The following is a 55,425-nucleotide window of genomic DNA, read 5'->3' as shown; positions in this document are numbered from 1 at the left end:
GGCGCCGGGGTCGCGGCCGCCCATCCGGTCGGGGCGGCGCCCGCGATCACGGCCGCGCAGACGACGGTCGCGGCCCGGAGCTTGCGGCGGGATCGCATAGGGCCCTCCTCGCGTGTGCCCCTCGTACCAGATTGGACCGCCCGGCGCGCTCCCGCTAGTCCGCTCGGGCCCTGTCCACCGGTCCACCGGTCAGCCGGTCCGCCAGTTGGTTCTTGCCGTGCCGTGCCGTGGCTCATTCGACGATGTGGCGGCCCTCCGGCTGGGCGCTGCACGAGGCGCGGAAGGCGCAGTGGGTGCAGTGCTGGCCGGTGGAGGGGGTGAAGCGCTCGTCCAGGACGCGGCCGGCCGCGGTGGCCAGCAGGTCGCCGACCCACTCCCCCGCCAGGGGCTCCTGCGCCTGCACCTTGGGGAGCGCGTCCCCGCCCTCCTTCTTGGGGGCCGGCTGGCGCAGCTGTACGAGTTCGGCGCCTCCCGGGTCCGGGCGGCGGCCGTCGAAGACCTCGTCGACGGCTCCTTCGCGTACCGCGAGCTGGTAGACGGCGAGCTGGGGGTGGTGGGCCACCTCGTCGCGGGTGGGGGCGGACTTGCCGGTCTTGAAGTCGACGACGTACGCGCGGCCGTGCTCGTCGGCCTCGACGCGGTCCATGGAGCCGCGGATCCGGACCTCGTACTCACCGGCTTCGAGGGTGACGTCGAAGTCGTGCTCGGTGGCGGCCGGGGTGCGGCCGCCGCGGTCCATGACGTGCCAGCGCAGGAACCTTTCCAGCGCCACGCGCGCGTGCTCCTTCTCCTGGGCGGACTTCCAGGGGGCGTCGAAGGCGAGGCCGTCCCAGACGGAGTCGAGGCGGGCCATCAGGACGTCGAGGTCGGCGGGGGTGCGGCCGGAGGCGACCTCGTCGGCGAGGACGTGGACGACGTTGCCGAAGCCCTGGGCGGCGGTGGCGGGGGCGTCGGCCTTGACCTCGCGGCCGAGGAACCACTGGAGGGAGCAGGTGTTGGCGAGCTGGTCGAGGGCGGAGCCGGAGAGGGTGACGGGGCGGTCCCGGTCGCGGAGGGGGACGGTGCTGTGCGTGGGCTCGAACAGGCCCCACCAGCGGTCCGGGTGCGCGGCCGGCACCAGGGGCTGCCCGTCGTCGTCGGTGAGGGCGGCGAGGTGGGCGAGGCGTTCGGCGGCGGCGGCGCGGAGCGCGTCGGAGGCGGCCGGGTCGACGGTGGTGGCGCGCAGTTCGGCGACGAGGGCGGCGACGGCGAGGGGGCGGCGGGGGCGGCCGGGGACGTCCTTGGGTTCGGTGCCGAGTTCGGTGAGGAAGCGGGAGGGCTGGTCGCCGTCCTCGGCGGGGGCCTTGACGGCGGTCACGACGAGGCGGTCGCGGGCGCGGGTGGCGGCGACGTAGAAGAGGCGGCGCTCCTCGGCGAGGAGGGCGCCGGGGGTGAGGGGCTCGGCGAGGCCGTCGCGGCCGATGCGGTCGGCTTCGAGGAGGGAGCCGCGGCGGCGCAGGTCGGGCCAGAGGCCCTCCTGGACGCCGGGGACGACGACCAGGCTCCACTCCAGGCCCTTGGAGCGGTGTGCGGTCATGAGACGGACGGCGTCGGGGCGGGCCTGCCGCTTGGAGAGGGTGTCGGCGGCGATGTCCTGGGCGTCGAGCTCTTCGAGGAAGTTGAGGGCGCCGCGGCCGCCGACGCGGTCCTCGGCGCGGGCGGCGGTCTCGAACAGGGCGCAGACGGCGTCGAGGTCGCGGTCGGCGTTGCGCCCGGCGGCGCCACCGCGCAGTGCGGCGCGCTCCAGGCGGCTGGGCCAGGGGGTGCCGTTCCAGAGGATCCAGAGGGCTTCTTCGGCGGTGCCGCCGGCGGCGAGGCGGTCGCGGGCCTGCCGCAGGAGGTCACCGAGGCGCTTGGCGCCCCGGGCGTAGGACTGGTCGTGGGCGACGAGCCGCTCGGGCTCGGCGAGGGCGCGGGTGAGCAGCACGTCGGAGGGGGGCGGCACGTGGTTGCCGCCGGCCCGCTCCTCGTCGCGCAGGGCCCGCCCGAGTCGCCGGAGATCGGCGGGGTCCATCCCGGCGAGCGGCGAGCCGAGCAGCGCGAGCGCGGTCTCGGTGTCGAGCCAACCCGTATCGCCCGCACCGCCACGGTCGCCCTCGGCGGCCTCGGGTGCCTCGGCAGCGCTGCGGGTCTCGGCAGCCCCGGGTGCCTCGGGGACTTCGGGTACCTCGGGGACTTCGGGTTCCCGTGCAGCCCCGGGCGCCTCGGAGGCTCCCGGTGTCTCGGCACCCCTAAGTGCCTCCGCCGCCCCGGGCGCCTCGGCAGCGCCGGGTGCCTCGGCCGGGCCGGGCACAACGTCGGTTTCGGACGTCCCCGTCGCCCCGGAAGCGTCGGGCGCGTCACCGGCCTCGGAAGTCCCAGGCGCCTCGGCAGCGCCAAGCGCGCCGCCGCCCACGGCGCCCCCGCCGCTCTCCGAGGCCCTCCCGGCCTCTCTGTCCCCTTCGGGGACACCGTCCGCCCGCGCCCCTTCCGGGACACCGTCCCCCCGCCCCCGCTCCGGCCGGGTCGCCGTCGCCGCCGCGCGGAGGGCGAGGAGGAGGGGGGCGACCGCCGGTTCGTGGCGGAGGGGGGTGTCGGCGGTGTCGGTTTCGAGGGGGACGCCCGCCGACGTCAGGGCGCGGCGCAGTGCCGGTATAGGGGTGCGGGCGCGGACGAGGACGGCCATGGCGTGCCAGGGGACGCCGTCTTCGAGGTGGGCCCGGCGCAGCAGGTCGGCGATGTTGTCGACTTCGGTGGAGGCGGTCGGGTAGGTGTACGCCTCCACGCGCCCCCCGCCTCGCACCGCCGCCAGGTCGCGGTGGGCGCGCACCTTGTCGGCGGGCAGCCGGGGCAGGGGCATGCGCTGGGTGAGGAGCCGGGTGGCCGCCAGCAGGGCCGCGCCCGAGCGCCGGGAGGTCGTCAGGACCCGGACGTCCGCGGGCCGGCCGTCCGGGCCGCGGAAGGTGTCGGGGAAGTCCAGGATGCCGTTGACGTCGGCCCCCCGGAACGCGTAGATCGACTGGTCGGGGTCGCCGAAGGCGACCACCGTGCGCCCGCCCGTCGCCCGGCCGCCGCCCCGCGCGGACGCCCTTCGGGCCGCCCCGGTCGGATTGCCCGTCAGCGCCGCGAGGAGACGGACCTGTGCCGGGTCGGTGTCCTGGTACTCGTCGACGAAGACCGCGTCGTACTCGGGCAGCGTCACGCGCTCCGCGAGCAGGACCGCCCGGTGGACCAGCTCCGTGTAGTCGAGGACTCCCTGCAGGTCCAGGACGTCCAGGTACTCCGCGAGGAACCCGGCCGCCGCCTTCCAGTCGGGCCGCCCGACCCGCTGGGCGAACTCCGCGAGCGCCCCGGGCGAGAGCCCGAGCTCCCGGGAGCGCGCGAGGACGGCCCGTACCTCGTCGGCGAAACCGCGTGTCGTCAGGCAGGCCCGCAGTTCGTCGGGCCACCGGACCCGGCCCAGGCCCGCCTTCTCCAGGTCGATCTGGCCCGCGAGCAGCTCTCGGACCGCGAGGTCCTGCTCGGGACCCGACAGCAGGCGCAGCGGCTCCGCGAACAGGTCGGCGTCCTGGTGGGCGCGGATCAGGGCGTAGCAGTACGAGTGGAAGGTCGTCGCCTGTGGCGGTCGCGCGCCGCCGAGTCGCGCCGCCATCCGGTCGCGCAGTTCCACCGCCGCCTTGCGGCTGAAGGTGAGGACCAGGATGCGCTCCGGGTCCGCCCCCTTCTCGACGCGGGCCGCGACCGCCTCCACCAGGGTCGTGGTCTTCCCGGTGCCCGGTCCGGCCAGGACGAGCAGTGGTCCGCCGTCGTGGTCAACCACTTCACGCTGCGCTGCGTCCAGCAGAGGGGGATCCACCGGGGCCGGCGCGGTACGCACCAGCCGGTACGCGCCGGGGGCCCGCCGCGTACGTCGGGTGGTGGAGGAGGTACTCACGTGGATCGCCGGTCCTGGTGGATGGTGTGCTGGTGCTGAGGGGAGACCCGTACGGGACGAACGACGACGTTACGGGATACGAACGGCGTCCGAGTCGTACTCCGTACGGTCCTGCGACCGGCCGCCCCGTCGCGCCATGGCGGAAGCTGTCACGTGTGAGGTCCGCCATCCCACCGTGCCCGCCGCATGTCGAGCTTCGGCAGATGTCCTTCGGCGGCACGCCCGGCCTCGCGCAGCGGCGTGCCCTCCTCGCGGTAGTGGCCGAGCGCGCGCAGCTCGTGGCCGGGCAGCAGCGTGCCGTCGGCGCGCACCACGCGCCACCACGGCACCGCGCCGCCGTACAGGGCCATGACGCGGCCGACCTGGCGCGGCCCGCCCTCGTCCAGCCATTCGGCCACGTCGCCGTAGGTCATCACGCGGCCCGGCGGGATCAGCTCGGCGACGTCCAGCACCCGCTCCGCGTACGGGGGAAGTTCCGCGGCGGGATCGGTGGCGGGATCCGCTGCGGGTTCCGCGGGAGGCTCCGCGGGAAGATCGTGAGGTTCCTCGGCGCTCATCCGGACCATCCTGCCTCACCGCACCGACAACCCCCTGATGCCTCCGTCGGGCCCCGCTTCGTGCCACCATCGTGCGGGCGGTGACGGGTGAGACGAGACCGAGGGCGACCGGAGCACCGGGTCGAGCACTTCGAACAAGTCGAGCACTTCGAACAAGACGCCCGGAACGAACAAGACGGACAATCCACGCAAGTGGTAAAAGTGGCACAAGCAGAGACGGACATGGTGATGGGGCACGACGCTCAGCCTCCACAGGAGGGGGCTCGCCCCGGCGTGCCCGCCTCCGACGGGGAACCCAGCGAACGCGTCTCCGTCGACGAGCCCCTGCTCGCCGCCCGTGTGCACCGGCCCTCCGACCTCATGCGGCTCCTCGTCGGTGTCCTCGCGATCGCCGTCGTCATCGCCATCGCCGCCTTCGCCCACGGCACCACCTCCGGCCTGGAGCAGGACATCAACAAGGGCGCGGGCGGCGCCCCCGACCTCTTCGTCAAGATCGCCGGCCTGGTCTCCAGCATCGCCGTGCTGCTCGTACCGGTCGCCTTCGCCATCGAGCGGCTGATCAAACGCGACGGGCTGCGGATCGCCGACGGCGTCCTCGCCGCCGTCCTCGCCCACGGTGTCACCCTCGCCACCGACCTCTGGGTCGCCAAGGCCGCGCCCGGCACCATCCAGGACGCGCTGACCCAGCCGCAGGCCGGGGGCGGTCTCACCGACCCGGTGCACAACTACCTCGCGCCCGTCATCGCGTACATGACCGCCGTCGGCATGGCCCGCAGGCCCCGCTGGCGGGTGGTGCTGTGGGCGGTCCTGCTGCTCGACGCGTTCACGATGCTGGTGGCCGGCTACACCACCGCCTTCTCCGTCATCCTGACCGTCCTCATCGGCTGGACCGTGGCGTACGGAACGCTGTACGCGGTCGGCTCCCCCAACGTCCGGCCCACCGGCCAGACACTCCTCGCCGGCCTGCGCAGGGTCGGCTTCCGGCCGGTCACGGCCATGCGCGCGGAGGGCGTACCGGACTCCGCGGACACCGGCGACCGGGGCCGCCGCTACATCGTGACCCTGGAGGACGGGCCGCCGCTCGACGTCACGGTCGTCGACCGCGAGCAGCAGGCGCACGGCTTCTTCTACCGCGCGTGGCGCCGGCTGACCCTGCGCGCGATCACCACCCGGCGCTCGATCGTCTCGCTGCGCCAGGCACTGGAGCAGGAGGCCCTCCTCGCGTACGCGGCGATCGCCGCCGGTGCCAACGCGCCGAAGCTGATCGCCACCTCCGAGCTGGGACCCGACGCCGTGATGCTCGTGTACGAGCACCTGGGCGGCCGGACCCTGGACTCGCTGGAGGACAAGGAGATCACCGACGAGCTGGTGCGCAGCGCCTGGCATCAGGTGCGGGCCCTGCAGTCGCGCCGGATCGCGCACCGGAGGCTCACGGGGGACGCGATCCTGGTGGATCGTTCCGGCAAGGTGATCCTGACGGATCTGCGGGGCGGTGAGATCGCCGCGGGCGATCTGGTGCTGCGGATGGACATCGCCCAGCTCCTCACCACCCTCGGTCTGCGGGTCGGCGCCGAGCGGGCGGTGGCCGCGGCCGTGGAGGTTCTCGGCCCGGACGCCATCGCCGACTGCCTCCCCCTCCTCCAGCCGATCGCGCTGAGCCGCTCCACGCGCGCGACGCTCCGGAAAATGGCCAGGGAGCGGTCGAAGCGGGAGCGCGAGGCCGTCCTGGAAGCCTCGGAGGCGGCGAAGCGGGCCAGGGTGGAGGCCGCCACCGCCGAGGGCGAGGCGAAGCTCGACCGCAAGTCGGACCGGAGGATCGAGAGGGCGGAGAAGCAGGCCGAGAAGCGGGCCCTCGACGAGGCGCTCGACGAGGCCCGCGACGAGGACCTCCTCGCCCAGATCCGCCAGCAGGTGCTGCTGATCCGGCCCCAGGCACCCGTCGAGCCGGTCCGCCTGGAGCGGATCAAGCCGCGCACCCTGGTGAGCCTGATCGCCGGCGCCGTCGCCGCGTACTTCCTGCTCTCGCAGATCGCCCGCACACCGCTGTCCACCATCAGCCAGGCCGACTGGCGCTGGGTGGCGGCGGCGGTGCTGTTCTCGGCGCTGAGCTATGTCGCGGCGGCGATGAGCCTGCTCGGCTTCGTACCGGAGCGGGTGGGGTTCTGGCGGACGGTGATCGCGCAGGTCGCCGGGTCGTTCGTGAAGATCGTCGCCCCGGCGGCGGTGGGCGGTGTCGCGCTGAACACCCGGTTCCTCCAGCGCTCGGGGGTGCGGCCGGGGCTCGCGGTGGCGAGCGTCGGCGCCTCGCAGCTGTTCGGGCTGGGGGCGCACATCATGCTGCTGCTCGCCTTCGGCTATCTGACCGGTACGGAGAAGTCGCAGTCCTTCACCCCGTCGAGGACGGTCATCGCCGGTCTGCTGACGGTGGCGGTGCTGGTCCTCGTGGTCACCGCGATCCCGTTCATGCGCAAGTTCGTGTCGACCCGGCTGCGGTCGCTCTTCGCGGGTGTGGTGCCGCGCATGCTGGACGTGCTGCAGCGGCCGATGAAGCTGATCACCGGCATCGGCGGCATGCTGCTCCTGACCGGTTTCTTCGTCCTCTGCCTCGACGCCTCGATCCGCGCGTTCGGTCACGACAGCCAGGGGATCAGCTACGCGAGCGTGGCCGTCGTCTTCCTCGCCGGCAACGCGCTCGGTTCGGCGGCGCCGACGCCGGGCGGTGTCGGCGCGGTCGAGGGCGCGCTGACGTTCGGCCTGGTGGCGGTCGGCCTCCCGCTGGAGGTCGCGACCCCCGCGGTGCTGCTCTACCGCCTGCTGACGCTGTGGCTGCCCGTCCTGCCGGGCTGGCTCTGCTTCAACTGGCTGACGAAGCGGGGCGCGCTCTAAGGGGCCGTCGTGCGGACCGGGCGCGTCCGGGCCCCGAGCCGCCGCCCGCTCCCGTACCGCCACCCGCGTGGCCCATGCGCCCGCGCGGGGCTGACGCGCCCGGCACACGATGGCTCTATGCCGATCTCCGCCGCGCAGCGCGCCGCCGCCCTGTTCACCGTCTCCGCCGTGCTGCTCGCCGGCGGCTGCACGGACGGCGGGGACGAGGCCGCCGCGCCGGAGACGCCCACCGCCACCGGGCTCGCCCGGTTCGCCTCGCAGCAGCTGGAGTGGGGGCCCTGCCGACCCCCCACCGCGGGCGGCGGCGCCAGCCCCTCGCCGCTCCCCGGGGGCGCGACCTGGGAGTGCGCCTTCATGGACGCGCCCCTCGACTACGCCGAGCCCGACGGCGAGACCATCGAGCTCGCCCTGATCCGCGCCCGGGCCCGCGACCGGGGCAACCGGATCGGCTCGCTCGTCTACAACTTCGGCGGCCCCGGCGGCTCCGGCCTCACCGGTCTGCCGTCCTTCGCCCCGGACTACGAGAACCTCCGCTCCCGCTACGACCTGGTCTCCTTCGACCCCCGGGGCGTCGGCCGGAGCGAGGGCGTCGAGTGCGCGACCGACCGGGAGCTGGACGCCTACTACTCCCTGGACTTCACGCCCGACGACACCGCCGAGGAGCGGGTCCTCTCCGACGCGCAGAAGAAGTACGCGAGCGGCTGCGAGCGGGAGTCCGGCGCCCTGCTCCCCCATGTCGGCACCGCGAACGCCGCCCGGGACATGGACCTGATGCGCCAGGTGCTCGGCGACGACAAGCTCCACTACTTCGGCATCTCCTACGGAACGGAACTGGGCGGGGTGTACGCCCACCTGTTCCCCAAGAACGTCGGCCGCGCCCTGTTCGACGCCGTCGTCGACCCGAACGCGGGCACCGAGGAAGGCGCCCTCGCCCAGGCCAAAGGCTTCCAGCTCGCGCTCGACAACTTCGCGAAGGACTGCGTGGACCGCGGCGACGCGTGCACCCTGCCCGGCTCGAACGTGGCCGAGATCGAGTCGTTCATCACCGGGCTCCTCGCCGAACTCGACAAGAAGCCGATCCGGGGCATCGGGGAGCGCAAGCTCACCCAGAGCCTCGCCACCAACGGCATCGTGCAGGCGCTGTACACGGAGGAGTACTGGCAGTACCTGGAACAGGGTCTGGACGCGGCCGACGGCGGCGACGGCGGCCTGCTGCTCGCTCTCTCCGACTCGATGAACGGGCGGGACGAGAACGGCCGCTACAGCAACATCCAGGCGGCGAACGCGGCCATCAACTGCGTGGACTTCAAGGAGCGCTACACCCTGGGCCAGGCCAAGGAGCGGCTCCCCGAGTTCCGCGAGGCCTCGCCCGTCTTCGGCGACGCCATGGGCTGGGCCCTGGCGAGCTGCTCGCAGTGGCCGGTCCCCGGCACCTGGGACCACCCGGACGTCTCCGCCCCCGGCTCGGCCCCCATCCTGGTGCTCGGCACCACCGGTGACCCGGCGACGCCGTACGCGGGCGCCCGCGCGATGGTGAACGCGCTGGGCAAGGGCGTCGGCGTGGAGCTGACGTACGACGGCACGCGCCACGGCGCCTACAACAGCGGCAACAAGTGCGTGCAGGCCGCCGTCGACGCGTACTTCCTGCGGGGCAAGGTCCCGGCCTCGGGGACCGTCTGCAAGTAGCGGAGCGCCCGCCGCCTAGGATGGCGGTTTTCCGGTCCGGATCGCGGGGGTTGTTGATCATGTCCATTCGGATACGGGTGGCGGTCCTTGCCGTCACCGGGCTTCTGGTCGCCGGCTGTACGAGCCCCGGCGCCGCCACCGACACCCCCCGTACGACCCCGTCCGCCGACGGCGCGACGTCCCCGGACTCGTCCTCCGCCCTGCCCGCCGCGCTCACCTCCCAGCGCCCCGACTGGAAGACGTGCGCCGCCCCCGAGGGCGGCGAGAAGCCCGGCGCCGACTGGCGCTGCGCGACCGTGAAGGTCCCCCTCGACCACGAGAAGCCCTCCGGCGAGACGATCCCCATCGCGCTGATCCGCAAGGAGGCCCGCTCCAAGGCCGACCGGATCGGCTCGCTCCTCTTCAACTTCGGCGGCCCGGGGGCCTCCGGCGTCGACATCCTCCCCCGCGCGGCCGCCGAGTACGGCGGGCTCAACCGGCGTTACGACCTGGTCGGCTTCGACCCGCGCGGTGTCGGCGGCAGCGCCGCCGTCGTGTGCCAGGACGACGAGGAGATCGCCGAGGCCGAGGCCCGGTGGGACCCGTCTCCGGACACCGTGGCCGAGGAGGCCGCGTACATGCAGGACGGCACTGCCTTCGGGGCGGGCTGCGCCCGCCGCTCGGGCAAGGTCATCGCACACACCACGACCTCCAACACCGCCCGTGACCTCGATCTGATCCGGCACGTCCTCGGGGACGCCAAGCTCCACTACTTCGGCATCTCGTACGGGACGCAGCTCGGCGGCACCTACGCCCACCTGTTCCCGAAGAACGTGGGCCGGACCGTCCTGGACGCCGTCGTCGACCCGACCGCCGACGCCGAGGGGCAGGCGCGCAACCAGGCGCTCGGCTTCCAGCGGGCCCTGGACAACTACCTGAAGAGCAGGGGTGAGGACCCGAAGGCCGGTACCGAGCGGATCGCCCATCTGCTGGAGCGGCTCGACAGCCGGCCGCTCCCCGTCGGTGAGCGCTACCTGACCGAGGGGCTCGCGGTCACCGGCATCGTGGTCACGCTGTACTCCAAAGCCAGCTGGCCCATGCTGACGTCGGCCCTGCAGCAGGCGGAGAAGGGCTCCGGCGCCGAACTCCTCCAGCTCGCGGACTACTACAACGACCGCGACGAGTCCGGGCACTACTCCACCCAGTCGCACTCCCAGCGCGCGATCTCCTGCGCCGACTCCAGTGAGCGCGGAACGGTCGAGCGGGCGCTGGCGCTGCTGCCGGAGTTCCGGAAGCTGTCGCCGGTCTTCGGGCCGCTCCTGGCCTGGGACACGGCCGGCTGGTGTGCGAACTGGCCCGTGAAGGGCGAGGTGGCCGACATGGACGTGAGCGCGCCCGGCGCGGGTCCGATCCTCGTGGTCGGTACGACCGGTGACCCGGCGACGCCGTACGAGGGGGCCGAGCGGATGGCGAAGGAGCTGGGCAAGGGCGTGGGCGTCCTCGTCACCAACAAGGGCGAGGGGCACGGGGCCTACGGCACGGCGTCCTGCGTGACGAAGACGATCGACGCGTATCTGCTGGACGGCAAGGTCCCGGCGTACGGGAAGACCTGCTCGTAGCACGAACGGCGAGGCCCGGACCTGATGTCAGGTCCGGGCCTCGCCGTTGTCCACGGGTCAAACGGGTCTCGGGTCCGACGGGTCTAGTAGACCGGCTTCTCGGGCTCGATCTGGTGGACCCAGCCGATCACGCCGCCGCCGACGTGCACCGCGTCCGCGAAGCCCGCGGACTTGAGCACCGCGAGGACTTCCGCACTGCGGACACCCGTCTTGCAATGCAGGACGATCCGCTTGTCCTGCGGCAGGTCCTGGAGGGCGGTGCCCATCAGGAACTCGTTCTTGGGGATCAGACGCGCGCCGGGGATCGAGACGATCTCGTACTCGTTGACCTCCCGGACATCGATGATGTCGATGTTCTCGCCCTCGTCGATCCACTCCTTGAGCTGCTTGGGAGTGATCGTCGAGCCGAGCGCCGCCTCCTGGGCCTCCTCGGACACGACGCCGCAGAAGGCTTCGTAGTCGATGAGCTCGGTGACGGTCGGGTTCTCGCCGCAGACCGCGCAGTTCGGGTCCTTGCGGACCTTGACCTGGCGGTACTGCATCTCCAGGGCGTCGTAGATCATCAGCCGGCCGACCAGCGGGTCGCCGACACCGGCGAGGACCTTGATGGCCTCGGTGACCTGGATGGAGCCGATGGACGCGCAGAGCACGCCCAGGACGCCGCCCTCGGCGCAGGACGGGACCATGCCCGGCGGCGGGGGCTCCGGGTAGAGGCAGCGGTAGCAGGGGCCGTACTCGGACCAGAAGACGGAGGCCTGGCCGTCGAAGCGGTAGATCGAACCCCAGACGTACGGCTTGTTCAGCAGCACGCAGGCGTCGTTGACCAGGTAGCGCGTGGCGAAGTTGTCGGTGCCGTCGACGATCAGGTCGTACTGGCTGAAGATGTCCATCACGTTGTCGGCCTCGAGCCGCTCTTCGTGGAGGATCACGTTCACGTACGGGTTGATGCCGAGGACCGAGTCCTTCGCGGACGCGGCCTTGGAGCGGCCGATGTCCGCCTGGCTGTGGATGATCTGACGCTGCAGGTTCGACTCGTCGACCTCGTCGAACTCCACGATGCCGAGCGTGCCGACGCCGGCCGCCGCGAGGTACATCAGGGCCGGCGAACCGAGGCCACCGGCGCCCACACACAGCACCTTGGCGTTCTTCAGCCGCTTCTGCCCGTCCATCCCGACATCCGGGATGATCAGGTGGCGGGAGTACCTGCGGACCTCGTCTACGGTGAGCTCGGCAGCCGGCTCGACCAGGGGTGGCAGCGACACGGGGGCTCCGTTGGTCGGTATGTCAGTACGGTTGTTCTCCCCGTAACACTGCCACGCCCCTTCTCATTCCGAGACACCCGGTCCAATGCGCGAGACGATTTCGTCCCAGTAGCCGGGCAGTGTGTGGAACGGGTCGGTTTGTCCCACCCGGCCTCCGCGGTCGGTGAAGAAGATCGTCCCCGCGCCCTGCCAGCGGGCGATCCGCATCGCCTCGTCGAGATGGCTGCGCGGCACCCCGTGGACGAGATGGACGAACTTCTCCGGCGGATACTCGGCGGTCCACTCCGCCACCTGTGACCAGCGGTAATCCGCCCAGGGGCCGGAGAAGGTGACCAGCTGGTCGGCGACTTCGGCGTAGCCGGGGTACGGATGGGCGCCATGGCCCAGGACGAGATGGGCCTCTCCGTCGAGCACCGCCTCCAGCGTCGCCGCGATCCGCCGCACCTCGGGCAGGTCCGCCCGGTCCGTGGGACAGCGGTCCAGGAAGAAACCGTCGACCTTGTACCAGTCGAGGAAGCGGTGGGCGTCCGAGACGATCTCGCCGAAGGCCCGGGAGCCGTGGTGGAGGTCCAGGTGCCCGAGCACCGTGACCCCGGCGTTCCGCAGCTTCCCGGCCGCCTCCAGGCAGTGCGGGTCGGGGCGGGCCCCGGGGCCGTCGGCGACGTTGAGGACGGCCCAGTGCAGGGGGGTCCCGGGACGGGTCAGTTCGGCCCACTCGACCGGGGCCAGCAGGGGGTGGGCGTAGCCGGGGACGCCGAAGCCCATCTCCTGGACGGCCCCGGTCGTGCCCGTCGTCAGATGCGGCATGCCGCCTCCATCCAGATGTCGGCGAGGGATTCCTCGAGGTTGATGCGCGGCCGCCAGCCGAGCCGGTCGCGGGCGGTGCGGACGTCGGCCTGCTGCCAGCCGCCGCAGCCGTCGGGGTACGGGTGGGGCGCGGCGGCCAGCTGTTCGGCGATGGTCTCGGTGCGCGGCGCGCCGATGACCGACCGCTGCGGCGGTCCGTCGAGTTCGTGCAGGGTTCCGGCGTATCCGGCGACGCGGGCGAGGACGGCGGCGGCGTCGCGGAGCTTGACCGCCCGTCCGGTGCCGATGTTGACGACGCCCTGGGCGGCGGAGAGCGAGGCGGCGTGGACGGCGCGGGCCACGTCCCGTACGTCGACGAAGTCGCGCTGCACGCCGAGGCCGCTGAGCTTGAGCTCGCCGTCGCCGGCCTGCATGGCGCGGCGCATCGCCTCGGCGAGGCGGCCGAGCGGGGAGCCGGCGGGGGTGCCGGGGCCGACCGGGGAGAACACCCGCAGTACGACGGCGTCGAGTCCGGAACCGAGGACCAGCTCGGTCGCGGCGAGCTTGGAGACGCCGTACGGGCCGCCGGGGCGGGGCACGGCGTCCTCGGCGGTGGAGGAGCCGGGCTGGGCGGGCCCGTACTCCGAGGCGCAGCCGAGCTGGACCAGCCGGGCGCCGCAGCCGCTGCGGCGCAGGGCCTCGCAGACGGTGGCGACGGCGACGGTGTTGTGCCGGGTCAGATCGCGGGCGCCGCCGCGGGTGGCACCGGCGCAGTTGACGACGACGCCCGGGTGGACGGCGTCCAGGAACCGGGTCAGGGCGCCGGGGCTGCCGCCGGCGAGGTCGAACCGTACGTCGGCGTCGTCGCCGCGCCCGAGGGCGGTGAGGTGGACCGCCGGGTCGGCGAGCAGCCGGTCGGCGACGAAGCGGCCGATGAATCCATTGGCTCCGAGCAGCAGCACCCTCATCGTGCGGCCCCTTCGCGCCGACCGGCCGTTGCTGGGTGTAGGGAGGTCATGTCTCTTTCGTCTCCTTGGGATGGGGTCCTGCGCGGTGGGCACGCCCGCGGCGTCGGCTCCGCGGGTGCGCCGGGGTTCGGGGGTCGTGCCGGTCGGGCGGACCGGCGTGCGGGGGGCCTGCGCTATGGGTTGGCGTGGGCCGAGGCCCGCGAGAGGGCGACGGTGGCGCGGGCCAGGAGGCCGGCGGCCGCGGCGCCGCAGACGAGGGCGGGCAGGGCGCCGGGGCCCCACTGGTCGGAGAGGGTGCGGACGGGCTCCGCGAGGATGTCGAGGCCGGGGATGCGCCCGGCCAGGACGGTCGCGACGGCGAGCGCCTCGGCGGCGCAGGCGGCGGCGAGGCCGTTCGCCGCGGTCTCGGGGAAGCCGTGGACGGTGAGCAGCCGGGCGAGCAGCAGCAGGGCACCGAGGGCGAGGGTGCCGTAGGTGAAGCCGGTCAGGCTCAGCAGGGCGGCCACGACGGCCGTGTGGAGCGCGACGGTGACGAGCAGGAGCGGGCGGGTGCCGGCGGCGAATTCCTCGAGGCCCCGGCTGGCGGCGAGCCTGCGGCGGGCCCGCGTGGCGAAGAGGTGGGCGCACCAGGCGGCGGGGGCGACGGCGAGGGCGAGGGCGACGAGCGGGCCGAGGGCGAGGTCCCAGGTCTCGTCGGGCCCGCCGGTCAGCGTCTCGTGGAGAAGACCGTCCCCGCCGACGGCGTACGCGAGGAGCCAGAGGGTCCAGACGCGGGCGGCGGGGACGGTGCGGCCGGCGGCGCGCAGGGGGCCGCGCCGGACGGCGACGGCGAGCGCGACGGCCAGGCCGAGGACCCCGGCCGCGCCGACGGCGAGGCGCACGGGTCCTTCGGTGAGAGCGAGTCCCGCGGCGGCGAGGACGGCGACGGCTCCGGGCGCGAGGGCGCGCAGCGTCCACCCCGCCCATCCGGCGCGCGCGCCGGTGTCCCGCGCGGGGCGCGCGGGCGGTTCGTCGCCCCGGGGCACGCGCACGTACAGCTCCTCGGCGAGGGAGAAGACATCGCGGTGCCGGAACCGGGCGGCGGTCCGGTCGGTGACTCCGTGGGCCTCAAGGCCGGCCGCGATCTCCAGGGCGTCGACGGCCCTCTCGCACAACTCCCGATGCCGGTGCATGAGCGCCTTGACGGGGTCGGCGGGCCCGCGCCGGGCGGGCCGGGGGGCGGCGTCGGGCCGCGGGCGGGCGCCGGTGTCCGCCTGGCCGCCGGGGAGACCGGCGGACGGCGGGGCGGCGGGCTCCTCGGTCGTCAGCGCCTTCGTCCGGAGCAGCGCCTCGGAGTGGGAGTCCCAGGGTCCGGGGCTCGTGGGGGCGGCGGGGCCGCGCATGGGGGTGCCTCCTTCAGGCATCGTGGTCTCCCGCGCCGGTGGTCGCGGTCACCGGCTGGTCCGCCCAGGCACCGGGGACGTACGCCTCCGCCGGGTGGCCGAAGGGAACGCCCTCGCCGGCGCGGCGGCGTACCGGCGCGTGGGAGAGGAGCTCCAGGTACATGCCGCGGAACGCCGTCAGGTTCTGCTCGACCGTGAAGAGTTCGAGGGCGCGGGCCCGCGCGGCGGCGCCCAGGCGGTAGCGGCGCTCCGGGTCGCGCAGCAGCGCGAGGCAGGCGTCGGCGAGCGCCCGCGGATTGCGCGGGGGTACGACGAGCCCTGTGCCGCCGATGACCTCCACGACCGCGCCGACGTCCGTCGAGACCGTGGCCCGGGCGCAGAACATCGCCTCGACCAGGCTGATCGGGAAGCCCTCGACGACGCTGGAGAGCACCACGACCGCGCCCGCCCCGTACGCCTCGGCGAGCGTGGGCGCCTCCGGGCCGCCGATCTCCTCGAAAGTGACCGGGTTCTCGCCGACGGCGTGCGCCCCGGTGGCCTCGTCGGGGAAGAGCTGGGCCGCGAGGGTCCTGCAGTGCGCGAGATACGCCTCGGCGCCGGCGTCCCGCACGGGGGCGGCGATGATCCGCAGCCGGGCGTCGGGCTGCGCCTTGCGGACCTCGGCGAAGGCGTGCAGCAGCGCGATCAGGTCCTTGGCGGGTTCCACCCGGCCGACCCAGACGAGGGTGGTCGGGTCGCCGCTCTCCTCGTCCTCGCCGACCTCGGCGAACCGCTCCGCCTCCATGCCGGGGTAGACCGTGCGGATCCTGGCCCGGTCGGCCCCGCACCTCTCCTGCCAGCGGCGGGCGTGGGTGTTGCCGGGGGTGAGCAGCGCGGCCTGGCGGTAGATCTCGGCGGCGAGTCGGCCCTGGAAGGCGGCGAGCAGGGCGCGTACGGGCGCGGAGAGCGGCGCGTCGGGGGCCGTGAGGTAGTGGGCGCGCAGTTGTACGCCGTACTCCGTGACCAGCAGCGGGGTGCCGAAGAAGCGTTTGGCCAACAGGCCGGGCAGGGCCGCCGAACCGCCGGAGGCGGCGTGGCAGAGGTCGACGGCGCCGAGCCCGTCGTCGTCGTACCAGTCGAGCGAGAGCGGGCGCAGGGCGCGCTCCAGCTGGTCGACGAAGGCGAGGTGGTCGGGGACGGTGGCGGCGGCCACGCCCCGGCGCACGCCGGGGGCTCGGCAGGCGGACTCGAGCGTGCGGACGGCGAGTTCGGAGCGGAGGGCGGCGTGGAGTCCGCCGCGCTCGCGGGCGAGTTCGGCGAGGCCGTAGAGCCCTTCGGCGAAGGCGTCCGTGCTCTCGTCGCCACCGTCGTGCGCGGGCTCGGCGCAGAGGCCGGTGGCGAGGGCGCGGAAGTGTCCGGCGAAGAGCCGCCGGTCGCGCCGTCCGTAGGTGTGGCGGTCGTCCTCGGGCGCCCACAGCGGCGCCGTGCGGACGCGCCGGACGTGCGGGGGCAGGTCGACCCGGCCGGCGTCCTCCTGGCGGGCGCTGCGGCTGAGGGCGTAGAGGTCGAACTCGTGCGGGGCGAGCCCGCGTACGAGCCGGTCGCACCAGAGCCCGGCATCACCCGTGGCGTACGGGTAGCCACCCTCCGTGACCAGTCCGATCCGCATGAGTGCACCCCCGATCTCCCTTGACGGCCGCCGCCTTCGGTCCGGCGACGCTTCAGCGGGAAGAACGTAAGCGGATATGCCGGTGGCGCGACGGACGGTTGTCCATCGCGCCACCGGAAGGGGTGAATGCACGTAACTTTCACACCGCGGGCGCGTTCTGTCGCGCTATGCGGTGGCGAGGTCACGCTGGGTCAGGCCGCGGAGGGCTCTGACGCCGACCGTCCGTCAGTCGCCGGGGTGCACCCAGGGATTGGGGCGGCACTTGATGCCGTCGATCTCCAGGGACTTGGTCTGCTGCTGCATCACGGGTGCGAGCGCGCCGGGCGTACGGCAGGTCACATGGCCGTACCCGAGGCGGTGGCCGACCTCGTGGTTGATGAGCATCTGACGGTAGGCCGGCATCGCCCGGTCCCCGAAGGTCTCCGCGCCCTGCGCCCAGCGGAAGGCGTTGATCATCACGCGGGAGGTGGAGGCGGAGTCGCAGGAGACGTTGTCGACGGTGGTGTCGAGACCGGACTTCGCGCACCAGGTGGCGGTGGTGCCGGGGCTGGCGAGGGTGACCACGAACTCCGGCTCTCCGCTGGAGATCCGCTCGAAGGTCATCGCGCCCTTTCCGGCCCAGCTCCGCTCGTCGTTGAGGGTGGTCTGCACGGCCCGCGCGAAGAGCTTGGCGTCGAGCGCGAGCCCCTTCTCGACATCGACCCGGTAGCGGACCTTGCGCCCCTTGCCGGGTGCCTTGTCGAAGCCGGGGACGGCCTCGAAGTCGCCCGATCCCCGGAGGCGCGGGTCGATGGGGAACTGACGGGCCATCAACTGCTCGTACGTCGGCGGCGCGGTCGGCGGAGCCTGTTCGCGCGGCACGGGTTTGGTGGGGGTCAGGCGGTCGTCGGAGCGCGAGGCGGTGCCGTCGGCGGCCCGGCCGGCGGGGTCCCCGGCCGCTCGGGCGAGGGGGTTGCGGGACTTGCCTTCGGCGACCTGACCGGCCACGACGAGGGCGAGGACGGTGGTGACGGCGGCGGCCGCGATACCGGTCAGGGTGCGTCCCAGACCGCCGCTCCTGGCGGGCCGCGGCTCCTCCTCGGGGCGCGGTCCGGGCCGGTCGTCGGTGGGCGCGTCGTCGGGAGCCGCCACCGGGGGCGCGGCGGGGGCCTCCCGCCGGGGGCCGGGGATGAACGGCGCCTGCGAGCCCGTCGGCCGGGGCGCGGTACGGGGCGTGTCCTGCCGGTCGCCGTGCCGCTCGGCCCGGGAGGTCCCGTCGACGCGGTCGGGATGCCCTCCCCGTACGGGCGAATCGGCGGGGGCGGCGTACCCCGGGGTGCCGTGCGCCGGCGTGTCCCACGCGCCCTGCCCGTAGGCGGTCGCCGTCCGGCCGTCCGTCTGCCGCTGAGGCGAGCGTCCGTGCCGGCCGCGCCCGTACGCCTCTTGTGCGCGCGCCTCTTGTGCGCGCGCCTCTTGTGCGCGCGCCTCTTGTCCGTACGTCTCTTGTCCGTACGTCTCGCGACCGTACGCGTCTTGCCCGTACGCGTCCTGCCCGTACGCGTCCTGCCCGTACGCGTCTTGCCCGTACGTCTCCTGGCCGGGCGCCCGCCTTCGGCGTCCCGTCCCCGCCCCGGGCCCCGCGGTCTCCTGCCGGCCCGTTTCGGCGGCGGGAGAGGGCGCGGGGCCCCTCCGACTATGTCGTCCCACGCCCCGGATCAGCTCCCGCCGCTGTCGTCTGTGCCGGCTTCTTCGTCTGCTTGGCCTGCTGCGTCTGCTTCGCCTGCCGCGTCTGCTTCGTTCTCTCGGTTGTCCTCGATGAGCTCCCGTACGGCCTGGGCGACCGTTTCGGGGTATTCCATCATCGCCACATGCCCGGCGTCCGGGAGGGTCAGGAGCCGCGAGCCGCGGAACGCCATGGCCGCCTTGCGCGCCATCCGGAACGAGACGAGCTGGTCACGGCCGCCGTAGACGAGCAGCGTCGGGGCGAGCACCCGCTCCGCCTGCCGCCACAGTCCGTGCTGGCCGCCGAGGGTGTACGCGTCGACGATGCCGCGAGAGGAGCGTGCCATGGCGTCCCAGAAGTACGGCAGCTCCAGGCGCCGTTCCATCTCCTCCACCGCGTGCTGGACGCCCTCGTCGGTGACCCGGCCGGGGTCTCCGTAACAGAGGGCCATGACACTGCGGACCCGCTGCTCCGGTGTCCAGTCCCGGGTCAGCCGGGAGAAGAGGGAGGCGACGCCCGGCAGGGCGAGGAACGCGGTCGGCCAGGCGTTGCGCTGGGCGCGCAGCTCGGGCAGGGCCGGGGAGATCAGGGTCAGGGTGCGCACGAGGTCGGGCCGGACGGCGGCGACCCGGGTGGCGACGGAGCCGCCGAGGGAGTTGCCGATGAGGTGGACCGGGCCGCGGCCGCGCGCGTCGAGCAGGCGGATGACGGCGCGGGCGTGCGCGGTGACCGAGTAGTTGCCGTCGTCGGGCGGCGGGGAGTCACCGAAGCCCGGAAGGTCGACCGCCTCGCCCTCGACGTGGTCCGCGAGCAGCGGCATCAGGGCCGACCAGTTCAGGGACGAACCGCCGAGGCCGTGGACGTAGAGCGCGGGCGCGAGGCCGGGGCGGTTGCCCGGGCGGGCGCGCACGGTGAGCGTGAGGCCGGGGAGCGCGACGGAGCGCAGCTCCTCTCCGTCGGCCACCCGCACGGTGCGGTTCCGCGACGCGGGCGGTGCGGCGGCAATCCGGGTCTCCGGCAGGTCGGTCGACGACATGGCCGCAATATTACGAGACGATCACGCGGTGGCGTGTGTGTGGGGTGTCACAGGATCGGGTGCGCCGAGCGGAGTGTGCTTCTAGTCTCGAAGGACAGGGTCATCGGAGAGGAACCGCGCGCCGGAGAGGAACCGTATGACTGTCGATCCGAACGAGCCGGACACTTTCGCGGAGGAAGAGGCCGTCGTGCTGGACGAGGAAACCCCCGAGGCCGACGCGGCCGAGCAGCACACCGAACTGCAGCAGCGTGAGGACGAGCCGCCCACACACCTGGAACAGGAGTCGGCGAACGAGGCCGACGCCTCCGAACAGGCACGCGTGGTCACGCTGGATGAAGACGACTACCGCTGATTTGTTCTGTTTAACGTTGAATTGCCGATCGCTCCGGGCGTCCGGTCCGTGAAATTCTCCGTCCGCACCGCGCACAGCCGGGTTACCCAAAAGTACGATGGCGGGCGCGGCGCCTGAGCGCGCATGGATCGATTTTTGGGAGGCGGCGTGACAGCCATCGAGCAGACAGAGGCAGCACGCCCTCGGGGCACGCGCCTGCCGCGCCGAGCCCGACGGAACCAGCTCCTGGGGGCAGCCCAGGAGGTGTTCGTCGCACAGGGCTACCACTCCGCCGCGATGGACGACATCGCCGAGCGGGCGGGTGTCAGCAAGCCGGTGCTGTACCAGCACTTCCCCGGCAAGCTGGAGCTCTACCTCGCCCTTCTCGACCAGCACTGCGAGGCGCTCCTCCAGGCCGTGCGCACCGCTCTCGCGTCCACCACGGACAACAAGCTCCGGGTGGCGGCGACGATGGACGCGTACTTCGCGTACGTCGAGGACGAGGGCGGCGCGTTCCGGCTCGTCTTCGAGTCGGACCTGACCAACGAACCGGCCGTGCGCGAGCGCGTGGACCGGGTCAGCCTGCAGTGCGCGGAGGCCATCTCCGACGTCATCGCGGAGGACACCGGTCTGTCCAAGGACGAGTCGATGCTGCTGGCCGTGGGCCTCGGCGGGGTCTCGCAGGTCGTCGCGCGCTACTGGCTCTCCAGCGAGTCCGCGATCCCGCGCGACAAGGCGGTGGCACTGCTGACCTCCCTGGCCTGGCGCGGTATCGCCGGGTTCCCGCTGCACCCGGCGGACGGTCAGCTGAGCGCCGAGGGTCACTGACGCTCCGGTCCGGGCCTCGCCTCCGGGGCGCCGCTGTTCGCTCCTGGCGTTGAGCGGCTGCGCCGTGGGTGTCCCCTCACCGGGCTAATGTGTGCAGCGTACGGCGCGGGGAAACGCGCAACGCTGACCGTTCGGAGGGACATAGCCGTGGAGGTCAAGATCGGCGTGCAGCACGCACCCCGGGAGATCGTTCTGGAGAGCGGGCAGTCCGCCGAGGAGGTCGAGCGCGCCGTGGCCGACGCGCTGGCCGGCAAGGCGCAGCTGCTCAGCCTCACGGACGAGAAGGGCCGCAGGGTCCTGATCCCGGCCGAGAAGATCGCGTACGTGGAGATCGGCGAGCCGGCGGTGCGCCGGGTGGGCTTCGGCGCGCTCTGAGACGTACGTCCATACGACGAAAGGCCCGGCGGACCTGGTCCGCCGGGCCTTTCGTCTGCCGTGCCGCGTCTCGGGAGGTACCGCGTGCCCCCGTCTCGCCGGGCTCCGGCGTGCCCCGTCTGCAGGGTTTCGGCGTGTCCTGTTGCGTGTGGGCCGAATGCGCTGGTGAGGGGGGCGAGGGAGGGTTGTTTTCCGCGCGGCCCGGGTAGGACCGCCTACGACCGAATTGCCCGGCCACGCTCCGCACGCGAGGTGATCCCGTGTTCCTGGAAGCCCTCGGCTCCGCTCTGCTCGGACTCGCCCTGGCCTGGGCCGCCGTGCACCGGCTGCCCGACCGCCTCCCCGCACGTGGGGTCGTCCTCACCACGGGCTCGCTCGGCGCCGTGTTCGGCGCCCTCGTCACCCACGGGGCGCTGGGGCCCGGCCATGTCCTGGCCACGCTGATCGGCGCGCTCGCCGTCTCGGCCGTGCTGCTCTCGCTGCTGATCCGTCCGGCATCGCGCCGGCTGCGCCGATCAGCGGCGGCGTGAGCAGCGCCGTACCAGGCACCGCCCCCGCCCCCGCCTCCGGGCGGTCGGCTACGCGGCCAGGCCGAGGGCCGCCATGCGCTTGGTGTGGGCTTCGGTGATACGGGAGAACATCCGGCCGACCTCCGCCAGGTCGAAGCCGTCGGCCACGCCGCCGACCAGCATCGTCGACAGGGCGTCGCGCTCGGCGACCACCCGCTGGGCCTGGGAGAGCGCCTCGCCCATCAGCCGGCGCGCCCACAGCGCGAGCCGTCCGCCGACCCGCGGGTCGGCGTCGATCGCGGCACGGACCTTCTCCACGGCGAAGTTGCCGTGACCCGTGTCGTCGAGCACGGAGAGCACCAGCCGACGCGTGTCGGAGTCCAGCCGGGCCGCCACCTCGCGGTAGAAGTCACTGGCGATCGAGTCGCCGACGTACGCCTTGACCAGACCCTCCAGCCAGTCGGACGGTGCGGTCTGGCGGTGGAAGTCGTCGAGCGCCTTGGCGAACGGCTCCATCGCGGCCGTCGGCTCGGCGTCCACGGCGGTGAGGCGGTCGCGCAGCTGCTCGAAGTGGTGGAACTCGGCGGTGGCCATCTTCGCCAGCTCGGCCTTGTCGGCGAGGGTGGGCGCCAGCTTGGCATCCTCGGCGAGCCGCTCGAACGCCGCCAGTTCGCCGTAGGCGAGGGCGCCCAGAAGGTCGACGACCGCGGCGCGGTACTGCGGCTCTGCGGATGCCGTGGCCCAGTCCTGGGCGGCGATCCCGGTGGTTTCCTCGGCCGGTGTGGCGTTGTCAGGCGTCTCCATGAAGCGCACAATAGCCCGCTCGCCGGGACGAGGAAGGCCCTGGTCAGTCACTGTGACCGCGCCCTCATTACGAATTCTCCCAACACACCTGCGCGATTCCGGGGTACAGTGATAAAGCGCCTGCTGAGTATGCGGACATGCTTTCGCACGTTCGGACGTACCCGGTGGGCCATCTCATGAATGAGGATGCCCGGTCGGTGGCCCGACTGGCTCCGACCCGACAGCCCTCCCCGCGCACCGCGGAAGGGTCCCTCAGCGGCATGACGCTCGAGCGACGGCAGTGGTCCCGCGCCACCCCGGTTGTGGTCTTCACGATCCAGGATCGATCCGATCCGGGATGTGTCCGATCCGGCCGGAAGCGAATCTGGCACGGTACGACCCCCTTCGTTCGCCTCATGCCGCGTCTCACAGAAGAGGCAGCACCCTGACTACGACTTTCCGAGAGCTCGGGATCCTTCCCGAGACGGCCGAGGCGCTCGAAGCCGTCGGCATCGTCACCGCGTTCCCCATCCAGGAGATGACCCTTCCGGTCGCACTCTCCGGCAGCGACGTCATCGGCCAGGCCAAGACCGGCACCGGCAAGACGCTCGGCTTCGGTCTGCCCCTCCTGGATCGCGTCACCGTCCCCGCGGACGTCGAGGCCGGCCGGGCGCAGCCCGAGCAGCTGACCGACGCCCCGCAGGCCCTGGTGGTCGTGCCCACCCGTGAGCTGTGCACGCAGGTCACCAACGACCTGCTGACCGCCGGCAAGGTCCGTAACGTCCGCGTGCTCGCCATCTACGGCGGCCGGGCCTACGAGCCGCAGGTCGAGGCCCTGAAGAAGGGCGTCGACGTGATCGTCGGCACCCCGGGCCGACTGCTCGACCTGGCCGGGCAGCGCAAGCTCGACCTGTCCCACGTCAAGGCGCTGGTCCTGGACGAGGCGGACGAGATGCTCGACCTGGGCTTCCTGCCCGACGTCGAGAAGATCATCAACATGCTTCCGGCGAAGCGTCAGACCATGCTGTTCTCGGCGACCATGCCGGGCGCGGTCATCGGTCTGGCCCGTCGCTACATGTCGCAGCCCACGCACATCAACGCCACCTCGCCGGACGACGAGGGCGCGACCGTGCGCAACACCACCCAGCGCGTCTACCGCGCGCACTCCATGGACAAGCCGGAGATGGTCTCCCGCATCCTGCAGGCCAACGGCCGCGGGCTCGCGATGATCTTCTGCCGTACGAAGCGGACGGCGGCCGACATCGCCGACCAGCTCGCCCAGCGCGGCTTCGCCTCGGGCGCGGTCCACGGAGACCTCGGCCAGGGCGCGCGCGAGCAGGCCCTGCGCGCGTTCCGCAACGGCAAGGTGGACGTGCTCGTCTGCACCGACGTCGCCGCGCGCGGAATCGACGTCGACGGCGTCACGCACGTCATCAACTACCAGTCGCCCGAGGACGAGAAGACCTACCTCCACCGCATCGGCCGCACCGGCCGCGCGGGGGCGAAGGGCATCGCCGTCACCCTCGTCGACTGGGACGACATCCCGCGCTGGCAGCTGATCAACAAGACGCTGGACCTGGGCTTCCCGGACCCGCCGGAGACGTACTCCACCTCCCCGCACCTCTTCGAGGAGCTGGACATCCCGGCCGGCACCAAGGGTGTCCTGCCGCGCGCCGACCGGACCCGTGCGGGTCTGGGCGCGGAGGAGCTGGAGGACCTGGGCGAGCCCGGTGGCCGCGGCAGGAAGAAGGCGGCCCCGGCCGCCGCCCCCGCCGAGGAGCGCCCGGCCCGTACGCGCACGCCGCGTCAGCGTCGTCGCACGCGCGGCGGAGCCGTGCTCGAGGAGACGGCCGCTGTCGCCACCCCGGCGGCGGAGGCCCCCTCGGCCGCCGCCGACGCCCCGGCCGAGCCGCGCACCCCGCGCCGCCGTCGCCGCACCCGTACGGGCGCCGTGCCGACCGCGCAGGCCGTGGCGGAGGCCCCCTCGGCCCCCGCCGCTTCGGTGGCCACGGCCGCTCCGGTGGCTCCCGTGGTCGAGGAGGCGCCCAAGCCGCGTCGTCGTCGCACCCGGATCGCCAGGCCCGAGGCCGAGACGGTGACCTTCCAGACCGTGGAGACGGCCGCGGCCGCCGCTGCCGCCGCCGCTGCGGCCACCCCGGTGGCCGAGCCGGTCGAGCCGGTCGAGGAGCCGAAGAAGGCTCCCCGCCGTCGCACGGCGAAGAAGGCCGTCGCCGAGGTCACGGCGGAGACCGCCGAGTCGGCCCCCGTGGCCGTCGAGGCCGTCGAGGAGGCCCCCAAGGCCCCTCGTCGCCGCGTGACGAAGAAGGCCGCCGCGCCGGCCGAGACCGCTGCGGTCGCCGAGGTGGCCGAGACGGTCGAGGAGGCCCCCAAGGCTCCCCGTCGCCGTGCGGCCAAGAAGGCCGTCGTCGCCGAGGCCCCCGACGCCTCGGAGCCGAAGACCGCCCCGCGCCGCCGTACGACCAAGAAGGCCACCGCCCCGGCGGAGGCCACCGAGGCGACGGCCGAGGCCCCGAAGGCCCCGCGCCGCCGCACGACGAAGAAGGCCGCGGCCGCCCAGCCCGAGAGCTGACGGCTTCGCCCGTACCGCGACGCTGCGGCCCGGTCCCTCCCCAGGGACCGGGCCGCAGCGTCGTTCTCGTACAGAAGCGGTCAGCCGATGAGCAGCGGCACCGTTCCGACGACGACCCGGTGATCCGAGCACGCGGTCGGGTCCGTGGCGCCCTCCGGCGGGTTGGCGACGGTGCAGCCGGTGGCGATGGCCAGCGAGTCCGCGCTGTAGGGCCCGGCGACGCGGCTCTCGCGGGCGAAGATGTGGTCGATCTTCGCCTTACCGCCGCACGGCGGGGTCGCCCCGGGGGTGCCGTCGGCCGTCCACTCGCCGTAGCCCGGGCAGTACGTGGCGTCCGCGTCGTCGAGCTCTCGGTGGGCGCCCGTGTTGTTCGGGTTGTTCACGGTGTCCGCGGACGGTGCGTAGTACCCGTTGAGCCGGCCGTAGTGCGGCTGCGCGTTGAAGTCGCCCGCGACGAGGTAGGTCTCGCCCGCGGTGTCGAAGCCGTCGAGGACGGCGCGGACCGCGTTGAGCTGGCGGACGTTGTCCGCGTCGGTCTGCCCCGCCTGGACGATGTTGCTCGTGGTGATGTGCACGGTGCAGAACTTCATGCGCGCCTGCGCGGCAAGCGGTGCGCAGAGCATCTTCCTGGGTTCGGCGTCCTTGAGCTCGCCGCTCGCGGTCTTCTCCACGGCCTGCGGCAGCAGGTACTGGCGCGAGGTGCCGAGCGGCTTCTTGCTGAAGAGCGCGTTGCCGAACGACGACCGGCCGTCGCAGAGGCCGGCCTTCGGGGCCAGCGTCTCGGCGAAGCGCGAGAAGTTGCCCGTGTCCTCGGGCCAGCCGGCCGCGACCAGGCCCTCCTGGATCGCCTTGTACTGGTTGAAGCAGAGTTCGTTGAACGACGCGAAGTCCGCCCCGCGGTGGCGGATGGACGAGACGGCCGCCTCGACGAAGCCGTCCGTGGTCGAGCCCCTGTGCATGACATTGCCGGCGACGTTCCAGTTCCACACCGTGTACGTCGCGGTGGTGCTCGCCGCGGTGGCCGGTGCGGCCCCCGTCAGCACCAGACCGAAGAGTGACAGGACGACCGTCAGCCGTCGTTGCCAGCGCTTCACATTCCCTCCCCTGTTCGAAAAGGATCACCCTAGCCGGGGGCCCATCCGACCGTTCCGATCTGCGGATACAGTCCTTCCATGAGCAAGCCGCGGTCCCTGGAGCTGCCGCCCCGCACCCGCTCCTACCAGCTGCTGACGGCGCGTGGCGGCTTCGCCGTGCTGGACACCGCGCCCGCCGGTGAGGTTCGCGGGACGGTGCTGCTGCTGCCCGGCTACACCGGCAGCAAGGAGGACTTCCTCGCGCTGCTGGGACCGCTGAGCGACGCCGGCTACCGCGCGGTGGCCGTGGACGGCCGAGGGCAGCACGAGACTCCGGGGCCGCGGCAGCGGTCCGCGTACAGCAGGCGGGCGCTGGCGCTGGACGCCGTCGCGCAGGCGGTGGCGCTCGGGGACGGGCCGGTGCATCTGCTCGGGCACTCGTTCGGCGGTCTGGTCGCCCGCTCGGCGGCCTGGCTGGCGCCGGAGGCGTTCCGGTCGCTCACGCTGCTCTCCTCGGGGCCCGGCCGGGTCGCCCGGCCCCAGCGCGTCCGGGTGCGGATGCTGCGGGGCGCGCTGGCGGTGCTGCCCAAGGAGCGGGTGTGGCTGGCCACGCGCTGGCTGGACAGCCGCGGTGAGGCGCCCGGCTTCACCGACCCCCCGGAGATCGTGCTGTTCCTGCGGCGCCGCTGGATGCGCACGCGGGTCATCCAACTCTCGTCGGCCGGGCGGCTGTTGCGCCGCGAGCGGGACGGTACGGCCCAGCTCGCGCGGCTCACGGTCCCGCTGCACATCGCGTACGGCGACGGCGAGATGGTCTGGTCGGTGGCCGAACTCGCGGCCGCCGCCCGCACGACCGGCGCCCATCACACGGTCGTGGTGGGCGCGGGCCACTCCCCCAACGTGTCGCACCCCCAGGAGCTGGCCGACCGGCTGACCGCGTTCTGGGAGCGCTGCGGATAGGGACAGTACCCAGCGGGGGTCAGTACTGGCCCTGGAGGTGCTGCCAGAAGCCGTCGCGCAACGCCCTGCGCAGGGCGGCGTGCCCGCGCAGGGAGCGGCTGAGCAGTTTCTCCGCCTCGATCAGGAGGTCCTGGTCGACGGGCCCGGGGAGATACGGCTGCCCGGGCAGCAGTTCGGCCATCGCGTCGCGGCCCCGCTCGCCGAGCCACGCGGCGGCGATCTGCGCGCCGATGAAGCGGACCTCGTCGCGTGAGGGCGGCGGCTCGCCCTCGTTCTCGTACGTCGTGACCGGTCGGCGGGTCACGTAGGGGCGGCAGAAGTCCAGGTCGAAGGTGCGCCGGCTGTCGACCTCCCAGAGCAGCGGCTCGGCCTGGTTGCGTCCCTCGGCGGCCTCGATGCCCCAGAGGTGGACCCGGGCGCCGTAGCCCTGGGCGGCCTCCACGGCCGAGACGAGGTCCTCGTCGCCGCCGACGAGGGCGGCGTCGCTGATGGCGCGGTGGCGGGCCAGCGACTCCAGGTCGGAGCGGATGAGGGAGTCGACGCCCTTCTGCTGGTTGTTGGAGTTGAGGTTGCCGAGGCGGACCTTGACGTCGGGAAGCTCGGCGATCGACTGCTGCTCGGGCGTGTGGATGCGGCGCCGGGCGCCGTCGTACCAGTACACGCGCAGCAGCCGGCTGTCCGCGAAGATCGTGCGGGCCTTGTCGATGAAGGCCTCGATCAGGCCCTCGGCGTCGAGGTCGAAGGAGCGCCGGTCCTCGGTGCCCGCGACCAGCAACCCGGCCGCAGCATAGACGTAACCCGCGTCGACGAAGATGGCGTGGGTAGAAGGGGTCTTGGCCACTTCGGCCAGCATCCGCACGAGGAGCTCATTGGTGCGCTCCAGGCGGGCACCGAGTGCGTGGACCGACTCGTCCGGCGGCGTCTGAGGGATGTGTGCGTCGTTCATACGGGCCTCATTGTCCGCCGGTTGCCGGTCACCCGCCATTGTCCCTTACCAGTCAGTAGTTAGACATCCGAAAAATTTCCTTAGCGTAGGGAATATTTGCAGGATGCATCGCCGTTGAACCGTACGTCACCACAGTTCTCCACCCAGGAGGATCAACTCCGACGAAGGGAGAAGCCCATGCGCTTCGAAATCCTGCGACTCGACGACATCGACGGCACCCCCGTCGACCGGACCGTTGTGGACGCCGCCTCCGTCAACCGGATCGTGCAGCAGGCCGCATCGATCGGCCAGCGCATCTGGATCCGCCCGGCCGAGACCTCGGCCTCGTAATGCCGTAGGGCACTCACTCAAGCACCGCGCCCCCGCATGGACTCCGTGGAACGGAATCCGTACGGGGGCGCAGTGATGTGCGGGCGCAGTGATGTGCGGGCGCAGGGGTGTACGGGTGTACGGGGGGGTGGGCTCAGGCGCCCTGGATGACCTGGGTGACGCCGTTGATGATCTGCTGCACGGCGATGGCCGACAGCATCATGCCGGCGAGCCGGGTCACGAGCACGACGCCGCCGTCCTTGATGACGCGGATGATCAGCAGCGAGTAGCGCATGGTCAGCCAGAGCACGACGTGCATGGCGACAATCGCCGACCAGACGGAGACCTGGCCGCCGACGCCTTCGGCGTGCTGGACGGCGAGGATCACGGACACGATCGCTCCGGGCCCGGCGAGCAGCGGCATGCCGAGGGGGACGAGGGCGACGTTGACGTCCTTGGTCTGCTTGGGCTCGTCGGTCTTGCCGGTGAGCAGATCGAGCGCGATGAGCAGCAGGAGAAGCCCACCCGCGATCATCAGGGCGGGGACCGAGACATGGAGGTACGCGAGGATCTGCTGCCCCAGGATGCCGAAGACGGTGATGACACCGAAGGCGACGGCGACGGCCTGCCAGGCCATGCGGCGCTGGACCTTGGCCGGGCGTCCGGAGGTGAGGGCGAGGAAGATCGGGGTGATCCCGGGGGGATCCATGATCACAAATAGGGTCAGAAACAGCGAGCCGAAGACGGCGACGTCGAACACGGTGAGCCTTGCGTATGGGGGTGTACGAGGGGTGTGGGGCGCCTTGGGGGGCGCATGGGGGTCAAGGGGAATCGATGTCCCGCGAAGGACGGCCGGTCACGGCGGGTTCCCCGGACACTGAGCGGTTCCGCCGCCCTCGGGCCGGACCGGCCAGGGGCTGTCCGATGGACCAGGGCAGGGGCGGACCGGGCATGGGGGCTCCCTAGGCGCGCAGGGCCGAGGGGAGACGTCACAAGGCGCCGGACCTGCCAGAGCCGGTCGGGCGCTTCGGCGACCCGGCGAAGTGCCGTGCGTGCCGTGCCGGGGGTCAGGCCCCCGGCCGTAATCCGCGGGACAGGGACTACGCGGGTCCGCCCGTGCCCGGGACCGGGAAGGCTCCGGTGGCGCGGCGGGTGATCTCGCCGTAGATCTCGGGGTCGGTGGTGTACTCGCCGAGTACGCACGTCTTGCGGGTGCCGTGGTAGTCGCTGGAGCCCGTGGTGAGCAGTCCCAGTTCCTTCGCCAGCCCGCGCAACCGCGCCCGCGTCGCCTCGTCGTGGTCCATGTGGTCGACCTCGATGCCGTCGAGACCCGCCTCCGCGAGCCGGGCTATCGCGGCCTCGGGCACGACCTCGCCGCGCTTGACGGCGAGCGGGTGGGCGAAGACGGTGACGCCGCCGGCCGCCTTGACCAGGCGGATCGCGTCGAACGGGTCCAGTTCGTGCTTCTGGACGTACGCCCGACCGCCGTCGGCGAGCCACTGCGGCGTGAACGCGCCGGACACGTCCGGTACGACCCCGAGCTCGACCAGCGCCTCCGCGACGTGCGGGCGGCCGACCGAGCCGTCCCCGGCGATCCGGGCCACCTGCTCCCAGGTGACGGGGACGCCCAGGTCCTGGAGCTTGCCGACCATGGCCCGGGCGCGCGGCACCCGGTCGTCGCGGACGAGCTCCCGCTCGGCGGCCAGCTCGGGCTCGTCGGGGTCGAAGAGGTACGCCAGCATGTGCAGACCGACCCCGTCGATCCGGCACGACAGCTCGGCGCCCGTGATCAGGGTCAGGCCCTCGGGGAGCGCGGCGATCGCCTCGGCGTGTCCGCGGGTGGTGTCGTGGTCGGTGAGGGCGACGACGTCGAGCCCGGCGGCGGCCGCGTTACGGACCAGCTCGGCGGGGGTGTCCGTACCGTCCGACGCCGTGGAGTGGGTGTGCAGGTCGATGCGCACGACGCGGTACTCCGGAGGGCTCGGGGCGGACGAGGGGGACGCTTCAGCATAACGGGCGAATCGAACACCCGGGCCCGCGGGCCTTGATGGCGGCACCACGCCGACATGCGCGGACCGGACGTCCCCGCCGCTCTCCCCCGCCGCCCCGGTTCACCGCTACGCGAGCAGTCTCGGTGTCAGCGCCCCGCACGGCAGGAGCTCCACCTCCGCGCCCGCGTCCCGCAGGTCCGTAAGCACCAGCTCGTCGTACATCAGCAGTCCGGACTGCTCGGGCCAGACGATCGCCCACAGCCACAGCCCCCGCGCCTCCCCGGCGAAGACGGCGCGGTCGTGCGGGGCGCCGTTCACATGCCAGAGCGGGGTCGGACGGCCGGCGGCGAGGACCTTCGTCTGGGCCGGTTTGTCGATGGACATGCCCGGTCCGGGATCGGGCCCGTCGATCCCGGCGTACCGGGCGCCGAGGCCGACGCCGAGCTCCTCGGCGATCAGCAGCAGCTCCCCGAGTCCGCCGAGCGGCCCGGGGCCGGAGCAGGCGACCGCTGTGGCGCGTCCGCCGCTGCGGTCGTCACCGGCGTACGCGACCCCGGTGAAGAGCCAGCCGACCGGCAGGGGCCACGGCATCCACACCGGTACCTCGGCCCGGTGCACCACCACACCGAGGGCCTCGACGCTGGGCGGGATCACGGGTTGCAGCGGGTGCACGAAGCCATGCACGTCGCACTGCCAGGAGTCGGCAAAAAGTCCGGGCGCCCTGACCCGGCCACCGCACTTCGGGCAACTGGGTTCGCCCCTCATAGACCCCAACGGTCCTACCCCTTCGCGCCCGCGTCAAGGACGATCACCCGTCCGGCTCGACCGGTTCACCCGGCGTCAAGGGCGTTCACCCGTCCGGACCGGCCGGTTCACCCCCGGTCATCAGTCCAGCGGTACCGACCTGCGCAGCGGGTCGCGCAGGTCGGTGCCGTGCGTCAGCCAGCGCTCCTCCAGCGCCTTCGCCCCGTGGACCCGCTTCCAGGCGGCCTCGTTCGGCGTCATCGGCAGCAGCGGCAGAAAACGCACCGGATCCATGGGCTGGTCGAGCTCCACGTCCTCGACCAGCCCGCCCGGCTCCGCGACGAGCACCGAGCTGAACGGGGCGCCGGGCCAGAGGGGTTCACCGACGTCGAGCGAGGCGCCGGCGGCCACGACGACCCCTTCGACCTGCGGGGTGGAGGCGAGGACCGCGAGCGGGCGCAGCACCTTGTCGGTGTCGGCGACCCCTGCCCGTACCGAGAGGACCAGTTCCGCGCGCGGGCCCTTCACCGGGTCCGCGAGCGCGGCCGTGGGGTCGGCCATCGGCTGCGCGGACATGCCGAGGGTCGCGTACCGCACTATGTCTCCGTCGATGAAGCGCAGCACCTCGATACGGTCCGTCCCGAGGAACGTCACCGCGGCCCGCGCGTCCGGTTCCCCGAGCGCCGTACGCAACCTGGCCTCGACCAGAGCAAGAACTTCTCCCATGCCGCGAGCATAAAGCGCGTACGCGGCGGGCAAAGGAAGGGATTGACCCTCAGTCGGCTGATAGTCTTGGCCGCTGGTCGGGACTCCCGACTACACGTCACACGTCATCCCCCACGGGGGACCGGCCGGAGGAGGTGGGGCTGCGGTGGATCGAAGTCGATCGGGCAGTACCAACCGCTCTTCCGCCCCGCACCCGAGCCCGGTGCGTTTCTCCCGTTTCCGGTGATTCGAGGCCCGTTGCCGCGGCCCGGTCACCCGGCATCGCGCACGACGGAAGAGCACTTCGCCTTTGCCTGTCTGTAGCGAACGCCGTCACCGCGATCCCGCGGTGCCGCCCGCTTTGCGGACGTAGGACATCAGGTCCACGCCCCCATTCCGGGCTGTGCCACGCCTCGCCGGCGGCTCCGACGTGAAGGAGCAAGCCATGTCGATGATCCGTGACCTGCGCGCCGCGGTCCGCCCCTCCCTGCGGACCTCCCTGCGCAAGCCCAGCACCACCTACGCGGCGTACGACTCGACCCGCGACCCCTCGGCCTCCAGCGCCGTCGTCGACTGCGCCGTGTACCGCGACGGCCGCCGCGTGGACGACCTCACCTGTCTGACCCCGCGCGGCGCGATGCGTGAGGTGCGGGAGGGCGGGGGCTTCGCCTGGATCGGACTGCACGAGCCGACCGAGGCCGAATTCGCCGGTATCGCCGCCGAGTTCGGGCTCCACCCGCTCGCCGTCGAGGACGCCGTCCACGCCCACCAGCGGCCCAAGCTGGAGCGGTACGACGACACCCTCTTCACGGTCTTCAAGACCATCCACTACGTGGAGCACACCGAACTCACCGCCACCAGCGAGGTCGTCGAGACCGGCGAGGTGATGTGCTTCACCGGGCCCGACTTCGTCATCACCGTCCGGCACGGCGGGCAGGGCTCGTTGCGCAACCTCCGCCACCGCCTCCAGGGCGAGCCGGAGCTGCTGTGCAAGGGCCCTTCGGCCGTTCTGCACGCCATCGCCGACCATGTCGTCGACGGCTACATCGCGGTCGCCGACGCCGTCGAGCTCGACATCGACCAGATCGAGATCGATGTCTTCTCGCCGCCCGCCAAGGGCTCCACGCGGGGTGCGGACACCGGCCGGATCTATCAGCTCAAGCGTGAGGTACTGGAGTTCAAGCGGGCCGTCTCGCCGCTGCTGCGTCCGATGCAGCTGCTGAGCGAGCGCCCCATGCGGCTGGTCGACCCCGACATCCAGAAGTACTTCCGGGACGTCGCCGACCACCTCGCGCGCGTGCAGGAGCAGGTCGTCGGCTTCGACGAGCTGCTGAACTCCATCCTCCAGGCCAACCTGGCGCAGGCGACCGTCGCGCAGAACGAGGACATGCGCAAGATCACCTCCTGGGCGGCGATCGTGGCCGTCCCGACGGCGGTGTGCGGGGTGTACGGCATGAACTTCGACCACATGCCCGAGCTGCACTGGAGGTACGGCTACCCGATGGTGCTGCTCGGCATCACGGCGATCTGTTTCACCATCCACCGCACCCTGAAGCGCAACGGCTGGCTCTAGGGGAGTGTCCGAGCCTCTCGATAAGCTGCGGGCATGACGGAAACGCTGCTCGGTCCCGCCCTCGTCGAGGAGGCCACCAAGAAGTCGGGCCTCATCTGGGTCCGGGGCGAGGCCCCGGCTCCCAGGGCGCTGTGGCACGTCTGGCACGACGGTGCGGCGCACGTGGTGGGCGACGGCCCCGGCGAGCAGCCGCTCCCCGGTCTCGTGGCCGGCTCCACGGCCGAGGTGACGGTCCGCAGCAAGGACAAGGGCGGCAGGATCGTCGCCTGGACGGCGGCGGTGAGCGAGCTGGCTCCCGGCACCGAGGAGTGGGACGCGGCGGTCGCGGAGCTCAAGGGCAAGCGGCTGAACGCGCACGACGGCGAGGCGATGCCGGAGCGGTGGGCGCGCGAGTGCCGGGTGCTCAAGCTGGCTCCGCTGGACTCCACGACGGACCTGCCGGACGGGTCCCTGGCCGCCGCCCCGCTCCCGACGGAGGCGATCACGCGGCGGCCCGTGCCGGCCGGCCTCCCCCGCCTGCTGTTCAAGCGGCGCAAGCGCTGACCGGCCCGGGACCTCAGGTCCGCGGCAGCTGCTTGCCGTAGTCGAGGGTCTGGCCCGCCGCGGGCTCCTCCAGGGGGAAGTCCTTGTCCCACTCGGAGAGCACCACCACGCCCGCTCCCCCGCCCCGCGCGAACCGGAGCGGGAACGGCGTCCCCTCCAGCGAGACGTCCAGCGTGCCGCCCTCGCCGTCCTCGCCGCCCTTGACCTTGACCGTGCGCATGCCGCCGATCTTGTCGCGGTCGCCCTTCACGACCTCGCCGTGCAGGCCGATGAGCCCGTCGAGGAGCAGATCCATGTCGGTGAAGCCGCGCAGCTGCTTGTACGAGGGGTCGTCCTGCGGCACCTTCACGTACATGTCGTCGAGCTTGTCGGCCGCCTCGCTGTCCGCGTCGCCGTCCGTCCCACTGTCGTCGCTCGGCGACGGCGAGGGCTTGTCGTCGTGCGCCCAGAAACCCGCGTCGGCCTTCAGATAGAGCGCCTCGCCGATCCGCAGCAGCTCGAAGGTGCTGTTCTTCGTCGTCACGGAGCCGCTCGCGCCGTCCTGCTTGAGCCGCATGTTCAGCTTGTACGTACCGCCCTTGCTGACCAGCGTCCCGGCCAGCCGCACCGACTTCGCCGCGTCCGCCGCCGACTGGGCCTTCTCCTCGATGGCCGTGGCGGAGAGCTTGCCGACCCCGTTCGTCCCCTCGTCCGGGTCCGCCGCGCAGCCGGCGAGCGTCGCCACCGTCAGCCCTGCGGAGAGCGCCATGGGCAGCACGGCCCTGCGGATACGCGATGGCGGAGGGAGAGCGGGCACCTGCGCTGCCTCTCGTGTCGGAGCGGGGGGAACGGAGCAGTCCGCAGCGTACCCGGGGTGGGAGCCGCCGCCGCAGGCAGCCGTACGGGCGCCCTGCCGGGGCGGTCTGGAACGGCACGGGCTAGCCTGAACCCGGCATACCTGAGCAATAACCCGAATCGTGCGGCATCGAGGAGGCGCGTGGCATGGTGGCAGGCGCCCCCCGGATCTTCGTCTCGCATCTCGCCGGTGTGCCCGTCTTCGACCCCAACGGCGACCAGGTCGGGCGGGTCAGCGATCTCGTCGTCATCCTCCGGGTCGGCCGCCGCCCGCCCCGGCTGCTCGGCATGGTCGTCGAGGTGCTGAGCCGTCGCCGCGTCTTCGTCCCCATGACCCGGATCACCGGCGTCGAGTCGGGCCAGGTGATCACCACGGGTGTGGTGAACATGCGGCGGTTCGAACAGCGCCCGACCGAGCGGCTCGTCCTGGGCGAACTGCTCGACCGGCGGGTGCGCCTGGTCGAGAGCGGCGAGGAGGTCACCGTCCTCGACGTGGCCATCCAGCAGCTTCCGGCGCGCCGCGACTGGGAGATCGACAAGGTCTTCGTACGGCGGGGCAAGGGCGGGGCGCTGCGCCGCAAGGGAGAGACGCTGACCGTCGAGTGGTCGGCGGTGACCGGCTTCTCCCTGGAGGAGGAGGGGCAGGGCGCCGAGAACCTGGTCGCCACCTTCGAGCGGCTGCGCCCGGCCGACCTCGCCAACGTGCTGCACCACCTCTCCCCCAAGCGGCGCGCCGAGGTCGCCGCCGCCCTCGACGACGACCGGCTCGCCGACGTCCTGGAGGAGCTGCCGGAGGACGACCAGATCGAGATCCTCGGCAAGCTGAAGGACGAGCGCGCCGCGGACGTCCTGGAGGCGATGGACCCCGACGACGCGGCCGACCTGCTCTCCGAGCTGCCCGAGGAGGACAAGGAGCGGCTGCTCACCCTGATGCGGCCGGACGACGCCGCCGACGTGCGCCGGCTCCTGGCGTACGAGGACCGGACCGCGGGCGGGCTGATGACCACGGAGCCGATCGTGCTGCGGCCCGACGCCACGGTCGCGGACGCCCTGGCCCGCGTACGGCAGCAGGACCTCTCCCCGGCGCTCGCGGCGCAGGTGTACGTGTGCCGGCCGCCGGACGAGACGCCGACGGGCAAGTACCTGGGCACGGTGCACTTCCAGCGGCTGCTGCGAGACCCGCCGTTCACGCTGGTCAGTTCGCTGGTCGACAGCGATCTGCCGCCGCTCTCCCCGGACACCCCGCTGCGCGCCGTCACCAGCTATCTGGCCGCGTACAACATGGTCGCCGCGCCGGTGGTGGACGAGAGCGGGTCGCTGCTCGGGGCGGTCACCGTCGACGACGTACTCGACCATCTGCTGCCGGAGGACTGGCGGGAGACGGAGTTCCACGAGGAGGAGCCCGAGCATGCCGGCTGAGCGCACGCAGGAACGGGAGAGGGAGCGGGAACGCGAGCGGGAGCGGTCCATGCCCCGTATCCGGCTCGATCTGCCGCGCGAGCGACGGGCCAGGCTGCTGCCGGAGTACGACCCCGAGGCGTTCGGGCGTATGTCGGAGCGGATCGCCCGCTTCCTGGGGACCGGGCGGTTCCTGGTCTGGATGACCCTGACGATCATCGTCTGGGTGCTGTGGAACGTGTTCGCACCGCCCGGGCTGAAGTTCGACGAGTACCCGTTCATCTTCCTGACCCTCGCCCTGTCGCTGCAGGCCTCGTACGCGGCGCCGCTGATCCTGCTCGCCCAGAACCGGCAGGACGACCGGGACCGCGTCAATCTCGAACAGGACCGCAAGCAGAACGAGCGGTCGATCGCGGACACCGAGTATCTGACCCGGGAGGTCGCGGCGCTGCGGATGGGTCTGGGCGAGGTGGCGACCCGCGACTGGATCCGTTCGGAGCTCCAGGACCTGATCAAGGAGATGGACGAGCGCAGGGACGGCCACCGCGAGCCCCGGGATCTATTCCCTCCGGGCGCCGATCACCGAAGTGACGTACCCGACCGCTGACGGGTCTTTCCGGGCCGGGTGGTCGGCGCCGTACCATCGTCCGTATGGCTACGGAAGACGCGGTGCGTGAAGCACTGGCGACGGTGAACGACCCCGAGATCAACAAACCGATCACCGAGCTCGGCATGGTCAAGTCGGTGGAGATCGGATCCGACGGCAGGGTCGCCGTCACGGTCTATCTCACCGTCTCCGGCTGTCCGATGCGGGACACGATCACCCAGCGCGTCACCGACGCCGTCTCCCGCGTGGAGGGTGTCACGGGCGTCGACGTCACGCTGGACGTGATGAGCGACGAGCAGCGCAAGGAGCTGGCCGCGGCGCTGCGCGGCACCACCGCCGAACGGGAGGTGCCCTTCGCCAAGCCCGGTTCGCTGACCCGCGTGTACGCGGTCGCCTCCGGCAAGGGCGGCGTCGGCAAGTCCTCCGTGACCGTCAACCTCGCCGCGGCGATGGCGGCCGACGGGCTGAAGGTCGGTGTCGTCGACGCCGACATCTACGGTCACTCGGTGCCGCGCATGCTGGGCGCGGACGGCCGTCCGACCCAGGTCGAGAACATGATCATGCCGCCGTCCGCGCACGGTGTGAAGGTCATCTCGATCGGCATGTTCACGCCGGGCAACACCCCGGTCGTGTGGCGCGGCCCGATGCTGCACCGCGCGCTCCAGCAGTTCCTCGCGGACGTGTACTGGGGCGACCTGGACGTCCTGCTGCTCGACCTGCCGCCGGGCACCGGCGACATCGCGATCTCGGTGGCCCAGCTGGTCCCCAACGCGGAGATCCTGGTCGTCACGACCCCGCAGCAGGCGGCGGCCGAGGTGGCCGAACGGGCCGGCTCGATCGCCGTGCAGACGCACCAGAAGATCGTCGGCGTCGTCGAGAACATGTCGGGCCTGCCGTGCCCGCACTGCGACGAGATGGTGGACGTCTTCGGCACCGGCGGCGGCCAGAAGGTCGCGGACGGCCTGACGAGGACCACGGGCGCGACGGTGCCGGTCCTCGGCTCGATCCCGATCGACGTCCGTCTGCGCGAGGGCGGCGACGAGGGCAGGCCGGTCGTCCTGACCGACCCCGACTCCCCGGCCGGCTCGGCGCTCCGCACCATCGCGGGCAAGCTCGGCGGCCGCGCGAGGGGCCTGTCGGGCATGAGTCTGGGCATCACTCCGCGCAACAAGTTCTGAGAACCCGCGCGACGAGGTCCGAGGACCCGCGCGACAAGGTCTGCGAACCCGCGCGACGAGTTCGAGAAAGGGCGCCGCTCGACGAGCGGCGCCCTTCTCCGTCCCCGGTCGCCGTCAGGCCTCGTAGGCGGCCAGGTCCCGCACGGCCGCGAAGCCGAGCCCGTACGCGCTCATCCCCCGTCCGTACGCGCCCAGGTGGACGCCTGCCCGGGTCTCGCCGGCCAGGACCCACCCGAACTCGGACTCGCGGTAGTGGAAGGGCATCGGCACCCCGTCCACGGGCAGCGACAGCGACGACCACTCCGGTCCCTGGAGGTCGTCGGCCAGCTCGAACGCCGTCTCCGTCTGCTGGTCCAGCCAGTCGTCCCGGAGCGCGTGGTCCAGCTGCGCCGGCCAGGTGTACGCGAGGAGCCCCGAGCCGGCCAGCCAGGCCGCGGAGGAGACCGTGGTGGCGTCCAGCACACCCGTACCGTCGCCCGAGCGCCGCACCGGGCTGGCGGCGACCGTCACGACCACCGCGAAGCGCTCCTTCTCGGCCCCGCTCGCGTCGGACTTTATGGACGGCTCGTCGCCGTGGCCCATCGACCCGTGCTGGACGGTCCCGTCCGCCGCCGTACCGACCTGCATCAGCCAGCGCGGTCCGGTGAACGCGTCGTCAAGGCCGTACCAGGTGAAGGGTGCCCTCAGATAGTCCTCGGCCGTGCGCCGGGCTGATGGCGATCCCTCCAGCCGACTCGTCGTCTCCATATCGGCCGCCTCCTCGTTCCGTCGTGTCCGCGTCGGCGGACAACAGATGGAGGATAGCCACCGGCTTGCACCAGGTTGTGTCAGGTCGCGTCGGAGTCGTACGGCGGGCGCTCGCCGGTGCCCGGCTTGTCCTGCTTCTTCTTGAGCAGATCGGGTGAGGCTCCCGCGGGGCCTTCGGCACCGGAGGCGCCCCCGACGACCACCGGAACGGACGCCGCGGCGATCTCCGGCTCACGGCCGTGCACGGCGTCGGCGACCTCGTTCATCTCCTTCTTGAGGTCGAAGCTGCTGCGCAGCTCCTTGAGCTCGTTGAAGTCCTCGTTGCCCTCCAGCTGCTTGCGCAGGAAGGTCTTCGGGTTGAGGTCCTCGAACTCGAAGTCCTTGAACTCCGGACCCAGCTCCGTGCGGATGTCCTGCTTGGCGCTCTCGGAGAAGTCGCGGACCTTGCGGATGAAGCGCGACACGTCCTGGATGACCTTCGGCAGCTTCTCCGGTCCGAAGATGAGCACGGCGAGGACCACGAGCGTCACGAGCTCGAGTATGCCTAGGTCGTTGAACACCTTGCTGCTCCTTCACGGGGTCCGGGGCCCGCTCCACGGTACCCGCCGAAACTGCCGGGCGGGTACCGTGCGGCGTCCCCCACATGGCGCTCAGGTGCCCTGCGAGGAACCGAGCGTCAACGTCTTGGTCTGCTCCTTGCCTCCGCGCAGCAGCGTCAGCTCCAGCTGGTCGCCGGGGCGGTGGGCGCGGATCTTCACGATCAGTTCCTCGCCGTTGTGGACGCGCTGGCCGTCGACCTTGGTGATGACGTCGCCCGGCCGGATGCCCGCCTTCGCGGCCGGACCGCCCGGGGTGACGGACGGCGAGCCGTCCTTGCCCTTCTCGCCGACGCGGGCGCCGTCGCCGGTGAACCGCATGTCGAGGCTGACGCCGATGACGGGGTGGGAGGCCTTGCCGTTGTTGATGAGCTCCTCGGCGACCCGCTTGCCCTGGTTGATCGGGATGGCGAAGCCGAGCCCGATGGAGCCGGACTGGGCGCCGCTGTCGCCGCCCGAGCCGTCACCGGCGGCGCGGATGGCGCTGTTGATGCCGATGACCCGGGCCTTGGAGTCGACCAGCGGGCCGCCCGAGTTGCCCGGGTTTATCGGGGCGTCGGTCTGCAGGGCGTCGACATAGCTGACGTCGCTGCCGTCGCCCTTCTCGCCGCCCGCCGTGATGGGGCGCTCCTTGGCGCTGATGATGCCGGAGGTGACGGTGTTCTGGAGGTCGAAGGGGGCGCCGATGGCGACGACCGGGTCGCCGACGCGGACGTTGTCGGAGTTGCCGAGCGGCAGGGGCTTGAGGCCCGAGACGCCGGTCACCTGGACCACGGCGAGGTCGTAGCCGCTGTCCTTGCCGACGAGCTTGGCGGCGGCGGTCTCCCCGCTGCTGAAGGTGACGGAGATGTCGCCGGGGGACGTGGCCGAGTCGACCACGTGGTGGTTGGTGAGGATGTGGCCCTTGGTGTCCAGGACGAAGCCGGTGCCGGTGCCGGAGGAACCGGCGCCGCTGACGTGGAGGGTGACCACGCTCGGCAGGGCGCTGGCGGCGATCCCGGCGACGCTCTCCGGGGCGCGGCCGGAGTCCTCGGGGCCTGCCTGGGGCAGCTCGACGGTGGTGAGGCCGCCGTTGCGCTCGACGTACGCGCCGACGGCGCCGCCGAGCACGCCGGTGGTCAGGGCGAGCACCAGGGCGCCGACCAGGCCGATGGCGCGGCGGCGCGGCTTGGCCGCGACAGCGGCGGGGGCGGGGTTTCCGGGCGAGCTCCAGGGGTCGTACTGCACCCACTGCCCGGCGGGCTGCGGCGGTATCGGCTGCGCCGGCGGTACGGGCGCCGGGGCGGCGGCCGGCATCGGCCGCTGCACGGGCGGCGCGGGCGCCCAGGGGCCGGGCCCGCCGTAGGGCGGGGTCCGGTACTCGTCGGGCTGGTGGAGCGGCTGGGGCTGAGCCTGGGCCTGTGCCGGAGCCTGCGGGTCGCTCTGCTGCGGTACGCGCGGGGCCGCGCCGGCCGTGACGTCGACCGCCGGGGCTTCGGCCTTCGCCGGAACCTCCGCCGACCGGGCGTCGGGCAGCGCCTGCGGGGCCTCCGGCGAAACCGACGGGGCTTCGGGTGCGCCCTGCGGGGTGGTGTCCGTCGATCCCGACCAGACCTCCGGTGCGGCCTGCGGAACCTCCGACAGGGCCTCCGGCGTGGACGGCGCAGGCCCCGGCGTCACCGACGGAACGTCAGAAGCCGGCGGCCGGACGTCCGGTGTCGTGAGCGGGGCGTCGAGCGCTGCCGTCCGGGCCTCCCGGCGCGAGTCCGGGATCTCCAGCGCGGCCGTCCTCGCCTCCGTGGCCGTTTCCGGGCCCTCCGGGGCCGTTTCCGGGCCCTCCGGGGCCGTGGGGGCGGCCAGGGTGAAGTCGCCCTGGTCGGCGGCCGCCGGCTCCGGTGTGTCGCCCGGACCTCGTCCGGGAGGACCCCCGACCGGTGGCGTGCTCGTAGGCCGGCTCCACCACTTCGGCTTGTGCCCGGTGGGCTTCCCGTCGTCCATGCTCTCCCCGCAACAGCTGACCTGTCCGCGCCCCTGCCTCGGGCGCCCCTGCCCTGGATTCAACCAGGTTCGGGCTCAGCGGTGTGCGGTGAGCGGGGTCGCCGACGGGCTCGGCGCGGTCCGGTGGGCCGTCGGCGGGGTGACCGTCGGGCCCGCGGTCGGGAACGGTCCGGGCGCGAAGGCCAGCCGCACGGCCGGTCCCGTCGGGCGTATGAACGGCGAGAGCGCGAGCAGCGACGGGGTGGGCGGCGCGTGGAGCTGCAGGGCCACCGGGGGTGTCTGCCCGCCGGGCTGGAAGGCGCCGGGCACCAGCGGGCCGGGCACGACGGTGCCGGGCGCCGAGGCGACCCCGGGCAGCGTGTTCCCGGTGTCCGCGACGGACCGCTCCGCGGAGCGCGTCCCGCGACCGGAGGCCGTGCCCGCGTTCGTACCCGTGCCCGTGCCCGTACCGGCGCCGCCGGACCGCAGCGGGGTCACGGTGTTCCCCTTGCCCTCGCCGCGCGCGCTCGTGTTCATGGACGCCTCCAGCGGCAGGGCGCCGCCGAGGGCGATGGCCGCGAAGGAGACCGCGCTGGCAGCCGCGATGCCGAAGCGCCGTCCGCGCCCGCCCCGGTCCTGGTCGGCGCGGGGGCCGACTTCGTGGATACGGAAGCCGGAGTGCGGGGAGACGGCCGCGGCGGTGGCGAAGCCGTCGGACTTCACCCCCGCGCTCCCGCCCGGTCCGCCGAGGCCGAAGAGGTCGTCGAAGGGTCCCCCCCGGCGCTCCTCACCCCCCGGATCACCCGGTCCTCCGGGCAGCCCTTGGAGGCGGGCGAGGAACCCTTCGGAGGGCGGCGGGGGCGCGGTGGAGGCGAAGACGCTCTTCAGCCTGCGCTGGGCGTCGGCCTCCGCCTTGCATTTGGCGCAGGTGGCGAGGTGGGCGAGGACCCGCTCGCGGGCGTCGTGCCCCAGTTCGCCGTCGACCAGTGCGGCGAGCCGGTCCCCGAGGTGGTGCTCCGCGGAGGTCGGGCCGACAGGACGTGTAGCGCTCACGCCGTCCCGCCCTCCCAGCCGACGGCGGCCAGCGCGCGCTCCGCCCGGGCCTCGGGCGAGCGGTGCTTCAGCGCCTTGCGCAGATGGGAACGGCCGCGGTGGATACGGCTGCGGACCGTTCCGAGCTTGACGCCGAGGGTGGCGGCGATCTCCTCGTAGGAGAGCCCTTCGATGTCGCAGAGGACGACCGCGGCGCGGAACTCGGGCGCGAGGGTGTCGAGGGCCTGCTGCACATCGGCGTCGAAGTGGGTGTCGTTGAACGCCTGCTGCGGCGACGGCTCCCGGCTGGGCAGCCGCTCGGCCGCGTCGTCGGCGAGCGCGTCGAAACGGATCCGCTGCTTGCGGCGGACCATGTCGAGGAAGAGGTTGGTGGTGATGCGGTGCAGCCAGCCCTCGAAGGTGCCCGGCGTGTACGTCGACAGCGAGCGGAAGACGCGGACGAAGACCTCCTGCGTCAGGTCCTCGGCGTCGTGCTGGTTGCCGGTCAGCCGGTAGGCGAGGCGATAGACGCGGCCACTGTGCGTGCTGACGATCTCCTCCCATGTGGGCGGAGTCCACGCCTGCGATTCCGCATCCGATGCGAAGGTCGCGGTGGTGGGTGCGGCGTCGGCGGTGTGGAAACGGTCAGCGGTGTCGGTCACGGATTTCGGCTCACCCGCCGACCTGAGAAGGCGCCGAAGCACTCCTCTCCGATCCACAGGCGCAGCCGCACCTCCCCTGTCGGCTCTGGTGGTGTCCAGTGGAGCCCCTACCATAGCCACCTCGCCCGTTAGCTCCGGATAAGAATCTTTACGCGAATTTGGGGACGGTCACCCGCTGCCCTCGCTCGCCTTCTCACCCTGTAGGAACGCCCGGTCCCATCTGCGGGTTCCCGCACGCAGCGGATACAGTCACCGTTGCGCCAACTACGGGGACAGGAGAGGGCCATTACCGCCAACCGGCAGACGAGCTGGGCGTTCGCCGACGCCTTTGTCGCCGAGGACGAAGCGCTGCGCTGGGCCCGTGAGCGGGCCCGGGAGGCAGGGCTGCCCTCGGTGTCACCGGGCACCGGCGCCGCTCTCCGTCTGCTCGCCGCCACGGCGGACGCGAAGGCGGTGGCGGAGATCGGTACGGGCACGGGCGTGTCCGGAATCTATCTGTTGCACGGCATGCGGCCGGACGGGGTACTGACCACCGTCGACCTGGAGCCGGAGCGCCAGCAGTTCGCGAAGACGGCGTTCCGGGCGGCCGGCTTCGCCGGGAACCGGGCGCGGTTCATCCCCGGCCGCGCCCTGGACGTACTCCCGCGGCTGGCGGACGGCGGATACGACCTCGTGTTCTGCGACGGTGACCGGCTGGAGTCCCTGGACTACCTCGCTGAATCGTTGCGCCTGCTGCGACCGGGGGGTCTGGTCTGCTTCGAGGGCGTCTTCTCGGACGGCCGCACGGTCGACTCGGCGGCCCAGCCGGCGGAGGTGCTGCGGGTGCGGGAGCTGCTGCGGGCGGTACGGGAGAGCCAGGAGCTGCTGCCGACCCTGCTGCCGGTGGGCGACGGCCTGCTGTGCGCGGTGCGCCGGGGACATCCCGCCGGATAGGCGGCTCCCGCGAGCCGGACGCGGCCCACAGTTCGCGCGCGGCGGGCGAGGTCCCGGAAACACCTCTGCCCCGGCGCGGTCGGAACCGTGCCGGGGCAGAGGCGGGAAATCCTGGCGTTGTCGCGTCAGCCGACTACCTGCTTCAGGGCGTCGCCGAGGGCTTCGGCCTCGTCCGGGGTCAGCTCGACGACAAGCCGACCGCCGCCTTCGAGCGGAACGCGCATGACGATGCCCCGCCCCTCCTTGGTCACCTCGAGCGGGCCGTCGCCCGTCCGCGGCTTCATGGCCGCCATGCTCGTTCCCCTTCCTGAAACCAGCTCATCTCAGCCGACGGCTCCTGTCGAGGAGCATGCGTCACCGGCGTCGAACACATTGCTTCCAGGTCATTATCCCGCATCAGAGGACCCGATGACCAACAGCGGGCTGCATCGCTTGCGCAACGCGCTCTCTCAAAACCACCTATTTCGGCGATCCGCCTGCGATACTTCGCCGCCACTTCACCGTCTGTCTTTGACGCAGGTCACATGTGCGCAGTGGGTGATCTCCGCCATGCTGGGGGTCCCTCCGGACTGGGGGAGGGTCGAGAAGTGAAGACGCGAAGGGAAGCCGTGATGGCCGACACCGTGCTGTACGAAGTGAGCGACGGGCTCGCCACGATCACGCTCAACCGGCCCGAGGCCATGAACGCGATGAACATCGAGGCGAAGGTCGCGCTGCGGGACGCGGTGGAGTCTGCCGCGGCGGACCCGGCCGTACGGGCGGTGCTGCTGACGGCGGCGGGCGACCGGGCGTTCTGCGTGGGCCAGGACCTGAAGGAGCACGTGGGCCTGCTGATGACGGACAAGGAGTCCGGGACCCAGGTCACCATGAACACGGTGCGGGACCACTACAACCCGATCGTGCGGGCCCTGACCGGCATGCGGAAGCCGGTGGTGGCCGGTGTGAACGGCGTCGCGGCGGGGGCGGGCCTCGGTTTCGCGCTGGCGGCGGACTACCGCGTGGTCGCGGACACGGCGGCGTTCAACACCTCGTTCGCGGGGGTCGCGCTCACGGCCGACTCGGGGGTGTCGTGGACGCTGCCGCGGCTGATCGGCGCGAGCCGCGCGGCGGACCTGCTGCTCTTCCCGCGCTCCCTCGGCGCGAAGGAGGCGTACGAGCTCGGCATCGTGAACAAGCTGGTCCCGGCGGACTCCCTCGCCGAGGAGGCCGCGAAGGTGGCCCGGAAGCTCGCCGAGGGGCCGACGGTGGCGTACGCGGCGCTGAAGGAGTCGCTGGCGTACGGGGCGGACCACTCGCTGGCGGAGGCCCTGGAGAAGGAGGACGAACTCCAGACGAGGGCGGGCGCGTCGGAGGACCACACGATCGCGGTGCAGGCGTTCATCGCCAAGGAGAAGCCGAAGTACCTGGGACGCTGACACGGACCGCCGCCGGGGGCGGGGGCTGCCCGCCCCCGCTCACAGGCCGCGGGCCACGCAGTCCTTCAGATGGTCGTCGACCAGGCCGCAGGCCTGCATCAGGGCGTAGGCCGTCGTCGGGCCGATGAAGCGCAGCCCGCGCTTCTTGAGCTCCTTCGACAGGGCCGCCGACTCGGGCGTGACCGCGGGGACGTCCGCCGTCGTCAGGGGGGCCGGGCGGCTCGCCGGGTCGGGGGCGTACGACCAGATCAGCGCGTCCAGTTCGCCCGGCGCCCACGCCGCGAGCACCTTGGCGTTGGCGAGGGTGGCGTCGACCTTGGCGCGGTTGCGGATGATCCCCTCGTCCAGGAGCAGCCGCTCGCGGTCCGCCTCGCCGAACTCCGCCACCGAGGCGATCTCGAAGCCGGCGAAGGCGCGCCGGAAACCCTCGCGGCGGCGCAGGATCGTGATCCAGGAGAGTCCGGACTGGAAGGCCTCCAGGCAGAGCCGCTCGAACAGCGCGTCGTCACCGCGGACCGGCCGCCCCCACTCCTCGTCGTGGTACGTGACGTAGTCCGGGGTCGACACTCCCCAGGGGCAGCGCAGCCGGCCGTCGGGGCCCGCGATCGCCTCACCGGTCATCGCGGCTCTCCTTCGTCCTCGGGGGCCGCGCCCGCGAGTCGGGTCTCCAGCTCCGCGATCCGCGCGTCCCGCTCCGCGAGCTCCGCGCCCAGCCGGCCGAGGACGTCGTCCACGTCCGCCATGCGGTAGCCCCGGGCCGCGACCGGGAGGCGGAGCGCCTCGATGTCGGCGCGGTCGACCGGGCGGGCCGCCGGGAGGGGGTCCACCAGCCGCTCCGGCGCCGCCTCGGGCAGCACCTCGCTGTCGCCGCCGACGACCGCAAGAGTGACCGCCGCGACGACCACGACCATCGCGATCAGCAAAAACCAGAACACCAGCGCGCGCCTCTCCGGAGGTGGAAAACGGTCCCGTGCCGATCGTGCCATGCGCCACCGACGGTTAGGGTCGCAGGCGAACGGACGCGAGGGAGGACATAAGGGATGCTGCGCTTGGGACGGCGTGAATTCGGGCCGCACGAGCCGGTGATCATGGCGATCGTGAACCGGACCCCGGACTCCTTCTACGACCGGGGCGCCACCTTCCGCGACGAGCCCGCTCTCGCCCGCGTCGAGCAGGCCGTGTCCGAGGGTGCCGCGATCATCGACATCGGCGGGGTGAAGGCCGGCCCCGGCGAGGAGGTGTCGGCCGAGGAGGAGGCGCGGCGCACGGTCGGTTTCGTCGCGGAGGTGCGGCGGCGGCATCCGGACGTCGTGATCAGCGTCGACACCTGGCGCGCCGATGTCGGCGAGGCGGTCTGCGCGGCCGGCGCGGACCTGCTCAACGACGCGTGGGGCGGGGTCGACCCGGGTCTCGCCGAGGTCGCCGCCCGGCACGGCGCCGGTCTCGTCTGCACCCACGCGGGCGGCGCGGAGCCGCGGACGCGCCCGCACCGGACCGAGTACGAGGACGTGATGGCCGACATCCTGCGGGTGACCGTGGGGCTGGCCGAGCGGGCGGTCGCGCTGGGTGTGCGCCGCGACGGGATCATGATCGACCCGGGGCACGATTTCGGGAAGAACACCCGTCACAGCCTGGAGGCGACCCGGCGGCTCGGCGAGATGACGGAGACGGGGTGGCCGGTGCTGGTGTCCCTGTCCAACAAGGACTTCGTCGGGGAGACGCTGGACCGGCCGGTGAAGGAGCGGGTGCTGGGGACGCTGGCGACGACGGCGGTCTCGGCGTGGCTGGGGGCGCGGGTGTACCGGGTGCACGAGGTCGCCGAGACGCGGCAGGTGCTCGACATGGTGGCGTCCATCGCGGGGCATCGCCCGCCGGCGGTGGCGCGCCGCGGGCTGGCGTAGGGCCTGTCCGGACCCGTCGGACAGGCCCCTCCGCCGGTCCCGCCTCTCACGGCGTGATCGGCGGGGCTCGTCCTACCGGCCCGTTTCCTTGGAGACGAGCGCCACCGCCTCGTTCACGTCGTCCGTCACGTGGAACAGCAGCAGGTCCCGCTCGGACGCCTTGCCGCCGGCCACTACCGAGTCGCGGAGCCAGTCGACGAGGCCCTTCCAGTACTCCGTACCGAAGAGCACGATCGGGAAGCGGGTCACCTTGCGGGTCTGGACGAGGGTCAGCGCCTCGAACAGCTCGTCGAGGGTGCCCAGGCCGCCGGGGAGGACCACGAAGCCCTGGGCGTACTTCACGAACATCGTCTTGCGGACGAAGAAGTAGCGGAAGTTCACGCCGATGTCGACGTGCGGGTTGAGTCCCTGCTCGAAGGGGAGCTCGATGCCGAGTCCCACGGAGACGCCCTTGGCCTCCCGCGCACCCTTGTTCGCGGCCTCCATCGCGCCGGGGCCGCCGCCCGTGATCACCGCGAAGCCGGCCTCGACCAGGGCGCGGCCGAGCCGGACGCCGGCTTCGTACTCGGGCGTTCCGGGGCGGGTTCTGGCCGAGCCGAAGACGCTGATGGCGCTGGGCAGTTCGGCCAGCGCGCCGAAGCCTTCGACGAATTCGGACTGGATGCGCATGACCCGCCAGGGGTCGGTGTGCACCCATTCCGAGTCGCCCTCGGTGTCCAGCAGACGCTGATCCGTGGTGCCGGGCTGGACCTGGTCCCTGCGCCGTAGCACGGGCCCCAGCCGCTGCTCCTCCGGCTTCCACGCTCCCTCGGGGACACCCATGGTCTGCTCCCTCCGCCGATCCACTGATCTTCTGGTTCGGTCAGGGTAGGTCCACAGACGTGACAAAAAGCGAAATCACGCCTGTCGGTCAGTGAGCCAGTCGCGGAGCCTCGCCTCGCAGTGGCGGATCCTGTCGACGACCACGTGCTCGTCGCGCTTGTGCGCGTACAGCGGGTCACCGGGGCCGTAGTTGACGGCGGGCACGCCGAGCGCGCTGAAGCGGGCGACGTCCGTCCAGCCGAACTTGGGCAGCGCGGTGCCGCCGACCGCCTCCATGAAGGCCGCCGCGGCCGGGTGGGAGAGTCCGGGCAGGGCGCCGCCGCTCTCGTCGTCGATCACGAACTCGGCGACCCCGCAGTCGGCGAAGACCTCGCGGACGTGCGCGACCGCCTCGGCCGGGGAGCGGTCGGGGGCGTAGCGGAAGTTGACGGTGACGGTGCAGGCGTCGGGGATGACGTTGTTGGCGACGCCGCCCTCGATCCGTACGGCGTTGAGGCCCTCGTGGTACTCCAGGCCGTCGATGAGCGGCTTGCGCGGCTCGTAGGCGGCGAGCCGGGCGAGGATGGGGGCGGCGGCGTGGATGGCGTTGGAGCCCATCCAGGAGCGCGCGGAGTGGGCGCGTTCGCCCTCGGTGCGCAGGAGGACCCGCAGGGTGCCCTGGCAGCCGCCCTCGACCTGGGCGTTGGAGCCTTCGAGCAGGATGGCGAAGTCGCCCTCCAGCCACTCGGGGTGCGCCTCGGCGACCTTCCCGAGGCCGTTGAGGTGGGCGGCGACCTCTTCGTTGTCGTAGAAGACGAAGGTGAGGTCGCGGTTGGGCTCGGGGACGGTGGCGGCGATGCGGAGCTGGACGGCGACGCCGGACTTCATGTCGGAGGTGCCGCAGCCCCACAGGACGCCGTTCTCGTCGAGCCGCGAGGGGACGTTGTCGGCGATCGGGACGGTGTCGATGTGGCCGGCGAGGATGACCCGCTCCGAGCGGCCGAGGCGGGTGCGGGCCACCACGTTGTTGCCGTACCGGTCGACGGTGAGGTGGGGAAGGGCGCGCAGGGCCTCCTCGATGGCGTCGGCGAGCGGCTTCTCGGTGCCGCTGACCGACGGGAAGTCGACGAGCGCGGCGGTGAGCGCCGGCCCGTCCAGTGCGAGGTCCAGGGGAGCGTTGTCAGCCATGTGCCGACCCTAACCCGGCCTCCAGTACGGTTGGCCCCGTGTCCCAGTCCGCCTCCTTCCCTGGCCGAAACCGCCCCTCCAGCCGCCGCGGCCGCCTTGCCAGATACACGGCCGCCTTCGCCGTGCTGCTGGGTCTGGTCGCCTATGTGGCCGTGCAGTACGTGACGGGTGGCAGGGGCGCCCCGCGGTGCAGTGTGGGCAGTGGTGAGAACACCTACGAGTTCACTCCGGAGCAGGCGTCGAACGCGGCCACCATCTCCGCCGTCGGCACGACCCGCGGCATGCCGGAGCGGGCGGTCACCATCGCTCTGGCGACGGCGCTCCAGGAGTCGGCGCTGCGCAACATCGAGTACGGCGACCGTGATTCGCTGGGGCTCTTCCAGCAGCGTCCCTCGCAGGGCTGGGGCACTCCCGAGCAGATCCTGGACCCGGTGTACTCCTCGGGGAAGTTCTACGCCGGTCTCGCCGAGGTCCCGGGCTATTCGCGGCTGCCGCTGACCGTGGCGGCGCAGAAGGTGCAGCGCAGCGGGTTCCCGCAGGCGTACGCGAAGCACGAGCCGGACGCGGCGCTGCTCGCGGCCGCGCTGACGGGCCGCTCGGGCGCGGCCCTTCGCTGTACGACGAGTCCGGCCGAGGAGGGGCTGCCGGGCGATCCGGCGAAGGTGGGTGCGGAGCTGGTGCGGGCCTTCGGGGCGAAGGTGGCCCCGAAGACGGGCGTGGGCGGCCCGCAGAGCGCGGGGGCGCGGGCAGGTGCGGCGCCGGCGGAGCTCGCGGTCCCGGTGCGGGCGGCGACGACCGGTTCGCAGGAGCGGCGGGGCTGGGAGCTGGCGCACTGGGCGGTGGCGCGGGCGGACTCGCTGCGGATAGCGGAGGTCGCGTACGCGGGCAAGGTCTGGCGTGCGGGCGATGTCTCGGGTGCGTGGATGACGGCCGCCGAGGCGGACCCCGGCTCGGGAAGCGTCCGAATTCGTCTCGCACAGTAGCCGCGCATCCGTACGGGAATTCACTCGACGGTGGCGGCGGTCGTGAACCCGGATCGGGAATTCTTTCCCGCTCCGACCTGCCCCTTCGACGGTCCAGCCGGACGGCGTAATTCCCTTGCGGGGCAAGGGAAGTGACGGTTCGGCACAGGCCGGGGCGATGACACGTTCGCCCATTTTCCTCCCACCCGACAATACGACGCATTGCCAACTCTTTACCTTCGGCCGCCGCAACCTCACCCTCCCCCGAACCGGTTGTCACTGCGTCCGAACGCCGGACACCGCAATGTCCTCTCCGTCGAAGGAGCACCATGTCCCTCCCCCTGACCCGTCGGATCGCCCGCGCCGCCCTCCTCGTCGCGGCCGGCGCAGCCCCCGTGGTCGGTGCGGCCGGCTCCGCAAGCGCCCTGGACCATGGCCTCGCGCCCACGGGCGCCCTCTCCGGCATCACCTCGGTCGACGGCGCCGCTGTCGGCGACACCGTCGAAGACGCCTCGCAGACCACCACGGGCCTCGCCGGCCAGACCGGCGGCAAGAAGGTCGGCAAGGCGGTCGGCAAGGCCGGCGAGACCGCCGCCCCTGTCGCGGGCAAGGCCGCCGAGACCGCCGGCCCTGTCGCGGGCAAGGCCACCGACGGCGCGGGCGAAGTCGTCGGCGGGGGCGTGCCGTCCCTGGGCGGCCTGCCGATCGGCGGCTGACCCGCCACAGCGCGGACGCGAAGGGCCCGGGGAGCACCGCCCCCCGGGCCCTTCGTCCGTCTCGGTCAGCCGAGGCGCTTGACCGCAGCCTCGACCCGCTCGTCGGTGGCGGTGAAGGCCACCCGGACGAACCGCTCCCCCGCCTCCCCGTAGAAGTCCCCCGGCGCCACCAGGACGCCGAGCTCCGCGAGATACGCCACCGTCTCCCAGCACGGCTCGTCCCGGGTCGCCCACAGATAGAGGCTGGCCTCGCTGTGCTCGATCCGGAAGCCGTGGGCCTCCAGGGCGGAGCGCAGGGCCGTGCGCCGGGCGGCGTAGCGCTCGCGCTGCTCGGCCACGTGCCGGTCGTCGCCGAGCGCGGCGACCGTGGCGGCCTGCACCGGGGCGGGCGTCATCATGCCGCCGTGCTTGCGGATCAGCAGCAGCTCGGCCAGGACGTCCGCGTCGCCCGCGACGAACGCGGCGCGGTAGCCGGCCAGGTTGGACCGCTTGGACAGCGAGTGGACGGCGACGATGCCCTCGTACGTGCCGCCGCAGACGTCGGGGTGCAGGACGGAGACCGGGTCCGCCTCCCAGCCCAGCTCCAGGTAGCACTCGTCGGAGAAGACGAGGATGCCGTGCTCGCGCGACCAGGCCACGATCCGGGTCAGCTCGTCCTTGCCGAGGACCTTGCCCGTGGGGTTGGACGGCGAGTTCAGCCAGAGCAGCTTCAGACCGGCCGGGTCCAGCTCCATCGGGTCGTCGTAGACGACCGGCTCGGCTCCGCAGAGCCGCGCGCCGACCTCGTACGTCGGGTAGGCGAGCCGCGGGTACGCCACCCGGTCCCCGGAACCGAGCCCGAGCTGGGTCGGCAGCCAGGCAACCAGCTCCTTCGAGCCGACCACCGGAAGGACGTTGCGGTGGGAGAAGCCGACCGCGCCCAGGCGCCGCTCGCACCAGCCCGTCAGCGCGTCACGCAGCTCGGTGGTCCCCCACACCGTGGGATAGCCGGGCGAGTCGGCCGCCGCGACCAGCGCCTGCCGGATCAGCTCCGGCACCGGGTCGACCGGGGTGCCCACGGACAGGTCCACGATGCCGTCCGGGTGGGCCGCCGCCGTCTTCTTGTACGGCTCCAGCTTGTCCCAGGGGAAGACGGGCAGGCGCGAAGAGACTGCGCTCACGAGTTGGCTCACTTCCTCGTACGTACGGAAAACGCGTCGGTCCCGTACAGCGGGCGAGGCCGTACGGGACCGAGGGCGGGTCGATCAGCCGTTCTGCGGCGGCAGAGCGGCGATGAAGGGGTGGTCACGCTCGATCAGGCCGAGCTTGGAGGCACCACCGGGCGAACCGAGCTCGTCGAAGAACTCGACGTTCGCCTTGTAGTAGTCCTTCCACTCCTCCGGGGTGTCGTCCTCGTAGAAGATGGCCTCGACCGGGCAGACCGGCTCACAAGCACCACAGTCGACGCATTCGTCCGGGTGGATGTACAAGGACCGGGAGCCCTCGTAGATGCAGTCGACGGGGCACTCCTCGATGCATGCCTTGTCCTTGACGTCGACACAAGGCTGCGCGATGACGTAGGTCACGCTGTCGTTCCTCCTCGGTAGGGCTGGTCTGCGCGGGAGCGCGGCGTCGTCGATGCCCGCCCCTAGTATCTCCGTTCTTGGGGACGATCCGAACAGGAGGGGCGGAGAACCTGTGGAATTCACCGGCGGAGGGCGCCTTGAAGTGCGCCTCACCCACGCTGACGTGGGAAAACGTGTCTCCGTTCGGTACGTGACGGACACCGGCGCACCGGGCGAGCGCTTCACCGACGCGGTCGGTGTTCTCACATCATGGGACGCGGGTGTGCTGCTGATCACACGCAGGACCGGTGAGGGTGTCCGGATCGCGGAATCCTCCCTGGTCGCGGGGAAGGTCGTGCCCGCCGCGCCGGCCCGCAGACGGGGTCCTGCGGCCTCCTTCGAGGAGCTGGCGCGGGTCACCGCGCGCGCGTGGCAGCCGGTGGAGAGCGAGCCGCTCGGGGAGTGGACGCTGCGTGCGGCGGGCGGATTCACCCGCCGGGCCAACTCGCTCCTTCCCCTCGGCGGCCCCGGCCTGCCGCTGGACGACGCCCTGGCGCGCGTGCGGGAGTGGTACGCCGTACGGGACCTGCCCGCGTACATCCAGACCGCGACCGGCGCCGAGGGCACCCAGGAGCTGCTCGGCGCGGAGCTGGAGCGGCGCGGCTGGCGGTCGGAGGTCGCGGCGGAGGTACGGATCGGCGGCCTCGCGCCGGTCGGCGACCTGGACGCGGACGTCTCCGCCGTCCGGCTGTCCCGCTCCCTGGACGGTTCCTGGCTCCGTCGCTACAACCGCTCGGGGGTGCCCGGCCCGCATGTGCTGAGCGTCCTCTCCAGCGGCCCGAGTGTGTGGTTCGCGTCCGTAGCGGGCACCGGAGACATACCGGCGGCGATCGGACGCTGTGTGGTGGACGGCCGCTGGGCCGGGTTCATGGCCGTGGAGGTCGACCCGGCGCACCGACGGCAGGGGCTCGCCACGGCCGTCATGGCGGCGCTCGCCCGCCGGGCGCTCGACGAGGGCGCCTCGGCGGCCTGGCTCCAGGTGGAGGCCGACAACGGCGGAGCGCGGGCGATGTACGAGGCCATGGGCTTCGCGGTCCACCACCACTACCACCACTACCGAGCGGCGGAAGAGTGAGCGACTGGCGGCAGGAGTTCGCGGAGGAGGCCCGGGCGCGGCGGCCGGACCTCGCGCGGCTCTGCCTGCTGATCGGCGCGGTGGCCGACCCGGCGGTGACCCGGGCGGACCTCGACGCGGCGGAGATCGAACTCGACCGGCTGGCCGGCGAGCTGCCGTACGGCACCCGGGAGGCGGCGGACTGGGTGACGGCGCTCGCCCGGCTGCTCGGCGGCCGGTACGGCTTCCAGGGCACCCCGGCCGACTACGAGCGTCTGGAGTCCTCGCTGCTGCACGAGGTACTGCGACGCCGGCGGGGTCTGCCGATCCTGCTGTCCGTCGTATGGATGGAGGTCGCCCGCCGGGCGGGCGCGCCGGTGTACGGCCTCGGGCTGCCGGGCCATTTCGTGGTGGGCTTCGGCGACCCGGCGGAGCAGGTCTTCGCGGACCCCTTCGCGGGGGGCCGGGCGATGACGGGCGTGGACGCGGAGCTCCTGGTGGCGGGGGCGACGGGCGCGCCGCTGGAACCGTCGATGCTGCGCCCGGCGACCCCGCTGGACATCGTCCTGCGCATCCTGAACAACATCCGCGCCTGGGCGGCCCCGCGCCCGGAGCGCTCCGGAGTCGCCCTGTGGGCGGTGGAGCTCTCGCTGATGCTGCCCTCGCATCCGGCGCGGCTGCGCTACGAGCACGCGGAGCTGCTGGTCCAGCGGGGCGAGTTCCTCGCGGGGGCGGCGGAGATGGAGGCGTACGCCTCGGTGGTCGACGCGATCGAACCGAGCGCGGCGGCCTCGATCCGCCAGCGGGCGGCGGCGGCCCGGGCCCTGCTGAACTGACCCCCTGGGGTGCTAGGTTGCGCGCTGTACCTGATCACCACGAGGGGGAGCGCGTGAGCACGGAGCAGAACGGTGGCACCAGCCGCAGAAGCGTCCTGACGGCAGGCCTGCTTGTGGCGGCCGGAACGCCGCTGCTGAGCAGCCTGGCGACGGGCACCGCCCATGCCACGGGCGCGAACGACCGCTTCGAGTCCAACACCGACCTCTACCGACACTTCCAGGGGACGGCCGACACCGCCGACGGCGAGGGCTACGACTTCGCCCGCCGCTACCGGCGCCACGAGCTGCTCGACTCCGAGAAGGCCACGACGGGGCCGTCGGCGCTGACGACGATCCTCGCGATCCACGGCGGCGGCATCGAGATCGGCACGAGCGAGCTGTGCCTGGGCGTCGCCGGTTACAACCCGGACCCGACCCCGAAGCCCGAGGACGGCCCGCTCCTCTTCCCCGGCGAGCCGCTGTACGACTACTGGATGTTCGAGGGCATGCGGTCGTCCGGCCAGACCTACCCGGACGGCTCGCCCAAGACCAACGGCGAGCTGCATGTGACGTCCATCCACTGCGACGACCACGTGGCGCTCTCCATGACGGCCGGCAGCCTCAACACCGTGAGCCTGCACGGCTGTACCTGGGAGAACGCCAACCCGGGCAAGGTGTGGAGCGGCCAGAACCGCGAGGGCGTGGTCATCGGCGGCCGGAGCACAGCACTGAGGCAGCGGCTCACCCACCATCTGAGCCCGCACTTCGCGATCTTCCCCGGCGACGGCGATGTCGACGGCACGGCCACCGCGAACATCTGCAACCGCACGATGCTCGGCGAGGGCGCCCAGCTGGAGCTGACCACGGAGCTCCGTAAGAGCCTGTTCGTCGACTCGTCGAGCGCGAGCAAGCGCGCGGAGACGTGGAACGCCCGTTTCAGGCTCTTCGCCGCCGCGTGCCGCTCGGCCATCGCGGACGTGGAGGCCACCCAGCGGGCCGCCCGCCTGCTCTGACCGTGTCCCGGCCGCCCCGTGGACGCCCACGCCGACCGCCGGGGGTTCAGCGGAGGCCGCCCGCCTTGACCGCGTCGACGAAGGGCGCCCAGGCGGCGGGGGCGAAGACGACGGCGGGGCCGGTGGGGTTCTTGGAGTCGCGGACGGGGACGTGGGCGGTGCAGGCGTCGTTGACTTCGAGGCACTCGCCGCTGCTGCCGCCGCTGTAGGAGGACTTCCGCCAGGCGGCGTAGGCGTCGCTGACTTCGAGGCAGTCGCCGCTGTTGCCGCCACTGTAGGAGGACTTGCGC

Annotated in this window: 54 protein-coding genes (2 of these 54 running past the window's edge); 23 read left to right on the top strand and 31 right to left on the bottom strand. The window is 72.6% G+C overall.

Annotated features, from left to right (window positions below; all coding sequences use genetic code 11):
- From ACIRB4_RS04425 to ACIRB4_RS04415, 3 genes are all read right to left on the bottom strand, one after another.
- Nucleotides 1–98 carry the start of a hypothetical protein gene (locus ACIRB4_RS04425; RefSeq protein WP_403288353.1) on the bottom strand. The gene continues 709 nt to the left of window position 1, outside the view, so only the first 98 of its 807 coding nucleotides appear in the window; the start codon lies at nt 96–98; the stop codon falls past the left edge of the window.
- Between the two features lie 134 nt (nt 99–232).
- Nucleotides 233–3,952 carry an ATP-dependent helicase gene (locus tag ACIRB4_RS04420; RefSeq protein WP_403288352.1) on the bottom strand — a complete coding sequence of 1,240 codons (3,720 nt, stop codon included), beginning with the start codon at nt 3,950–3,952 and terminating at the stop codon, nt 233–235.
- Nucleotides 3,953–4,101: 149 nt separating this feature from the next.
- Entirely contained in the window at nt 4,102–4,509 is a 408-nt protein-coding gene (locus tag ACIRB4_RS04415; RefSeq protein ID WP_403288351.1) for an MGMT family protein, read from the bottom strand.
- Nucleotides 4,510–4,731: 222 nt separating this feature from the next.
- Between ACIRB4_RS04415 and ACIRB4_RS04410 the strand changes: the two genes are divergently transcribed.
- From ACIRB4_RS04410 to ACIRB4_RS04400, 3 genes are all read left to right on the top strand, one after another.
- On the top strand, nt 4,732–7,395 hold the full coding sequence (locus ACIRB4_RS04410) for a flippase-like domain-containing protein (RefSeq protein WP_403288670.1): 2,664 nt from the start codon (nt 4,732–4,734) through the stop codon (nt 7,393–7,395).
- Between the two features lie 117 nt (nt 7,396–7,512).
- A complete protein-coding gene (locus ACIRB4_RS04405) occupies nt 7,513–9,081 on the top strand; it encodes an alpha/beta hydrolase (protein WP_403288350.1) in 1,569 nt (522 codons plus the stop codon).
- A gap of 59 nt (nt 9,082–9,140) precedes the next feature.
- Entirely contained in the window at nt 9,141–10,679 is a 1,539-nt protein-coding gene (locus ACIRB4_RS04400) for an alpha/beta hydrolase (RefSeq protein ID WP_403288349.1), read from the top strand.
- A gap of 83 nt (nt 10,680–10,762) precedes the next feature.
- Here the strand turns inward: ACIRB4_RS04400 and moeZ are convergent, their stop codons facing one another.
- From moeZ to ACIRB4_RS04365, 7 genes are all read right to left on the bottom strand, one after another.
- Complete coding sequence (moeZ, locus tag ACIRB4_RS04395) at nt 10,763–11,941, bottom strand: adenylyltransferase/sulfurtransferase MoeZ (protein ID WP_403288348.1); 1,179 nt, start codon at nt 11,939–11,941, stop codon at nt 10,763–10,765.
- Between the two features lie 63 nt (nt 11,942–12,004).
- Nucleotides 12,005–12,748 carry a spherulation-specific family 4 protein gene (locus ACIRB4_RS04390; protein ID WP_403288346.1) on the bottom strand — a complete coding sequence of 248 codons (744 nt, stop codon included), beginning with the start codon at nt 12,746–12,748 and terminating at the stop codon, nt 12,005–12,007.
- Entirely contained in the window at nt 12,736–13,695 is a 960-nt protein-coding gene (locus ACIRB4_RS04385; RefSeq protein ID WP_403288345.1) for an NAD-dependent epimerase/dehydratase family protein, read from the bottom strand. Before ACIRB4_RS04385 ends, ACIRB4_RS04390 begins: the two co-directional genes overlap by 13 nt.
- Before the next feature lie 173 nt (nt 13,696–13,868).
- Entirely contained in the window at nt 13,869–15,077 is a 1,209-nt protein-coding gene (locus tag ACIRB4_RS04380; RefSeq protein ID WP_403288344.1) for a hypothetical protein, read from the bottom strand.
- A 13-nt stretch (nt 15,078–15,090) separates the two neighbouring features.
- Nucleotides 15,091–16,725 carry a DUF3492 domain-containing protein gene (locus ACIRB4_RS04375; protein WP_403288343.1) on the bottom strand — a complete coding sequence of 545 codons (1,635 nt, stop codon included), beginning with the start codon at nt 16,723–16,725 and terminating at the stop codon, nt 15,091–15,093.
- 225 nt (nt 16,726–16,950) lie between these two features.
- On the bottom strand, nt 16,951–18,411 hold the full coding sequence (locus ACIRB4_RS04370) for a DUF3152 domain-containing protein (protein WP_403288342.1): 1,461 nt from the start codon (nt 18,409–18,411) through the stop codon (nt 16,951–16,953).
- An 8-nt stretch (nt 18,412–18,419) separates the two neighbouring features.
- Nucleotides 18,420–19,463 (bottom strand): alpha/beta fold hydrolase, encoded by a 1,044-nt coding sequence (locus ACIRB4_RS04365; RefSeq protein WP_403288341.1) that lies wholly within the window; start codon nt 19,461–19,463, stop codon nt 18,420–18,422.
- Between the two features lie 136 nt (nt 19,464–19,599).
- Here ACIRB4_RS04365 and ACIRB4_RS04360 point away from each other — a divergent pair, with 136 nt between their 5' ends.
- From ACIRB4_RS04360 to ACIRB4_RS04345, 4 genes are all read left to right on the top strand, one after another.
- Nucleotides 19,600–19,815, top strand: coding sequence for a hypothetical protein (locus tag ACIRB4_RS04360; RefSeq protein WP_403288340.1), 216 nt, complete (start codon nt 19,600–19,602; stop codon nt 19,813–19,815).
- Nucleotides 19,816–19,962: 147 nt separating this feature from the next.
- A complete protein-coding gene (locus tag ACIRB4_RS04355) occupies nt 19,963–20,622 on the top strand; it encodes a TetR/AcrR family transcriptional regulator (protein ID WP_356897296.1) in 660 nt (219 codons plus the stop codon).
- A gap of 147 nt (nt 20,623–20,769) precedes the next feature.
- A complete protein-coding gene (locus ACIRB4_RS04350) occupies nt 20,770–20,997 on the top strand; it encodes a DUF3107 domain-containing protein (RefSeq protein WP_365714460.1) in 228 nt (75 codons plus the stop codon).
- Nucleotides 20,998–21,257: 260 nt separating this feature from the next.
- On the top strand, nt 21,258–21,527 hold the full coding sequence (locus ACIRB4_RS04345; protein WP_403288339.1) for a hypothetical protein: 270 nt from the start codon (nt 21,258–21,260) through the stop codon (nt 21,525–21,527).
- Between the two features lie 48 nt (nt 21,528–21,575).
- Here ACIRB4_RS04345 and ACIRB4_RS04340 read toward each other — a convergent pair whose 3' ends face one another.
- Nucleotides 21,576–22,310 carry a ferritin-like fold-containing protein gene (locus ACIRB4_RS04340; protein ID WP_403288338.1) on the bottom strand — a complete coding sequence of 245 codons (735 nt, stop codon included), beginning with the start codon at nt 22,308–22,310 and terminating at the stop codon, nt 21,576–21,578.
- 337 nt (nt 22,311–22,647) lie between these two features.
- On the opposite strand from ACIRB4_RS04340, the gene ACIRB4_RS04335 reads away from it, so the two are divergent.
- Complete coding sequence (locus ACIRB4_RS04335; RefSeq protein WP_403288337.1) at nt 22,648–24,879, top strand: DEAD/DEAH box helicase; 2,232 nt, start codon at nt 22,648–22,650, stop codon at nt 24,877–24,879.
- Nucleotides 24,880–24,959: 80 nt separating this feature from the next.
- Here the strand turns inward: ACIRB4_RS04335 and ACIRB4_RS04330 are convergent, their stop codons facing one another.
- Nucleotides 24,960–25,973, bottom strand: coding sequence for an endonuclease/exonuclease/phosphatase family protein (locus ACIRB4_RS04330; RefSeq protein ID WP_403288336.1), 1,014 nt, complete (start codon nt 25,971–25,973; stop codon nt 24,960–24,962).
- A 78-nt stretch (nt 25,974–26,051) separates the two neighbouring features.
- Here ACIRB4_RS04330 and ACIRB4_RS04325 point away from each other — a divergent pair, with 78 nt between their 5' ends.
- Nucleotides 26,052–26,912 (top strand): alpha/beta fold hydrolase, encoded by an 861-nt coding sequence (locus ACIRB4_RS04325; RefSeq protein WP_403288334.1) that lies wholly within the window; start codon nt 26,052–26,054, stop codon nt 26,910–26,912.
- A 19-nt stretch (nt 26,913–26,931) separates the two neighbouring features.
- Here the strand turns inward: ACIRB4_RS04325 and ACIRB4_RS04320 are convergent, their stop codons facing one another.
- Complete coding sequence (locus tag ACIRB4_RS04320; protein ID WP_403288333.1) at nt 26,932–27,858, bottom strand: NYN domain-containing protein; 927 nt, start codon at nt 27,856–27,858, stop codon at nt 26,932–26,934.
- 177 nt (nt 27,859–28,035) lie between these two features.
- Between ACIRB4_RS04320 and ACIRB4_RS04315 the strand changes: the two genes are divergently transcribed.
- On the top strand, nt 28,036–28,188 hold the full coding sequence (locus ACIRB4_RS04315; RefSeq protein WP_086024648.1) for a hypothetical protein: 153 nt from the start codon (nt 28,036–28,038) through the stop codon (nt 28,186–28,188).
- A 133-nt stretch (nt 28,189–28,321) separates the two neighbouring features.
- Here ACIRB4_RS04315 and ACIRB4_RS04310 read toward each other — a convergent pair whose 3' ends face one another.
- The 4 genes from ACIRB4_RS04310 to ACIRB4_RS04295 form a co-directional block, all read right to left on the bottom strand.
- Nucleotides 28,322–28,927: a MarC family protein gene (locus tag ACIRB4_RS04310; RefSeq protein ID WP_356896601.1), complete on the bottom strand. Its 606-nt coding sequence runs from the start codon at nt 28,925–28,927 to the stop codon at nt 28,322–28,324.
- A 340-nt stretch (nt 28,928–29,267) separates the two neighbouring features.
- On the bottom strand, nt 29,268–30,128 hold the full coding sequence (locus ACIRB4_RS04305) for a PHP domain-containing protein (protein WP_403288332.1): 861 nt from the start codon (nt 30,126–30,128) through the stop codon (nt 29,268–29,270).
- 156 nt (nt 30,129–30,284) lie between these two features.
- The gene (locus tag ACIRB4_RS04300; protein ID WP_403288330.1) at nt 30,285–30,923 is read right to left on the bottom strand and encodes a DUF6758 family protein; all 639 of its coding nucleotides are present in this window, start codon (nt 30,921–30,923) and stop codon (nt 30,285–30,287) included.
- A gap of 120 nt (nt 30,924–31,043) precedes the next feature.
- The gene (locus ACIRB4_RS04295) at nt 31,044–31,628 is read right to left on the bottom strand and encodes a suppressor of fused domain protein (RefSeq protein ID WP_403288329.1); all 585 of its coding nucleotides are present in this window, start codon (nt 31,626–31,628) and stop codon (nt 31,044–31,046) included.
- Nucleotides 31,629–32,052: 424 nt separating this feature from the next.
- On the opposite strand from ACIRB4_RS04295, the gene ACIRB4_RS04290 reads away from it, so the two are divergent.
- Nucleotides 32,053–33,180: a magnesium and cobalt transport protein CorA gene (locus ACIRB4_RS04290; protein WP_403288328.1), complete on the top strand. Its 1,128-nt coding sequence runs from the start codon at nt 32,053–32,055 to the stop codon at nt 33,178–33,180.
- A 33-nt stretch (nt 33,181–33,213) separates the two neighbouring features.
- Nucleotides 33,214–33,723: a hypothetical protein gene (locus ACIRB4_RS04285; protein ID WP_403288327.1), complete on the top strand. Its 510-nt coding sequence runs from the start codon at nt 33,214–33,216 to the stop codon at nt 33,721–33,723.
- A gap of 13 nt (nt 33,724–33,736) precedes the next feature.
- Here ACIRB4_RS04285 and ACIRB4_RS04280 read toward each other — a convergent pair whose 3' ends face one another.
- Nucleotides 33,737–34,471, bottom strand: a complete 735-nt coding sequence (locus ACIRB4_RS04280; protein ID WP_403288326.1) for a hypothetical protein — start codon at nt 34,469–34,471, stop codon at nt 33,737–33,739.
- Nucleotides 34,472–34,704: 233 nt separating this feature from the next.
- Here ACIRB4_RS04280 and ACIRB4_RS04275 point away from each other — a divergent pair, with 233 nt between their 5' ends.
- The 3 genes from ACIRB4_RS04275 to ACIRB4_RS04265 are packed head-to-tail and all read left to right on the top strand — an operon-like array spanning nt 34,705 to nt 37,740.
- Entirely contained in the window at nt 34,705–35,976 is a 1,272-nt protein-coding gene (locus ACIRB4_RS04275) for a magnesium transporter MgtE N-terminal domain-containing protein (protein WP_403288325.1), read from the top strand.
- Nucleotides 35,966–36,562 carry a DUF1003 domain-containing protein gene (locus ACIRB4_RS04270; protein WP_403288324.1) on the top strand — a complete coding sequence of 199 codons (597 nt, stop codon included), beginning with the start codon at nt 35,966–35,968 and terminating at the stop codon, nt 36,560–36,562. Before ACIRB4_RS04275 ends, ACIRB4_RS04270 begins: the two co-directional genes overlap by 11 nt.
- Before the next feature lie 44 nt (nt 36,563–36,606).
- A complete protein-coding gene (locus tag ACIRB4_RS04265) occupies nt 36,607–37,740 on the top strand; it encodes an Mrp/NBP35 family ATP-binding protein (protein ID WP_403288322.1) in 1,134 nt (377 codons plus the stop codon).
- Between the two features lie 114 nt (nt 37,741–37,854).
- On the opposite strand, the gene ACIRB4_RS04260 is transcribed toward ACIRB4_RS04265, so the two are convergent.
- The 5 genes from ACIRB4_RS04260 to sigE form a co-directional block, all read right to left on the bottom strand.
- Nucleotides 37,855–38,487, bottom strand: a complete 633-nt coding sequence (locus tag ACIRB4_RS04260) for a hypothetical protein (protein ID WP_403288321.1) — start codon at nt 38,485–38,487, stop codon at nt 37,855–37,857.
- A gap of 80 nt (nt 38,488–38,567) precedes the next feature.
- A complete protein-coding gene (locus ACIRB4_RS04255) occupies nt 38,568–39,047 on the bottom strand; it encodes a sec-independent translocase (protein ID WP_403288320.1) in 480 nt (159 codons plus the stop codon).
- Between the two features lie 90 nt (nt 39,048–39,137).
- Nucleotides 39,138–41,060, bottom strand: coding sequence for a trypsin-like peptidase domain-containing protein (locus ACIRB4_RS04250; protein ID WP_403288319.1), 1,923 nt, complete (start codon nt 41,058–41,060; stop codon nt 39,138–39,140).
- Nucleotides 41,061–41,135: 75 nt separating this feature from the next.
- Nucleotides 41,136–42,092, bottom strand: coding sequence for an anti-sigma factor family protein (locus tag ACIRB4_RS04245; protein ID WP_403288317.1), 957 nt, complete (start codon nt 42,090–42,092; stop codon nt 41,136–41,138).
- Entirely contained in the window at nt 42,089–42,847 is a 759-nt protein-coding gene (gene sigE, locus ACIRB4_RS04240) for an RNA polymerase sigma factor SigE (protein WP_403288316.1), read from the bottom strand. The genes ACIRB4_RS04245 and sigE overlap by 4 nt, the downstream gene beginning before the upstream one ends.
- A gap of 141 nt (nt 42,848–42,988) precedes the next feature.
- Between sigE and ACIRB4_RS04235 the strand changes: the two genes are divergently transcribed.
- The gene (locus ACIRB4_RS04235; RefSeq protein WP_403288315.1) at nt 42,989–43,666 is read left to right on the top strand and encodes an O-methyltransferase; all 678 of its coding nucleotides are present in this window, start codon (nt 42,989–42,991) and stop codon (nt 43,664–43,666) included.
- Between the two features lie 125 nt (nt 43,667–43,791).
- Here the strand turns inward: ACIRB4_RS04235 and ACIRB4_RS04230 are convergent, their stop codons facing one another.
- Nucleotides 43,792–43,959: a DUF3117 domain-containing protein gene (locus ACIRB4_RS04230; protein WP_006346801.1), complete on the bottom strand. Its 168-nt coding sequence runs from the start codon at nt 43,957–43,959 to the stop codon at nt 43,792–43,794.
- Between the two features lie 318 nt (nt 43,960–44,277).
- Between ACIRB4_RS04230 and ACIRB4_RS04225 the strand changes: the two genes are divergently transcribed.
- Entirely contained in the window at nt 44,278–45,081 is an 804-nt protein-coding gene (locus ACIRB4_RS04225; RefSeq protein WP_403288314.1) for an enoyl-CoA hydratase/isomerase family protein, read from the top strand.
- Nucleotides 45,082–45,120: 39 nt separating this feature from the next.
- On the opposite strand, the gene ACIRB4_RS04220 is transcribed toward ACIRB4_RS04225, so the two are convergent.
- On the bottom strand, nt 45,121–45,702 hold the full coding sequence (locus ACIRB4_RS04220; protein WP_403288313.1) for a DNA-3-methyladenine glycosylase I: 582 nt from the start codon (nt 45,700–45,702) through the stop codon (nt 45,121–45,123).
- Nucleotides 45,699–46,016: a hypothetical protein gene (locus ACIRB4_RS04215; RefSeq protein ID WP_403288311.1), complete on the bottom strand. Its 318-nt coding sequence runs from the start codon at nt 46,014–46,016 to the stop codon at nt 45,699–45,701. Before ACIRB4_RS04215 ends, ACIRB4_RS04220 begins: the two co-directional genes overlap by 4 nt.
- A 105-nt stretch (nt 46,017–46,121) precedes the next feature.
- Between ACIRB4_RS04215 and folP the strand changes: the two genes are divergently transcribed.
- Entirely contained in the window at nt 46,122–46,982 is an 861-nt protein-coding gene (gene folP / locus ACIRB4_RS04210) for a dihydropteroate synthase (protein WP_403288310.1), read from the top strand.
- A 72-nt stretch (nt 46,983–47,054) separates the two neighbouring features.
- Here the strand turns inward: folP and ACIRB4_RS04205 are convergent, their stop codons facing one another.
- Both ACIRB4_RS04205 and dapE read right to left on the bottom strand, forming a co-directional pair.
- On the bottom strand, nt 47,055–47,804 hold the full coding sequence (locus ACIRB4_RS04205) for a TIGR00730 family Rossman fold protein (RefSeq protein ID WP_403288309.1): 750 nt from the start codon (nt 47,802–47,804) through the stop codon (nt 47,055–47,057).
- A 75-nt stretch (nt 47,805–47,879) separates the two neighbouring features.
- Nucleotides 47,880–48,971, bottom strand: a complete 1,092-nt coding sequence (gene dapE, locus ACIRB4_RS04200) for a succinyl-diaminopimelate desuccinylase (RefSeq protein ID WP_403288308.1) — start codon at nt 48,969–48,971, stop codon at nt 47,880–47,882.
- 38 nt (nt 48,972–49,009) lie between these two features.
- Between dapE and ACIRB4_RS04195 the strand changes: the two genes are divergently transcribed.
- Complete coding sequence (locus ACIRB4_RS04195) at nt 49,010–49,954, top strand: hypothetical protein (RefSeq protein WP_403288307.1); 945 nt, start codon at nt 49,010–49,012, stop codon at nt 49,952–49,954.
- 308 nt (nt 49,955–50,262) lie between these two features.
- Entirely contained in the window at nt 50,263–50,649 is a 387-nt protein-coding gene (locus ACIRB4_RS04190) for an ATP-binding protein (protein ID WP_403288306.1), read from the top strand.
- 65 nt (nt 50,650–50,714) lie between these two features.
- Here the strand turns inward: ACIRB4_RS04190 and ACIRB4_RS04185 are convergent, their stop codons facing one another.
- The gene (locus ACIRB4_RS04185; protein WP_403288305.1) at nt 50,715–51,809 is read right to left on the bottom strand and encodes a bifunctional succinyldiaminopimelate transaminase/glutamate-prephenate aminotransferase; all 1,095 of its coding nucleotides are present in this window, start codon (nt 51,807–51,809) and stop codon (nt 50,715–50,717) included.
- Between the two features lie 84 nt (nt 51,810–51,893).
- Nucleotides 51,894–52,214 (bottom strand): ferredoxin, encoded by a 321-nt coding sequence (gene fdxA, locus ACIRB4_RS04180; RefSeq protein ID WP_003985062.1) that lies wholly within the window; start codon nt 52,212–52,214, stop codon nt 51,894–51,896.
- Between the two features lie 112 nt (nt 52,215–52,326).
- Here fdxA and ACIRB4_RS04175 point away from each other — a divergent pair, with 112 nt between their 5' ends.
- Genes ACIRB4_RS04175 through ACIRB4_RS04165 form a run of 3 tightly spaced genes read left to right on the top strand, consistent with a single transcriptional unit; the run spans nt 52,327 to nt 55,135 of the window.
- On the top strand, nt 52,327–53,328 hold the full coding sequence (locus tag ACIRB4_RS04175; RefSeq protein ID WP_403288304.1) for a GNAT family N-acetyltransferase: 1,002 nt from the start codon (nt 52,327–52,329) through the stop codon (nt 53,326–53,328).
- On the top strand, nt 53,325–54,143 hold the full coding sequence (locus ACIRB4_RS04170; RefSeq protein WP_403288303.1) for a tetratricopeptide repeat protein: 819 nt from the start codon (nt 53,325–53,327) through the stop codon (nt 54,141–54,143). Before ACIRB4_RS04175 ends, ACIRB4_RS04170 begins: the two co-directional genes overlap by 4 nt.
- 53 nt (nt 54,144–54,196) lie before the next feature.
- Nucleotides 54,197–55,135 (top strand): poly-gamma-glutamate hydrolase family protein, encoded by a 939-nt coding sequence (locus tag ACIRB4_RS04165; protein WP_403288302.1) that lies wholly within the window; start codon nt 54,197–54,199, stop codon nt 55,133–55,135.
- A 46-nt stretch (nt 55,136–55,181) separates the two neighbouring features.
- Here ACIRB4_RS04165 and ACIRB4_RS04160 read toward each other — a convergent pair whose 3' ends face one another.
- Nucleotides 55,182–55,425, bottom strand: partial view of a DUF397 domain-containing protein gene (locus tag ACIRB4_RS04160; protein WP_403288301.1) — the 3' portion only. Its footprint extends 50 nt past the window's final position; only the last 244 of its 294 coding nucleotides appear in the window; its start codon lies off the right edge, out of view; its stop codon occupies nt 55,182–55,184.

Origin of the sequence: Streptomyces sp. NPDC093600, assembly GCF_044764755.1 — a bacterium.
Taxonomy (GTDB): domain Bacteria; phylum Actinomycetota; class Actinomycetes; order Streptomycetales; family Streptomycetaceae; genus Streptomyces.
The sequence above is the reverse complement of the archived record's forward strand: the minus strand, read 5'-3'. Positions and strand labels throughout refer to the sequence as shown.

Excerpts from the sequence above, each read along its gene's own strand:
- ACIRB4_RS04415 (WP_403288351.1), bottom strand. The coding sequence starts at position 4,509 with ATGAGCGCCGAGGAACCTCACGATCTTCCCGCGGAGCCTCCCGCGGAA.
- ACIRB4_RS04410 (WP_403288670.1), top strand. The coding sequence starts at position 4,732 with ATGGTGATGGGGCACGACGCTCAGCCTCCACAGGAGGGGGCTCGCCCC.
- ACIRB4_RS04405 (WP_403288350.1), top strand. The coding sequence starts at position 7,513 with ATGCCGATCTCCGCCGCGCAGCGCGCCGCCGCCCTGTTCACCGTCTCC.
- ACIRB4_RS04400 (WP_403288349.1), top strand. The coding sequence starts at position 9,141 with ATGTCCATTCGGATACGGGTGGCGGTCCTTGCCGTCACCGGGCTTCTG.
- ACIRB4_RS04390 (WP_403288346.1), bottom strand. The coding sequence starts at position 12,748 with ATGCCGCATCTGACGACGGGCACGACCGGGGCCGTCCAGGAGATGGGC.
- ACIRB4_RS04385 (WP_403288345.1), bottom strand. The coding sequence starts at position 13,695 with ATGAGGGTGCTGCTGCTCGGAGCCAATGGATTCATCGGCCGCTTCGTC.
- ACIRB4_RS04380 (WP_403288344.1), bottom strand. The coding sequence starts at position 15,077 with ATGCGCGGCCCCGCCGCCCCCACGAGCCCCGGACCCTGGGACTCCCAC.
- ACIRB4_RS04375 (WP_403288343.1), bottom strand. The coding sequence starts at position 16,725 with ATGCGGATCGGACTGGTCACGGAGGGTGGCTACCCGTACGCCACGGGT.
- ACIRB4_RS04365 (WP_403288341.1), bottom strand. The coding sequence starts at position 19,463 with ATGTCGTCGACCGACCTGCCGGAGACCCGGATTGCCGCCGCACCGCCC.
- ACIRB4_RS04360 (WP_403288340.1), top strand. The coding sequence starts at position 19,600 with ATGACTGTCGATCCGAACGAGCCGGACACTTTCGCGGAGGAAGAGGCC.
- ACIRB4_RS04340 (WP_403288338.1), bottom strand. The coding sequence starts at position 22,310 with ATGGAGACGCCTGACAACGCCACACCGGCCGAGGAAACCACCGGGATC.
- ACIRB4_RS04335 (WP_403288337.1), top strand. The coding sequence starts at position 22,648 with ATGTGTCCGATCCGGCCGGAAGCGAATCTGGCACGGTACGACCCCCTT.
- ACIRB4_RS04325 (WP_403288334.1), top strand. The coding sequence starts at position 26,052 with ATGAGCAAGCCGCGGTCCCTGGAGCTGCCGCCCCGCACCCGCTCCTAC.
- ACIRB4_RS04320 (WP_403288333.1), bottom strand. The coding sequence starts at position 27,858 with ATGAACGACGCACACATCCCTCAGACGCCGCCGGACGAGTCGGTCCAC.
- ACIRB4_RS04315 (WP_086024648.1), top strand. The coding sequence starts at position 28,036 with ATGCGCTTCGAAATCCTGCGACTCGACGACATCGACGGCACCCCCGTC.
- ACIRB4_RS04300 (WP_403288330.1), bottom strand. The coding sequence starts at position 30,923 with ATGAGGGGCGAACCCAGTTGCCCGAAGTGCGGTGGCCGGGTCAGGGCG.
- ACIRB4_RS04295 (WP_403288329.1), bottom strand. The coding sequence starts at position 31,628 with ATGGGAGAAGTTCTTGCTCTGGTCGAGGCCAGGTTGCGTACGGCGCTC.
- ACIRB4_RS04290 (WP_403288328.1), top strand. The coding sequence starts at position 32,053 with ATGTCGATGATCCGTGACCTGCGCGCCGCGGTCCGCCCCTCCCTGCGG.
- ACIRB4_RS04285 (WP_403288327.1), top strand. The coding sequence starts at position 33,214 with ATGACGGAAACGCTGCTCGGTCCCGCCCTCGTCGAGGAGGCCACCAAG.
- ACIRB4_RS04280 (WP_403288326.1), bottom strand. The coding sequence starts at position 34,471 with ATGGCGCTCTCCGCAGGGCTGACGGTGGCGACGCTCGCCGGCTGCGCG.
- ACIRB4_RS04275 (WP_403288325.1), top strand. The coding sequence starts at position 34,705 with ATGGTGGCAGGCGCCCCCCGGATCTTCGTCTCGCATCTCGCCGGTGTG.
- ACIRB4_RS04270 (WP_403288324.1), top strand. The coding sequence starts at position 35,966 with ATGCCGGCTGAGCGCACGCAGGAACGGGAGAGGGAGCGGGAACGCGAG.
- ACIRB4_RS04265 (WP_403288322.1), top strand. The coding sequence starts at position 36,607 with ATGGCTACGGAAGACGCGGTGCGTGAAGCACTGGCGACGGTGAACGAC.
- ACIRB4_RS04260 (WP_403288321.1), bottom strand. The coding sequence starts at position 38,487 with ATGGAGACGACGAGTCGGCTGGAGGGATCGCCATCAGCCCGGCGCACG.
- ACIRB4_RS04250 (WP_403288319.1), bottom strand. The coding sequence starts at position 41,060 with ATGGACGACGGGAAGCCCACCGGGCACAAGCCGAAGTGGTGGAGCCGG.
- sigE (WP_403288316.1), bottom strand. The coding sequence starts at position 42,847 with ATGGTAGGGGCTCCACTGGACACCACCAGAGCCGACAGGGGAGGTGCG.
- ACIRB4_RS04230 (WP_006346801.1), bottom strand. The coding sequence starts at position 43,959 with ATGGCGGCCATGAAGCCGCGGACGGGCGACGGCCCGCTCGAGGTGACC.
- ACIRB4_RS04225 (WP_403288314.1), top strand. The coding sequence starts at position 44,278 with ATGGCCGACACCGTGCTGTACGAAGTGAGCGACGGGCTCGCCACGATC.
- ACIRB4_RS04220 (WP_403288313.1), bottom strand. The coding sequence starts at position 45,702 with ATGACCGGTGAGGCGATCGCGGGCCCCGACGGCCGGCTGCGCTGCCCC.
- folP (WP_403288310.1), top strand. The coding sequence starts at position 46,122 with ATGCTGCGCTTGGGACGGCGTGAATTCGGGCCGCACGAGCCGGTGATC.
- ACIRB4_RS04205 (WP_403288309.1), bottom strand. The coding sequence starts at position 47,804 with ATGGGTGTCCCCGAGGGAGCGTGGAAGCCGGAGGAGCAGCGGCTGGGG.
- dapE (WP_403288308.1), bottom strand. The coding sequence starts at position 48,971 with ATGGCTGACAACGCTCCCCTGGACCTCGCACTGGACGGGCCGGCGCTC.
- ACIRB4_RS04190 (WP_403288306.1), top strand. The coding sequence starts at position 50,263 with ATGTCCCTCCCCCTGACCCGTCGGATCGCCCGCGCCGCCCTCCTCGTC.